Source organism: Halocynthiibacter sp. SDUM655004 (genome assembly GCF_026015885.1).
GTDB classification, from domain to species: Bacteria; Pseudomonadota; Alphaproteobacteria; order Rhodobacterales; family Rhodobacteraceae; genus Falsihalocynthiibacter; species Falsihalocynthiibacter halioticoli.
In genome coordinates, this window is the sequence record NZ_JAPDUG010000001.1 from 504,857 (window position 1) to 560,167 (window position 55,311).

Here is a 55,311-nt window from a genome sequence, read left to right on the forward strand (position 1 = left end):
GTGCTGTGTTGATGCCGTGGGGCGAGTTGGGGATCGGAATATAACGTGTGTAGTTCTTGTTAGAGCCTTTGCGCCCGTCAATCACCTTCACACCTTTAACTTCCTGATAATCGCCCGCTTCGATACCTGCTTCGATCTCGGCGAGGTTAAAGACGACAACGTGATCCATTTCGTTCTCTGTCATCTCGGCGAGGTTCATACCCATTTCCGAGTTGTACGAAGTGGAGTAGGCATATTTACCCTGATAATCACAGTCGGTGTTGTCGAGGTTGCCCGAGACCATCACCTGCCACGCGATTTCCATTGTATCGCCGTCAATCGCGGTGAAGATGTTCACGTATTGCGATGGATCGTCGAGAATGCTGCCGTCATTGACTAGCGGTGTTTCATCTTCGCCGTTGGCAAAGACATAACCCGTGCGTGGGAATTTCTGCGGACGCAGACCGTGAATCGCCTTGGCGTTGGGGATCTCGATGATCTTGTCGCACTTCATCACGTCACAGCGTACACGTGCCACGCGCGTGTTGGCCTTGTCGTTCATAAAGAGGTAGCGGCCATCATATGTGCCGTCAGTGAACGACATATGCGGGTGGTGCAAATCGCCGTTGTCATAGGTTTTCATGCCGCGTTTTGCGAGAAACTCTTTGGTTTCCGGCAAAAGGCCTTCGGTCATGATTTTCAGCGACTCATTGGTTTGGCCCCAACCGGTTGCCGAACAACGGTTGAACACAGGCACACGCATCAGTTCGCGCATGGACGGGAAGCCCATAATACGAAGCTCGCCTGTCTGGCCCGAGGACCAGAAGCCATAATATTCGTCAAGCTCGCCCGGAGCGACTTCGCCGCCAGCTGCTTTTGCTTGTTGGGGTGTCAGTGCAACCCCGCCGACAGCGGCGACTGCACCAGCAGCAACCGCACCTCTCAGTGGGCCGGTCAGGACGTCGCGACGTGAGACGCCTTCTTTTACTTCATTGTCTTTAGACATGGTTTTCTCCCTTACTTGCGAGTGTATTTGGGTGGTCTGGGAAACGGCCCAGTGTTTCGCCGACAGCGGCGGAACCTTTGGCCATTTTTGCGCGTCGTTTCACTTTCTTGATGACGACGGGGCATTTCTGGTCGTCCTGATACAGAACCTGACAGTGCAGGCAGGACAGGCATTCATTCGGGTTGATTTCACCTGTCGGATGGATCGCCTGAACAAAGCATTCGTTTGCGCAGGTCTGACAGGGATTGCCGCATTCTTTGTAGCGCTTGAGCCAGTCAAACATCCGCAGGCGTCCGGGAATGGCGAGCGCCGCGCCAAGCGGGCAGAGGTAGCGGCAGTAGAACCGTTCGATGAAGAGCCCGAGCCCAAGGATGACTGTGGCGAACAGAACGTATGGCCAGCTGCGCACAAACTTCAGGATGATTGAGGTTTTGAACGGTTCAACTTCGGCCAACTGTTCGGCGAGCGGGATCGACACGATCGAAACGCCGAATAACCCGAGGAAGATGATATATTTGATTGGCCAAAGCCGCTCATGCAGCCCCCAAGGAAGAGTCCACTGCGGCACTTTGAAGAACCGCGCGATCTGGTTCGAGAGTTCCTGCAGTGCCCCGAACGGGCAGAGCCAGCCACAGAAACCGCCACGTCCCCAGAAGAGAAGTGTCACCGCAACCGACGTCCAGAGGATAAACACCAGCGGGTCCATCAGGAATGCGTCCCAAGTAAACCCAGTCACAAGCGATTGTCCGAGCGCCATCAAGTTCACAACAGAGAGTTGCGCGTTCTGCGACCAGCCGAGGAATACCAGCGTGACCACAAGAAAGCCCATGCGGAACCAGTAGAAGGCGCGCGCATTGCGGGTTGCTTGGGTTTGGAAAAAGAACACACCGGTCAGAACAACGAGCATGCCGACAAGGATGCCGATTTCCAGCGTTTTGGATTTCCAGATACGTTGCCACAATTCCGCGCGAGCAGCCTGATCGTCGTCAGGAGTGCTGATTTCCACAGCAGGGGCAGGTGGCGCGAGCGGTGTGAGGTATTGATCGGGGATGATGTACCCCAGATCATAGGTCAGGAAAGATTTCTCGACCGGGCCAACGGCGCGCTGGGCCAAAAGCTGAATGCGCCATGGTTTTGTTGGGTCAAACCCTGCATCAGCTGGAATTTTGAAAACATCAAGCTCGGTGAAGCTTGGCGCATCTGGCGCAGCAATACTACCAAGGCGGCGATGCTGACGGTCGTGAAAACGCACCGAAATATCGCCTTGAATAAGTTGGATACGGTCAAAAATACCACCGCGCACATAACCAGAGCCTTTGAAAGAATAGATGCCGCGCCCAACGATCAGGATGGCCTCCTCGCCCTCTTCGAGCCAATCCTCAAGGTTGCCGTATTCGTTTGGACCCATCAGACTCAGGCCAATGCTCGGCGCCGAAACAAGGGCGGTATGCATGTCGATATAGGTGTCTTCTGGGTCGCCCTTTTCGGCATATTTCAAGACGCGCGGATCGCCGGTTGCTTCAAACGCGGCGTTAATTTGGCCAACGTCGATTGTCAGTCTGCGGATCGTGCCGTCGCCCGACATTGTTGCCCAGTCGTTGATGCTGCGTTCATCCATATTGAGCACGTGAGTCGGGCCGCTCTCGGCGTCATCATTTGCAAGGCCGCCCAAACCAAGTGCGCGCGACACCTTTAGGCCGGAACGCACAATCGAGTCGTCGATGATCATGATCGTCACGGTTGCGCCGGATATGATCTCGAGATCATGGGCCGATCCGCCAGCCGCCGCCTCTGCGACGATATCAATGCCTTTGTAGGATTCGGTGAGAGCCTTGATCTTGGAATCCGGTATCCCGATCAGAACAATCGGTTCGGAATGTTTCACAAGTTCGGCGCGAAGGATTTTGGCATCAGGGTCAATCGCGACCATCACATGGATGGGCTTGCCCGAGTACCCCGTGGTCGAAACGAAATCAGAGGTTATGTAGGCGTACCCAAGGAGATCGCTGCCATTAAGGATCGGGGCCACCGGCACATCGTCGCGGATTTCACCATAGGCGGTAGCGCCTTCGATAAACTCGGACGCGGGAATGTCGGCTATGAATTTTTCGAGGATTGATTGCGCTTGCGCAGTAGAGGCCAACACGCTGGCCAATACAAATGCAAGGCAAAAGAGAGCGGTAAGACTCGCCGCGCGTGCCCGTTGGAATAGGCTTTGTACGCGGGGTAGGGGAGATAATAGAGTGGCAGAACAATCAGGCATGGAAATCTCTTTTGAATGGCTGCACTGGCGGCGCACGGCTTGGATGTTGCAAGGCAGGTTTAAGCACGCAAATGTCACGCGCATTTAACGCGACGCTTTGAGCGGGCATGGTGTTAAACGAGATGTCGAAGTGCTGTGCGGTGTCGAGGATTGGGCTTGATGCATTGAGCATACAGACCGAGCAATGGATACATTCGGCGTTCGGCTCGGTTTCATCGGCTTCAAGGGCAATCAGCTGCGTGCCGCCGTCCGCGCAAATCTCGATAAAGGAAGTAGATCGCCCCATTGCCATGCCACTGTTTGCAAGAGCAATGAACAGCGCGAGGGTCGTGATAAGGAGCATATGCGCGAAAGCCGCAATTCTCCGACCGTCCGGCCGGACGACCATAGTCGTGGAAAATTTAGGGTGCGCAAACATATATCACATAACGAATTAGAGTCGCGCACACTCTAAAGAAGCAAAGCTCCGGCAGTATTGACTTAGATCAACAGCCAGAGCATTGCGAAGTTATTACGTAAGTGGAGGAGGCCCGCGATTAGGAGCAAGTGTCTCTTAGTGCGGGATTTTATGCCGCTTGCCGCACCCAAGAAATGCCGTTTGAAATGAGGAAAAAGAGCGCGGCAGTACACACAATTGTTGGTCCGGCGGGGGTGTCATAAATAAATGCAACGCGTAGGCCTGCTGCCATGGAGGCGGCGCCAATCAGTGTTGCTCCGACGGCCATTAGCTCTGGAGTCTTGGTCAAAGGGCGCGCTGCGGCGGCAGGAATGATTAGCATAGCGCCAATAAGAAGCGCCCCCACAACCTTGATGGCGACAGCCACAACAAGCGCTAACGCGATGGTTAAGATAAGCTGTTCGCGCCTTGGGTCGATGCCGCTTGCGTAGGCCAGATCACGGTTGAGCGTTGCGGTCAGCAGTGCAGACCACCGCCATGCCAAAAGCGCCAGCACCAACAGTGCCCCGCCCCAAATCCAGAGGAGGTCTGTTTTGCTGACGGCAAGGATTTCGCCAAAGAGATAGGCCATAAGATCAATGCGAACACCGTCGATGAAGGCCACCGCGACGAGCCCGAAGGCAAGCGCGGAATGGGCGACGACGCCAAGCATCGTATCGACCGAGTGCCCCTTGTCGCTGGCAAACCAAACGAGGAGCGCTACCAAAAGCGCCACGACAAGAACGCTGCCGAATATCGGAACAGAAAAGCCAAGTGCCAACGCCACCCCGAGGATCGAGGCGTGGGAGGTCGCGTCGCTGAAATAGGCCATGCGTCTCCAGACGACGAAACAGCCAAGCGGCGCAGCAGCAATGACAACGCCCAAGCCCGCCAGAAGCGCGCGCATCATGAAATCGTCAAGCATCGGCGCCCTCTTTCTCTGCGGAGTTTGCTTGGCTGTGATCGTGATCATGATCGCAGCCGTCATCGTGGCTATGGGTATGTTGATGTCGATAAAGCGCCAGCGCACCACCGGTTCCAGAGCCAAAAAGCGCTCGGTATTCTGGCGCAGAGGCCACAATATCAGGGGTGCCGTGGCAACAAACATGCCCGTTTACACAAACAACCCGATCTGAAGCGCTCATCACCACATGTAGATCATGGCTGACCATCAAAACTGCGCAGCCGAGTTCCGTGCGCACGTCTTCGATCTTGCGATAAAAGGCGGCGGCCCCTGGCTGGTCTAGTCCTTGAGTGGCCTCGTCAAGCAACAACAGGTCAGGATTTTCCAGCAACGCCCGCGCCAAGAGAACCCGTTGAAACTGTCCGCCGGAGAGGTTTGTCATTTGCGAGTCGCCAATATGGGCGACATCGGCGCTCGCAAGCGCGGCTTCAATTGTGGCGCTAGGCTTTCGTTTGGGTAGGCCAAGAAAGCGCTTCACCGAAATCGGCAGCGTTGGATCAATATGGAGTTTCTGCGGGACGTATCCGATGCGTAGGCCGTTTTTGCGCTTCACATTGCCTTTGAACGGTGGAATCGCTCCAACCAGTGCCCGCACGAGCGACGATTTTCCCGAACCGTTGGGGCCAACGAGCGTTACGATCTCGCCGCGATCGATATGAAAATCCACATCAACCAAAGCGTCCTTGCGGCCATAGCGTACGGTAAGGCCGCTGGTTTCTATGAGCCTCACGCGGATGCCTCGTTGTTGCATTTCGGGCAAGTGCCCAGTGCTTCAACCACGGTGCGCTCGACAATAAATCCAGTTTCGGCGGCGGCATCGATCAGGATTGGCTCGCACTGGGTTTCGGCGACACTGTCGCATGTTCTGCATATGAGGAATGCCGGTGAATGATTTTCGCCGGGGTGCATGCAGGCCGCAAAGGCGTTGAGCCGTTCGATTTTGTGGGCAAACCCGTTGGATACAAGAAAATCAAGCGCCCGATAAGCTACAGGCGGCTGGCTTCCCATGTCTTCCTTCCGCAGGGTGTCGAGGATCTCGTAAGCCCCGACCGCGCGGTGTTCGGTAAGCAATATCTCAAGCACGCGTTTGCGTACGGGCGTGAACTGGAGCTTGCGGTCCTTACAGAGAGCATCGACCTCTGCAACGCCTTTGCGAATGCATGTTTTATGATCGTGGGTTTCGAATCCGATATGCGCCATGGGGCCTCCTTGTTGGGGCTTGATATGTTATATTATCACAGATAAGTCTAGCAAAAATTTTCCGAATCAAACTGGAGTTCAATGTGAAGCGTTCGTTCATTTTGGCGCTCGGCGGCCTTGCGGCAACCGCAGCGACAGCAGAAACACCGCGTGTCGTCGTCGATATTGCGCCTGTCTATAGCCTTGTTGCGCAGGTCATGGACGGTGTGGGAGAGCCGCAATTGCTTGTGCCCGCGAATGCTTCGCCGCATCACTATTCTATGCGCCCTTCCAATGCGCGAGCCTTGCAAGAGGCGACACATGTCTTTGCGCTCGATGAAGGGCTGACGCCTTGGATTGAAGGGGCGAAAGAAGCGCTTGGCCCTGATGGCAAGTTTGCATTCCTTTCGGAAGTTGATGGCACAACGCTTTTGCCAAACCGCGATGGTTTCGACTTTGCGGATGAGCTTGAGGACGAGCATCACGACCACGACGACCATGACGAGCATGACCACGATCATGAGGGCCACGAAGAGCATGAAGATGATGGTCATGACGACCATGATCACGAGGAAGAGCATGCGCATGATGATCATGCAGATGATGATCACGCCCACGAAGAAGAGCATGACCACGATCATGGAGATCACGATCCTCACAGCTGGCTCGACCCGCAAAACGCAGTTGTTTGGCTTGGGTATATTGCCGAGGAACTCGCCGCGTTCGATCCTGAAAATGCGGAGGCCTACCGCGCAAATGCGGCCAAATCGCAAGAGGCGCTAGTGTCTCTAGAGGCCGAAATCTCTGGTAGTTTCGAGGCGCTGGGCGACGTCAGTTTTGTTGTGAACCACGATGCATTCCAATATTTCGAGGCACGTTTCGGACAGACCGCGCTTGGTGCGATCTCGTTCTCTGACGCTGCCGAACCTGGCCCGACGCATATCTCGGAACTGGCAGAGCACATTGCCGACCACGGCATCACCTGCATTCTCACTGAGGTTGGCGGGCGCCAGAAACTGATTGATGCAGTCTTTGCCAAGGGTGATGCGACGGTTGTTGTTGTTGATCCGCTTGGTGTGGAGCAACCGCTCGATGGTACGCTCTATTCCGGCGTTCTTCAGAACTTGGCCGAAGGGATGACCGCCTGTAAGGGCTGAAAACTGCGCTAAACTCGGCCCGCAAAGGGGCGATTCCGGTTTTCGGTGTTGCCTCTTTGATTAGCTTGTATAAGACAGGCACAACCAAGCCCCGCAGCGGCGGGTGCAGGAAAATAGGGTTGAGATGATGACAAAAAGCTACATTACCACGCCGATTTACTACGTGAATGCCGCGCCGCATCTTGGGCACGCGCATACAACGGTGATGTGTGACATCATGACCCGCAACCGCAAGGCCAATGGTGTGGATACACGCCTTTCAACCGGCTGTGATGAGCACGGGCAGAAAAATCAGGAAAGCGCCGAGAAGCTCGGCATGGACGTGATGGAGTATCTTGATCTTCGCAGCAGCGAGTTCAAAAAGGCTTTTGACCTTCTGGATGTGGATTACGACTACTTCGTGCGCACCACCCGCCCGTTCCACAAGGAGCAGGTTGCCGCCATGGAGCAGAAGTTCATGGACGCGGGCCTTATCATCGAGAAGCAATATACCGGCATCTATTGCAAAGGCTGTGAGCAGTTCAAAACCGAGTCTGATCTGAACGACGAAGGGCGCTGCGTTGACCATCCGAATATGGATGTCGAGGAGATCGACGAGAAGAACTATTTCTTCCCGCTAGAGCCGTTCCGCCAGCGTCTTCTGGATCATATCGAGGCGAACCCGGATTTCGTGCAGCCGCCGAAATTCTTGTCCGAATTGAAAAACATGCTCGCCGAACCGCTTGAGGATCTTTGTATTTCGCGGCCCAAAAGTCGTGTGTCGCTTGGTGTGACACTGCCGTTTGACGAAGATTTCGTGACGTATGTTTGGTTCGATGCGCTCATCAACTACCTTACCAACCTTGGCTGGCCAGGGAACGATTACCAAGACTATTGGTCTGAAGTTGAACATGTGATCGGTAAAGACATTCTCAAAACCCACGGCGTTTACTGGCCGATTATCCTGATGGGTATGGGCGAAACGCTACCCAAACGGATTTCGGTGCATGGGCATTGGCTTGGTTCCGGTGGTGTAAAAATGTCGAAATCTCTGGGCAACGTGGTTGATCCGCTCGAAATCGTTGAGAAGTTCGGTGCCGATGCGCTGCGCTACTATCTCGCGCGCCACATGCGTGCAGAGAATGACAGCCAGATTTCGGTAGAGCTTATTCAGGGCGCGTATAATGGCGAGCTTGGCAATAAGGTCGGGAACTTGCTTTCGCGAGCGGCGAAATTCTCGGTTGATCGCTTTGACGGGAAAATCCCGACCAAAGGCACGTTGACCGAAGAGGACGAAGCTGCGCGAGCAATTGCGCTAAAGGCTGCGCAAGGATTTGCAGAGGTGTTTGCCCTAACCGATATTCCAGCGCGGACAGAAGCTCTGGTGCAGGCGGCGGATGAGTTGAACAACTATTTCACCGCTCAGGCGCCTTGGAAGCTGATCAAAGATCCTGAAACTGCTGACCGTGCGCAGACCGTTCTTTATGTCACGCTCGATAGCCTGCGGGTTTTGCTTGAAGCTTTCCGCCAGATCATTCCAACCTCTGCGGATAAGGCGCTCGCCATACTCGCGGCACCGGTTGAGGAGGGCGTTTGGTCCCCTGAGTTGGATCGTTTGGAAGAGGGTGGAACCTTCGGCGAGGTTGTCGCGCTGTTCCCGCGTGTGACCTGAACTAAACGGGTCTGAAATTAGAAAAGGCGCCCGATTGTGGCGCCTTTTTTCGTTAATCGGTAAGTTCTGAAACCATTCCGACCTTGGCCATTTCGTCCCAGTAGTTCGGGAAGGTTTTCTGTACACAATCCGGGTTTTCGATAATGATCCCGTCGAGGCGAATTGCGGCGAGCGCGAAACACATGGCGATGCGATGATCGTTGAACGTCCGAATTTGCGTGGTTGGGGCATCAGAAACCAGATAGGGCGAGCCGTTCACCAGTAGGTCGTCTCCATCGACGGTGGCAAGGTTCGCGTTGATCCGCACCAGACCTTCGCGAAGGGCTTCGACGCGATCACATTCTTTTACCCGAAGGTTTTTCAGGCCGACAAAGCGAACCGGCGTTTCGTTAAAGGCCGCCAAAACCGCCAAAGTCGGAACAGCGTCCTGCATTTGCGAGCCGTCGACAATTGCGGGCATGTTCGGGAACATACGGATCACATCAAGCGCCTTGGCGTCGGGTTGGGCTGTTTCGCCTTCTTTGGAGTTGCCGATCGTAATCGTCTTGGCCGAAAGCGCATCTGCGGCCCAGAAATAGGTGCATGCGGAGTAATCCGGCTCAACCGCATAGGTCGGGGAGGCATATGCTCCATTCGGAACATTCCAGCCCGCGCCTTCTTCGGCAACGTTAACACCGAACTCCGCCATTATGCGGGTTGTGACATCAAGGTATCCAGCACCGTCAAGCGCACCAGCGTTCTTGAGCTCGATGCGCAACCCGTTAGCGAGCTTCGGCGCCATCATCATGAGGGCAGAAATATATTGCGTCGAAAGGCCCGCATCCACGCCGACCTTGGCCGCAATTTCTTTTGCGCCGCCGGTGACTGTGACTGGTGGACACCCCGTTGCGCTTTCGGCAGCAAAACCAAGCTCGTTAAGCGCGGTGATGAGCGGCTGAATTGGACGGCGCTGCATGTCTTCGTCGCCATCAATGACCGTTGTGCCATCGGCCAGACACGCCGCTGCTGTAAGGAACCGTGCTGTTGTTCCGGCGTTGCCAACGAAAATCGGCTCGGCAGGCGGCTTCAACGTTCCGTCGCTCTTAACGGTCACGCTCTCTGGGTGCACTTCCGAAACTTCAACCCCGAACTGGCGCAGGGCCTCGGCCATCAGAAGCGTGTCGTGACTCACAAGGCAGCCGCTCAGGGTTGTTTCCCCTTTAGATAGAGCGGCGAGCAAAAGAGCGCGGTTGGTGATGGATTTTGAGCCGGGAACCTGTGCAACCCCCTCCAACGTCTGGTTTTCAACCGACAGGTGCAGCGTTGCGGGGGATTTCGGATTGGTCACGGATGTCTCCTCGGCTCAAGGTGTCCGCGAAGTTTTACGGCGGATCGCGGGGGGTCGCAACAAGGGATTAGGGGCCGAATTTTCCTCCTGACGAATTGACATTTTATATATAAAAGATAGTTTCACATAGGGGCGTGGTTATGCGCTCTAGTTTGGCCGAGATACAGAAAAGGGACGAAACATGATCGTCGAGGAATATTACGAAGACTATGAGATTGGATTCTCCCGCACCACGTTCGGTCGAACAATTACCGAATCCGATATCGTTACGCACGCAGGGCAGACAGGCGATTTCTTTCCCCACCATATGGATAAAGAATGGTGTGCCACGCAAGATTTCAAACAGCGAATCGCGCACGGCACGTTGATTTTCTCTGTTGGGATCGGGATGACAGCCACAACGATCAACCCGCGCGCAATGTCTTATGGCTATGACAAAATGCGATTTATCAAACCGGTGTTCATCAATGATACCATCACCGTCACCGCTACGATTTCCGAGAAAAAAGACCATCCACGCCGTCTTACGCATGGCATCGTGCATGAGGCGATCAAGATTACAAATCAGCGCGACGAAACGGTTCTGGTCTGCGATCACCTCTATCTCGTCGAGCGCCGCGAGCCACGCACGGAATCGTAGTTAGGTTGCCGTTAGGTCCATGTCCGGAATGAAATAGTTGGGGTATTCTTGGACCATCGAAGGAAGGTCAAGCTGTAGCCCCATGATGTGGTCCCACATACGTTGGCTCGCGAGTTCCTCGTCGCCAGCTTCGATAGCGTCCACGACTTTTTCATGCTGCACTGTCACAAAGCTTTTGCGGCCCGGGTCGTGGAGCGTAAGTTTGCGGCAGCGGTCAATTTGGGTTTTTACCTGCTGCACCATGTCCCAGAGACTCCCGAGGCGAGCAATTTCAGCGATCTTTGCGTGAAGCTCATCATCCACTACGTGATAGTCGCTGTTGTCACCCGTTTCTACGATTGCATATTGCCGAGAGATAATATCGCGCAACGCGACGATATCTTCTTTGGTTGCACGTCGAGCCGCGGCACAGGTGGTTTCAATCTCAAGCGCGCGGCGAGCGATTTGCGCTGCTGGCAGAGCGGATACGGGAATCCGCGCAACAAATGTGCCGGATTTTGGTACCACCTCGACCAGTTTTTCATCCGAGAGACGTAGAATCGCTTCACGAACTGGCGTGCGGCTCACGCCCATGGCGGCGGCGATCTCGTTTTCGGAAAGCGGAGTTCCTGGCAGGATATCCATTGCCACGATGGATTTGTGCAGATCTTGATACAAAGTTTCAGCGAGGGACTTCACTGCGCGTTGGGCAAACATTGCCTCGCCTGTCGGGGGCGCATTGGGTGCGCGTTGCCGTCGCTTCGACTTGGTCGAGACCTTTGGTTTGGACCCATCCATCATTGCATTGTAGCTCCTACTCCTCCCCGCCGTACCAAGCCGTGTTTGTAATCGACACTTGCCTGACGGTTTTAACTTGTATATTAGATATTGCGATAGCCGTCAAATTTTGCATTTTGGCATGACGTTATTGAGTAACCCCGAAGAATCGGGATCAAGGGAGGAAATTATGAAATTCACAAATTTTAAAGCAGCTTTCGCAGCAGGCGTATTCGCGCTGGCTTCGGGAACGGCTGCATTTGCCGCTGAGACTCTCAAGTGGGCACACGTTTACGAAGAGGGCTCGTCCTATCATCAGGTTGCTCTCTGGGCTGCTGACGAAATCAAGTCACGCACAGATGGCCGTGTTGAGATTCAGGTTTTCCCTGCATCCTCGCTCGGTAAAGAAGTCGAAATCAACGAAGGCCTTGGTCTTGGTTCCGTAGACATCATCTATACTGGCCCAAGCTTTGTTGAGCGTTACTATGGTCCGATCGCGATTTCGGATTACCCGTTCATCATGCGCGGTTACGACCACTGGCTGTCCTATCGTGGTTCGGACCTCTTCGCTGAGCTGTCCGAGGGTTACCATGACGCCACAGGCAACCAGGTTCTTGGCCTTGTTTACTATGGTCAGCGCCACGTGACATCGAACAAACCGATCCTCACACCGGCTGACATGGAAGGTCTCAAAATCCGCGTGCCTAACTCGCCGCTGATGCTGATGTTCCCGAACGCAGTTGGCGCAAACCCAACACCTATGGCGTTCTCCGAAGTGTATCTTGCCCTTCAGCAGGGTGTGGTTGATGCACAGGAAAACCCACTTCCAACCATCAAGTTCAAGAAGTTCTATGAGGTTCAAAGCAACATCAACCTCACAGGTCACATCCTGAACTCGCTGCTTACAATTGCGTCTGACGATGCTCTGGCACGTGTTGGTGATGACGAAGCTGTTCTGCGCGAAGTACTCGACGCTGCTGCGCTCAAGGCTTCCGAAGAAATCCGTCAGTCCGAAGAGGACCTCGTTTCCTGGTTCGAAGAGCAGGGCATTGCAGTGAATGTTGTTGACAAAAAGCCATTCCAAGATGCTGTACTGCCAATGCTGACAGGTGACGGTGTGCCTTACACCATGGATCACTTCAAGCGCCTCGGCGAACTGTAATCAGGTGTAAAGTTGACTCCGGAAATGGATCAATCTGAAAAAGACCCTCAGGACGCGCAACCCGCGCGCCCTGAGATCACATTTGCCGATAACGAAGTCGATGTATCGGATTTCGGGCTCATGGATATTCCCGGCCTCATTGCCCTTTGGGGGCTATCGGCCATCGTGTTTATCCAGTTCTTCACCCGCTATGTGCTGAATGACAGCCTCGCGTGGACCGAGGAAATCGCCCGATATGTTTTGATTATCGTTGCATATTTCGGGGCCATTTCGGTCACGCGGAAAGGCACGCATATCTTCCTTGAGTTCTTCTATCGATATCTGAGCCCACGCGCGGGTAAATACCTTGCCGTTGCGATGGAAGCTCTGTCGATGGTGTTCTACGGATATCTTGCCTATCTCGGCTGGATACTTGCGGCAAAGACGCGAACCAAAATGGCGTCGATCGCGATCCCAAAGAACATTCTCTACTACGCTATTGCCATCGCTCTAGCGATCATGACGGTCTATTCGCTGTACTGGCTTATTCGCAAAATCCGCCAGTCGCCCGACGACGTCCTCCGCGAAATCGAAGAACATGCGTTGCATGAGATTCACGAAGAAATTTCGAGTAACAAATGACCCTAGTCCTTCTTTTCGTCATCCTGTTTTTCCTTTTGATCGCAGGGGCGCCCGTTGCCGTTGCGCTCGGGGTTTCCTCTCTTGTGTTCGTCCTGCTTGATGGCCTGCCACCGGTTGTTGTGCTGCATAACATGGTGAACGGGATCAACAGTTTCCCGCTTATTGCGGTTCCGTTCTTTATTATGGCGGGCCACCTGATGAACACCGCAGGTATCACCACCAAAATCTTTGCTTTTGCCCGTGCGGGTGTTGGCTGGATGTATGGTGGGCTTGGCCACGTGAATGTGGGCGCTAGCGTGGTATTTGCCGGTATGTCTGGCGCGGCTGTTGCTGATGCGGGTGGTCTCGGCAATATCGAGATCAAAGCCATGCGCGAAGCGGGCTATGACACAGATTTCTCCGTTGGCATTACGGCCGCAAGCTCAACCATTGGGCCGATCATTCCACCATCGCTGCCGCTTGTTGTTTATGGCGTCATCGCCGACACTTCGATCGGTCAGTTGTTTGCCGCTGGTCTTATTCCGGGCATGCTTATGGCGTTCTCGCTCATGGTTATGGTCGGCTTCTATGCCAAGGTCCGCAACTACCCTCGTGATGAGCGGTTCAGCATCAGCGTATTTGCCCGTGCGTTCGTACAGGCGATCTTCCCGCTGTTCACGCCGATTATCATCGTTGGCGGTATTCTCTTTGGTATCTTCACGCCAACAGAGGCCGCGATTGCCGCTGTGGTTTACTCGATGTTCCTCGGTTTGGTTGTCTATCGCACCCTGACATTCAAACGCATCTTGCGCGTTTCGATGGACACTGTGGAAACAACTGCATCGATCATGATGATTGTTGCCGCCAGCACCATCTTTGCTTGGATATTGACGGCAAATCAGGTCGCTCAAATGTTTGCGACGGAGCTTCTTGGCTTTACCGAGAACAAAACTGCGATCCTTCTCATCATGATGCTGGTTGTGCTGATTGTTGGCTGTTTCATGGAAACCATCGCAGCCATTACGATCCTGACGCCTGTGCTTCTGCCCGTGGCGATCACGGTGGGCGTTGATCCGGTGCACTTCGGGATTATCCTGATCCTTAACCTGATGATTGGTCTGCTGACGCCGCCGGTTGGCATGGTGCTTTACGTATTGGCCAAGGTGTCGGACGTTCCATTCGAACGCTGTGTGGTTGCGACGGCACCGTTCCTCATTCCGCTGGTCGCTGTGCTTCTGATGCTGACCTTCATTCCGTCGCTGTCTATGTGGTTGCCAACAACCTTATACCGCTAGGTGACGAACTAACTTCTGGCGAACACCGGCGCGGAAAGTCAATTCCGCGCCGGACTGCCGCCTGAAAGGCCCATGTAAATTTGCCCGTCCTGCGCTTCGCTGTGCGTTCGGGTTAACCTTAATTGTGGCGCCTGCCACTTCTGACGAGAAAGTCTAGACATGCAAAACACTTCTCTCTTTGATCTCTCCGGAAAAGTTGCCCTCGTTTCCGGCTGTAAACGCGGCATCGGAATGGGTATGGCCAAAGCCCTCGCCGAAGCTGGCGCCGACATCATCGGCGTAAGCGCGAGCCTTGAAGCATCCGGCAGCAACATTGAAAAAGCGGTCACGGCGCTTGGCCGCAAATTCACCGCATATCAATGCGATTTTTCTGATCGCGCGTCCGTCAAGGCATTTGCAGATAAGGTTCAAGCCGAGAATCCGGTGATCGACATCCTCGTCAATAACGCAGGAACCATCAAGCGCGCACCAGCGGCCGAACATCCGGACGAGATGTGGGACGAGGTGATTGAAGTTAACCTCAACGCACAGTTCGTTTTGTCGCGCGAAATCGGCAAAGGTATGGTCGAACGCGGATCGGGCAAGATCATCTTCACGGCGTCGCTGCTGTCGTTCCAAGGTGGCATCACGGTTCCGGGCTATGCCGCATCCAAAGGCGGCATTGCGCAGCTTACCAAGGCACTGGCCAACGAATGGGCGTCTAAAGGCGTCAACGTAAACGCTATCGCACCTGGATATATTGCGACGGATAACACCCAAGCCCTTCAGGATGATGCCGATCGCTCGCGCTCCATCCTTGAGCGTATCCCCGCTGCACGCTGGGGCACTCCGGAGGATTTCTCAGGACCTGCCGTGTTCCTTGCGTCTGATGCCGCGAACTATGTTCACGGCACTGTCTTGACGGTTGATGGTGGCTGGATGGGCCGCTAAGGCTTCACGTCGGCACGAAGTTTCCACATCGTTGTAGAGACCTGTTCCAGCCCTGAACGCGAGGCAGCACTTTTGCCTTCGTTCAGGAGTTGGGAGAGGTCTCTTCCCACTTCTGGGTTATAAAGATGGTACACATGGCCCGAAACTGATTGCAGCGACAATTCAGAAATGTCGATGATCTCAATGCCGTCCATTCTGTTAAGGTGCGGCCCCAGTTCGCCGAGGCGTGGATAACCGTTTACACTTCGTGACAAGGAAAGCGGGCGGTCTGTATCCGTTGCATAGAGCGTAATTCGATTGGCCAACGGGCGAATTTGATCGAGGTAGAGCGCAAATAGCTCTGCGTCTACGTCGGGCGCCAATAAGATCACATTATTAAGGAGCGGCGGCATCCCGATACGTTCATGCGCCATGCTTCGCAATGCATTGAAAAGCGCGCGTCCACCGAGGCTATGAGAGGCAAGGTCAACACGCCCCTCGCCGAATTCTTCAACGAGCCTGCGTACCGTGCGCTCATATTCATAGCTGCTCCACTCAACATCGGACACATCTTCGGTGTAGTTCAGAATATCTCCGGCAGAGGGCCAGCTGAACAGCATGACTTTCCCTTCAAGGCCAACATTCCGCTGAAGATGCACGGCGCGCTTACAGCTGCGCTCGAAGTTCATGTAGTAGCCATGCGTGTAAAGGAGTGGGTTGCGCGCGCCGGTTGTCTCTTTGAGGGTTTCGATCACTTGGTCCATCTCGAACAATCGGATGGTTGAAAGCTCGACATCATCCTCTGGAATATAGAACGGTGCGATCTCTGCCAGTGGCTTCAAAAAGCTGTTCTCTGTGCGGGTGACATCACAAAATCCAGCGCTGAGGGGGCCACGTGTTTTGCCGTAGTATTTCTTGGGGGACTCGTTCGGATTCACGTTGCGCACTGTGAGATACGGAACAGAATCCACGATGCCCTGCGCTTGAACACCGGGGCTCATGGCCGCCGAGATAGTTGCGAGGGCGAGTGCGGATAGGGGCGTTTTGAACATGGCTTTGCAATATCCCGAAAGGAACCTTCTTAGATCAATTTCGTAAAGAATGGCGTTTTGGGCGCGGTGGCGCAATATGGATTCATCCAGAAGCGGCTATTCCGCGCGCATAGGCCTCCATTCGTACGGCGATACTGTTTACCGCAATGCGCAATAGGATCGCCCCGAGCGCGAGAACTATCAAGCTGGCGAACATCAAATCTGTTTTGGCTCGACCATTCGCCAAGAGCATCAAATACCCCAGCCCCCGAGAGGCCCCAACCCATTCCCCAATAACGGCGCCAATCGGCGCATAGACAGCCGCGAGCCGCAATCCGCTGGCGAGCGACGGAAGTGCCGCCGGAAGCCGAAGGCGAAGAAGCGTCGGCAAGGGTTTCGCGCCCAAAGTCTGCGCAAGATCAAGCAGCGCTGGGTCTGTTTCTGCAAGCCCGTCGCGAAAAGCCGATGTGACAGGAAAATAGATAATCAACACCGCCATCGCGATTTTAGATCCCATGCCATAGCCGAACCAGAGCGTCAGGATTGGTGCGAGTGCGAATACGGGAACAGCTTGCGTAAAAACGAGCAGGGGGAAGAAAAGCTCATGGAACCGTTTGGAATAGGTCATTGCCACCGCCGTCGCGATCCCAAGAGCCGTTCCGGCGAGCAGGCCGAGCAGAACCTCAAGTGCAGTGATACCCGCGTGAGACGCGATCAGGCTGGCGTTATCAAGCGCGGCAGCGGCAACGCGGAGCGGTGAGGGTAGGATGAAAGGTGGCACCCCAGTAAGCCAGACCGTGACCTGCCAAATGGTAAGCCCGATGCAAAGCGTGATGAACAAGCGAAGCGCGATCATGCTGCAAGTCCGCGCATATGCGTCATGAGGAGATCAGATGACGCTGTGTCAGCCCAAAGCTCTGCGCCGCCGCGCGACATTACGATTATCTGGTTTGATAGGCGGCAGGCCTCTGCAGGATCATGCGTCACCATGATAACGGTTTTGCCACAAAGAGCGTGATCGAGCAGCTCTTGCATTTCTGCGCGCGTGCAGGCGTCAAGTGCTGAGAGCGGTTCGTCCAGCATTACGATGGGACGGTTTTCCATCAGGGTACGCGCAAGCGCGGCGCGTTGGCGCATTCCACCAGAGAGCGCGCGTGGCTTTTTGTGTTCGTGCCCCGCCAGACCGACTTGCGCGATTACCTCATGCGCGCGGTCCAGATCGGGCGTTTCACTCCGCAAACGCGCGCCGGTTACCACGTTCTCGAGCAGTGAAAGCCACGGAAACAACAGATCACTCTGCGCCATGTAAGCGATACGACCTGCAAGGGGCTCGCCATCACTGGCCGAGATCTTTCCGTCATGTTGCGCCCCTGTTTCTAGGCCAAGCAAAAGCCGCAGCAACGTTGTTTTGCCAACGCCCGAGGGGCCAAGGATGCTGGTCCATTGACCCGCAGGGCAGGTGATATCCACGGGGCCAAACAAGGGCTTGCCACCGAATTGCACTTTGCCAGTGAAATGGATCGCAGGCGGTGTGGTCATCTGCCCCGCAATCCCATGTCCCAGAAGCCCGCTTCAAGCTGACATGCAGTGGTAAAGCGGCTTTGCAGTTTGCCCCAACGCGGCGAGTTTTGTGGTAGGCCTCCAATGCGGTTTGCGACGGATTGATCAAGCATCGCGCCGACATCGCGGCAAACCGATTGATACTCTTCGCCTGCATAAGTGTTGATCCACTCGGCATATGGGTGAGCTTGGTCGCTAACTGCGGAGCCTAGCTTGTGTCCGATCTCGCCGTACCCCAGAACACATGGGGCGAGGGCTGCCATCAGGTCGAGGAAATCTCCAGATAGTCCCGCATCAATCACGTAACGCGTATAGGCGAGGTTCTCGGGCTCTTCAGTCGCGGCAAACAGTTCGGCTTCGCGAATGCCTTCGCGCGCGCAGACCTCGATGTGCAGCGCCATCTCGGTTTTTACCAAGCCGTCTACCGTAGCCGCACAGGTGCGCAGCTCTTTCATGGTTTCGGATTTCACAACGCCAAGCGCCCATGCCCGCGAGAAATGCACAAGGAAGACGTAGTCCTGCACCAGATAATGCAGGAATGCCGCGCGAGGCAGGGTGCCATCGCGCAGCCCTCGCACGAACGCATGATCGGTATATGCCGTCCATGTTTCACCCGCGCCGCTACGCCAATGCGCAAAAGTCTCGCCATAGTCCGGTGCGGCGCTCATGGCTTGGTCACATCAACGGCGATGACGTCTACTGGGTTCTCGGTTGGTGCCAAGCCTGCGTCGACGAGAAACGCCTCGAACGCGGAATAGCGACCGGCCGAAAACGCAGCAGGACGTAGGGCGAAACGCGGGATCGTGTCTGCCCATGCGCGCTCGTTCAGTTCGTCCTGAAGCTCCGGCGAGGTGCTGGCGAAAATCTCCCAGCTTTCTTCTGGGTGGTTCACGATGAACTGGGTTGCCAACTCGGTGGCCCGTAGGAAGCGCGTGATCTTATCGGCATCAATCTCGTCGGACTTGGCCACATAGATCAACTCGTCATACGGGGGGAGCCCCTCTTCCTCGACGTAGAAACACTTGCCGTCTACGCCTTCGATATTCATCTGGTTCAGTTCGAAATTCCGGAACGCACCGATGACCGCATCCACCTGACCGCTCATGAGCGAGGGCGAAAGCGACCAGTTCACATTCACGAGCTCGATCTCATCAAATGCAACGCCGTGGTTCTCAAGAATTGCAGTCAACATGGCCTCTTCGACGCCAGCAACAGAGAAGCCGATTTTCTTGCCCGCGAGGTCGGCGGGAGATTTGATTGGCCCATCTTTAAGGACAAGGAGGCAGTTAAGCGGCGTAGCAACCAATGTGCCAACGCGTTTAAGTGGCAGCCCCTCGTGGATTTGAAGGTGAAGTTGCGGCTGATAGGAAATAGCGAGATCGGCCTTACCAGCGGCAACGAGCTTGGGTGGGTCGGACGGGTCGGCGGGCGCAATCACCTCGACCTCAAGCCCTGCATCGGCGAAGTAGCCTTTTTCCTGTGCAATGATAATCGGACCGTGGTCGGGGTTTACAAACCAATCGAGCAAGACCGTCATTTCGTCGGCAGCAAAGGCCGGTTGCGCAAGGGAGAATGCGGCGAGGAGAGAGAGCTTTTTCATATTAGTTTTCCGTTTTCGGGGCTGTGGTTCCAAGGGCAACAAGCGCGAGGTTTTGATGCCCGTTTTCGTGTAGGGTTTTGGCCGCACGCCACGCGCGCAGGCCTGAGCGGCAGGCAAGAACGACGCGCGTTTCAATTGGGTGCGGTATGGTCGTGATGTTCTCTGGCAAAATACGTTTCGCAGATGGGTGAAAAAGGTTGGGCGCCTCTTCGACGCCACGCAGGTCGATCAGCATGTCACCCGGCGCAATCATACTGGGGGCGATGAAGCAGAGCTTTGCTCCTTCGGGTTCGGGAGCGCCATCGAAGCGAAATCCAGAGGTTCTGTAGGTTTTGGCGTCAAATTGAACCAACTGACCAAGCGGAGAGGGCGAAAGGCCAAGAATGTAGTTGAGCGCCATAGTCGCTTGAAGGCTGCCGATCATTCCCACAACAGGGCCAAGGACACCTGCGGTTTCACAGCTTGCGGCTTGTGTAGGAAGATCAGGAAACACGGCGCGCAGGCTCGGCGCGCCGCCACAAAACCCGCCCGCGTACCCCGCGAATGCCAAGACCGATGCGGAAAACAAGGGAAGCCCTTCAGTAAGGCAATGGTCCGAAAGTATGTAGCTCGCGGCGAAACTATCGGCGCAGTCCAACACGACCGTGGCATCGCGGAGCAGGGTTTGAACATTGTCACAGGAAAGCGCGGTTTGTACGGCGATGATCTCGCAATCTGGGTTAAGGCCAGCGAGGGTTGCGGCGGCCGCTTGGGCCTTGGGTTTCCCGACGTCTGTTTCGCGGAATAGAGTCTGGCGGTGCAGATTGCTTTGAGCAATGTGATCATCATCAACCACGGTGATTTTGCCAACCCCTGCGCCCACGAGATATTGCAGCACCGGCGCACCAAGCCCGCCCGCACCAATGACCACGGCATGCGCGGCGGCAAGTTGCTCCTGACCGTTCGCGCCAATCTCTGGCAATTGTATTTGGCGCAGGTAACGGCTCATCCTTTCGCCTCACAGGCGGCGAGCCACTGATCAACGCGCGCTTCGGGGTTTTCGTTGAGCGTAATGTCGGTAACCGCTGAAACGCAGTCCGCCCCCGCTTCGAATGCGCCCGCTGCGCGATCAATGGTCATGCCGCCAATCGCGACGAGTGGGCAATCTCCGATACGGGTTTTCCATTTGCTTAGTCGCTCAAGCCCTTGAGCGTGCCATTTCATTTTCTTGAGAATGGTCGGGTACACTGGGCCAAGCGCGATATAATCAGGTGTCAGGGCCAAGGCGCGGTCAAGTTCGGCACGGTCGTGTGTGCTTAGACCAAGGCGAAGACCCGCGCGGCGGATGGCAGGGACATCAGCAGTATCAAGGTCTTCTTGTCCGAGGTGGATGAAGTCACAACCTTCCTCTATGGCGATTTGCCAATAGTCGTTCACCACCAGCGTACAGTCATGAGCGGCGCAAACCTTCTTCGCTCGCCGGATTTCAGCACGGATTTGGCTCGTGTCGGCGTCTTTGATCCGCAGTTGAACCAGCTTTATTCCGCGCGGAACAAGCCGTTCGATCCAGTCAGCGCTATCGAAGATCGGATAAAAACGAGGAATGCTCATGAGAGAAATGCCTTGCCAATAACAGGGGATGAGGGCGCGGCCATGTCGCGTGGTTCCATCGGGTCGGCGAGGTAAGCGGCGCGTCCGGCTTCAAGCGCGAGGGCAAAGGCATGGGCCATGTCCGCAGGGGAGCCAGCTTTGGCAACTGCCGTATTCAGCAGGACAGCGTCAAATCCCATTTCCATAGCCTGCGCCGCCTGTGACGGAAGGCCAAGACCCGCGTCAATGACCAGCGGCACATCGGGAAAATGTGCTCGCATGGCACGCAATCCGAAGGTGTTGTTTAACCCAAGGCCAGAGCCGATCGGCGCTCCCCACGGCATCAAAACCTCGCATCCTGCGTTCAGAAGGCGATCGGCAACCACAAGGTCTTCGGTGGTGTAGGGAAAAACCTGAAACCCATCCTCAGATAGAATGCGCGCGGCTTCGACAAGGCCGAAGACATCAGGTTGTAGCGTGTCTTCTTCGCCGATGACTTCGAGCTTAATCCATTTGGTACCAAACACCTCACGCGCCATATGGGCGGTTGTGACGGCTTCTTTCACTGTATGACAGCCAGCAGTATTCGGCAGGATTTGAACGCCGAGCGACTGAATCAGAGACCAAAAATCCTGTCCTGCGCGATCCTGTCCGCTTTCACGACGCAAGGAGACAGTGGCGATCCCTGCGTTGCTCTTTGCAAAAGCATCCGCAAGGATTGCCGGAGAGGGGTATTGCGCCGTGCCAAGCATAAGGCGCGAAGAAAGCTCTGTTCCGTAAACCGATAGCATCCTTAGCCCCCCTGCATCGGTGCAAGAACTTCGATCTGGTCCCCTGCTTTGATCGCAAAATCAGAACGCGCGTCGGCCGGGACAAAGGTTCCATTCACCGCAGTCGCAACAACCGTGTCGGCATATCCGTTTGCATTAAGCGCATCAGCGAGCGTTGCGCCATCAAAGGGCGTGGCTTTGCCGTTAATCAGAATAGTCATAGAGAAACTCCGGTCGGGTGTTCTTGTTGAAAACGAGGTCGGCCACCATGCCGCCAAGCGCTGGCGATAGTAGGAATCCGTGACGATAAAGGCCGTTCACGCGGATAAGATTGCCGTTTCGCGTAATGCGCGGCAGGTTGTCGGGAAAGGCAGGGCGGCTGGCCACTCCGATTTCAACGATCTCCGCTTCGCCAAACGCGGGGTTGAGAGCATAGGCCGCGCTGAGCAGTTCCAGAACCGAACGCACGGAGGCGCGGTTGCTGTCTTTGCTTTCGATCATCGTTGCGCCGATCATGTACTCACCATCTTCGCGCGGGACGACGTAAATCGGGATGCGCGGATGCAATAACCGGATGGTGCGTTTGAAGGTCACATCTGGCGCGTGGACGATCAGCATCTCGCCTTTGACACCGCGCAAATCTGGAAAGGCGTCAGCGGCCGCGAGGCCGCGGCAATCAATGGTCATCCCGTCGCTCGCCAGAACATCTGGATCGGCCCAACCCGTTTCAAAGCTAACGCCGTCGCGCTCGAGGCCCGTTTTCAAGGCTGACAATGCCTCGCGCGGGGCAAGGTTGGCTTCGGTTTCAAAGTAGAGCGCTTGCTGGATTCCGTCGGGAAGTTCGGGTTCCAGCGCCTCTATCTCAGCGCGGCTCAAGGAGCGGTGGTTTTTCGTGCGGCGCGCGAATTGCTTCAGGTCCGCGCGGTCGCGCTGCGCGGAGACAACGAGCGAGCCACCAGTTTCAACGGCGTTGGTTTTCTCCTGCCACCACCCCAAGGCCTCCTCGCCGTGCCGCACAACGGGCTCTTCAGCGCTTTCGCCTTCGCAAAATGGTGCCAGCATGCCGCCAGCCCACCAAGAGCAACTTTGCTCTCCTGCCTCACCGCCGCTGTCTATTACGCGCACAGTTGCGCCTCGATCAACAAGCTGCCGCGCAACGCAGAGCCCAACAACTCCGGCGCCTATTACAGTAACTTCCTTCATTGCGCCCAAACCTGAGCGAAGTGATGAACCGGCCCGTGACCTTTGCCGATCGACAAGTCCGCGCCGGCAAGGATGGCTTTTTGCAGATAGCCATGTGCTTGTTTCACGGCATCGTTGAGCGGGAGGCCCTTGGCGAGGTTCGCTGCAATCGTCGCCGCATAGGTACACCCCGTGCCGTGGGTGTTTTGAGTATGAATGCGCGCGGCGGCTAAAGTTTGGTTGCCAGTTGGTGAAAGTAGGGTGTCTTCACAGATTTCACCTTTGCCATGCCCACCTTTCAGCAAAACGGATTTTGGCCCTAGTTTGGTTAGTGCTTCGGCCTGTGCGAGAGCTTCTTGGGGGCAGTTGGCCTCTTCGGTTCCGAGCAACACCGCCGCTTCAGGCAGGTTCGGCGTAAGAACATCCGCGCGCGGAAGGAGTAGCTCTTTGAGCGCGGCCAGCGCTTCGGATTGCAACAACCTGTCTCCGGATTTTGCGATCATCACCGGATCAACGACAAGCGGCCCGTCAAAGCCGCGAAGGGCTTCGGCCACGGCATGAATGATCTCGGGCGAGAAAAGCATTCCGAGCTTGATCGCCCCCACGTCCATGTCATCCAGAACCGCGCGAATTTGTGCAGCAACGACATCCGCAGGGATCTCGTGAACCGCAGTAACGGCGCAAGTGTTCTGTGCAGTGACGGCGGTAATGACGCTCGTTCCGTAAACCTCGTTTGCCGAGAAAGCCTTGAGGTCTGCTTGAATTCCCGCGCCGCCGCCGGAATCCGATCCTGCAATAGTCAGAGCAATAGGGGGAGTTGTTTTCTCTTGCATCAAAGTCACTCGTTTCGGGGACTTACGGCAAGAAAAACGGCACAGTTTGCGCATGTTGCGCGGTGCTTACCCGTTCCCTACGCCGGTATTGTCCGGATCAGGTTCGACGGGTCAGTGCAAGCACCTCTCAGCCCAATGGGCACCCCGACGGATAGCGATGGGCTAGAAGGTATTTTTCGCAATTGCAAGAGGGTTGTTGGCTATTGCAACTGTGTCACAGAGGGCTAGAGGCGTCTGTGAGGTGCGTTTTTTGGGTTATTTATTAATCAGTTGTGTGTTTTCTCACTTTAATGTGAACCGAAAGCTACGCCTATCCGATTCGCTTTAAAACGGGTAACATGGGGCTATTGGTTCTGCCTTTTTACAGATTCGAAGAGTGAATAGTGCTTTAGTTTCGAAGATGCCAAATAAGAACGAAAGAATTATTTATGCCCGTTGCCACAGAGCGCAAAGACTTCATTTTCAATATCGTAGCGGGCCTCTCGCTGTCGCTCAGTGCGGGCGCTGTTGTCGCGCAAGAGGTAGAAGCTGAAAGCCCTTGGAAAGCCTATGGGCAGCTAAACGTTGGTATCCTCTCGTTTGACGACGGCGAGGTAAACACGAACTATGGCCTCGTAGATAATGACAACTCCAGCACGCGGATCGGCGTGTTCTATAATGGCCAAGCCGGTAGCACCGGATGGACGACAATGGGTAACATGGAGTTTCAGTACAATCCGAAGTCCACGTCCAACGTGAGCCAAATCAACCCAGATGGCGGCAGCACCGAAATCACCAAAGCAAACATTCGGAAAATCGAAATACGGTTCTCCAATGATCAATACGGACGCGTTTGGCTTGGCCAAGGCTCGATGGTTTCGGATGGGATTGCTGGTCAAGACGTATCAGGAACAGGCACAATTGCCGGTGCGGCGACGGGTGACTCCGCAGGTGCGAGTTTGTTCCGCCAAAAAGATGGCATCCTCTCTGACGAAAGTGTGGGTGAAGCGACTGATCACTTCAACGGCCTCGGCCGGCGGGTAAGATTGCGTTACGATACACCAGAGTACAACGGCTTCCGTGGTGGCGTTTCTTATGGTCAAGACCTCCTTTCCGATGATCCAGACCGTCAAAAACAGGGCCTGATTGATATCGCGGGCTACTATGCGCAAGAACGCAATGGATACCTGATCAATGGCGGAATTGGGTATGGTCACAACCTAGACACCAAGCGCGACGTGTTTTCAGGATCGATTTCCGGCCTTCATCTGGACTCTGGCCTGAGTCTTACGCTTGCGGCGGGTACAAACTCAGAAGACGGCCTCACAGGGACGTACGGATACACGAAGGTTGGTTGGGAAACCGATTTCTTTGATATTGGTTCTACGGCGTTCTCGATTGACTACTACGCCGGTAATAGCATTTCACAGGATGGCGATAACTCTGGCTCGATCGGTGCTGCTGTTGTGCAAAATCTCGGTTATCAGCAGCTTTGGTTCACTGTCCGAAAGTTCACGTACGATCGCGAAACAACAGATTACTACGATGGCCTCGCAGTCTTTGGCGGCACGCGCCTTCGGTTCTAGTTCCTCCCGGAGAGTCTGGCCCGCTCGGGGCCGGGCTCTTTCAGGAATGTTCTAACCGACGACAAATTGCATAAGGTAAATTGGCCGGCGGTATCGTCGGCTTTTTTGTGTCCGCGACTCGATTATTGGAAAGCCTGTAGCCCGGTTTGTCCGCGCCCGAGGATGAGGGCGTGGATATCGTGGGTTCCTTCATAGGTATTGACCGCTTCAAGGTTCATCACGTGCCGGATTACGCCGTATTCGTCGCTCACGCCATTACCGCCGTGCATATCGCGGGCGGTTCGGGCAATGTCGAGCGCTTTGCCGCAGTTGTTGCGCTTCATCAAGCTAATGAGATCAGACGAGACTTTACCGCTGTCCATCAAACGCCCCATCCGCAAACAACCTTGAAGGCCAAGGGAAATCTCGGTTTGCATATCGGCGAGCTTTTTCTGAACAAGCTGTGTGGCGGCGAGAGGTTTGCCGAATTGCTTGCGCTCTAGCGTATAGTCGCGCGCTGCATGCCAACAGAATTCCGCAGCGCCCATCGCTCCCCATGCAATGCCATAGCGTGCACGGTTAAGACAGCCAAACGGCCCTGCAAGCCCTTCGGCATAGGGCAAGAGGTTGTCTTCGGGTACAAACACCTCGTCCATATGGATCATTCCCGTGACAGATGCACGGAGCGAAAATTTCCCTTCGATCTTTGGCGCGCTCAAACCCTTCATGCCTTTCTCAAGGATGAAGCCCTTAATCTTTCCATCATGCGCGTCGGATTTGGCCCAGATGATGAACACATCGGCAATCGGTGAGTTGGTGATCCAGTTTTTGGCGCCCGAAAGTATATACCCGCCATCAACAGGCTTGGCGCGTGTGAGCATCCCCGCCGGATCAGAGCCGACATCAGGTTCCGTCAATCCAAAGCACCCTACATATTCGCCGCTTGTTAGCTTTGGCAGGAATTTTTCGCGCTGCCCATCGGTGCCATAGGCAAAGATAGGATGTATCACGAGACTCGATTGCACCGACATGGCCGAGCGATAGCCGGAGTCAACGCGCTCAACCTCGCGCGCAACCAGCCCGTAAGAGGTATAGCTTGCATCTACGCCGCCGAATTCTTCGGGAATGGTAGAGCCAAGCAAGCCGAGTTCTCCCATCTCATTGAAGATTTCACGGTCGAAAGTTTCGTTGCGGTTGGCCATCAATACTCGCGAGGCGAGGCGATCCTGACAAAACGCATGGGCTGTGTCACGGATCAAGAGCTCTTCTTCCTCTAGCTGATCCTCCAGAAGAAACAGATCCGACCATTCCGGTTTGGCCAAACGTGCGCGGGCGTTTTCGGGGGTGTTGGGCTTTTGCGACATGGGGAACTCCAATAGGCCGAGGTTGCCGAAACTGAACAGGAGAAAGGCGGGTGGTTCAAGCGCGAAATTGCCGCGCCGAACTGTGGCCGTTTTCATGCAGTTGCGCTGTTGCCGATCTTGCCCTCTGGATTTCCGCAGGCGCGGGCGTCACAAAGCGTAAAACACGTCGTGGAGGGGTATGTGAGCGCTATCCTGTTGATAGAGCAGATTTTGAACGGGTTGCAATTCGGCGTCATGCTGTTTTTGACGGCGGCGGGGCTGACGCTCGTTTTCGGGGTCATGGGCCTCATCAATCTTGCGCATGGGTCTCTTTACATGGTCGGGGCTTTTGCGGCGGCTGCGGTTGCTGCGGCGACGGGGTCTTTCTTCCTCGCGCTTGTGGCCAGCTTGGCTGCGGCAGCGGCGGCGGGCGCAATCGTTGAGGTTGTGGTGATCCGCAGGCTCTATAATCGTGACCATCTCGATCAGGTTTTGGCAACCTTCGCGCTTATTCTGATCTTCTCTGAAGGGACGCGTTGGATTTTCGGGTCTTTTCCACTGTTTCTCAACATACCAGAGGCTCTATCCGGCCCCGTTACGCTGCCAGGTGGAATCCAGTATTCGCTTTACCGCCTGGTTTTGATCGGCATTGGCCTTGCTGTGGCGCTGGGCCTGTTCTTGTTAATCAACAAAACGCGCCTCGGCATTCAAATCCGCGCTGGCGAGAATGACCGTGAGATGATCGCCGCACTCGGCATCGATATTTCGCGTCTTTATACGATTGTTTTCGCCCTCGGTGCGGCGCTCGCAGGATTTGCCGGCGCACTCGTCGGCGCGATCCAATCGGTGCAGGTGGGAATGGGGGAGCCTGTTTTGATCCTTGCTTTTGTGGTGATCGTGATCGGGGGGATTGGCTCTATCAAGGGCGCGCTTGTCGGCTCTATTCTCGTCGGGCTGACCGATACGCTTGGCGGGGTTTTGCTGCCTTCGTTCTTCAAGTTGTTCATGGACAATGCAGCCGCGACAGCAACAGGGACAGCGCTTGCGACAATGGCGATTTATATCCTGATGGCGCTGATCCTTGTGGTTAAACCAACCGGCCTTTACGGAGCATCCACATGAGCCGCGAAGCCTATATCAACGCCATAGTAGTTGCTGTTTTGCTGGCGGTTCCACTTTGGGCGTGGGTCGCCGATGCACCCTTTATCATTACCCTCGCCACACGGATTGCCATTTTGGCGTTGGCGGGTGTCGGGCTGAATATTGCGCTTGGATTGGGTGGAATGGTGAGCCTTGGTCATGCTGTATTCTTCGGGATCGGTGGTTATGCAATGGGTATACTTGCCAGCCACGCGCAGGATTATAGCCCCCTTATGGAGTGGCCGTTCCTAATTGAAGGGACGAAATCCATGCCGGTCATATGGCTCGCGGCTCTACTGATGTCAGGTCTTGCCGCGCTCTTGATCGGGTTCTTGTCGCTTCGAACCTCTGGCGTTTACTTCATTATGATAACGCTCGCTTTTGGCCAGATGTTTTTCTATTTCACCGTTAGTTGGCCTGCCTATGGTGGCGAGGATGGCTTGCCGATCTATGTGCGTAATTCCTTCCCTGGGCTAAATACGCTCGACCCGATCCAGTTCTTTTTGATTTGTTTTGCGGTGCTGGGGCTGGCGCTCGGGTTCTCCGCTGCTCTGGCGCGCTCGCCATTTGGGCTTGCGCTTAATGCCACCCGCCAACAGGCCACGCGAGTCGAAGCTGTGGGCATTGCTCCATTCCGTATCCGGCTTGTTGGGTTCGTGATCTCGGGCATGATAACAGGATTGGCTGGCGCGCTCTTTGCCGATCTTAACCGTTTCGTCAGCCCGACAATGTTCTCGTGGCAAACCAGCGGCGAGATCATGGTTTTTGTAATTCTTGGTGGTGTGGCGCGGCTGTTCGGGCCTGTGGTTGGCGCTGCGATCTTTATCACGCTCGAACATCTGCTCGGCGGTGTTTCGGATTACTGGCATATCTACCTTGGAGCGCTTCTGCTTTTGGTCGTGCTGTTTGCGCGTGGCGGGGTGATCGGCCTGTTGAGTTCATGGAGGAAAGCCAGTGTCTGATCCGCTTCTCTCTGTGCACGGCCTTTCTAAACGATTTGGCGCTCTTCAGGCATCAAACGATATTACGCTTGATGTGCGGTCTGGTGAAATTCACGCTCTGATTGGTCCGAACGGTGCTGGCAAATCGACGTTGATCCAGCAAATCTGCGGCGCGCTTCGTCCTGACACGGGGGAGGTTTGGTTTGATGGCCAGAACGTCACCCCGCTATCCGTTGCCGAGCGTGCGCGCATGGGGCTTGGCCGAACCTTCCAGATTTCGTCACTTGCGATGGAAGATACCGTTTTACAAAACGCAGTCTTAGGGGCGCTTGGCGGCCATGGCGCGCCGTTTCGGTTTTTTAGGCCGGTGTTAAAAGACGCTGCGCTTGTTGCGCGTGCAGAGGAAGCTCTTGCGCGCGTGGATATGCTGAAGTTCGCGGATAAACGCACCGCCGATCTAAGCCACGGCCAGCGTCGCCAGCTTGAAATCGCCGTCGCGCTCACCTTGCAACCCAAGCTCTTCGTGATGGACGAACCAATGGCGGGGCTTGGTGCAAGCGGGACCAAAGACCTAACGCCAATCCTAAGCGCGTTGCGCCATGACGCGCCGATCCTGCTGGTAGAACACGATATGGATGCGGTTTTTGCGCTCGCGGACCGCATAAGCGTTCTGGTCTATGGTAAGGTGATTGCGACAGGGACAGTCGATGAAATCCGTGCGGATGCCGCCGTGCGCGAGGCTTATTTGGGAGAGGACGCATGAGCCTTTTGTCACTGCGGAACGTAAGTGCGTTTTATGGCCAGTCACAGGCACTCTCCTGTGTCGATCTTGATGTGGAGGAAGGCGCGCTTGTTGCCTTGATGGGCCGCAACGGCATGGGCAAGAGCACGACGATTAAGGTGATCCTGCAAATGTTGCCCGCTGCGGGCGGTGAGATTGCTTTTGATGGGAAGGACCTTCGTGCCTTGCCCTCTCACAAGGCCGCGCGACTTGGGATTGGGCTCGTACCAGAAGGGCGGCGGTGTTTCCGCTCGCTATCGGTTGAAGAAAACCTGTTGGCTGCGGCCCGTAAAGGGCATTGGGATATCGCGCGCGTTGGTGAAATTTTCCCACGCCTGCTTGAGCGGCGCAAACAATCCGCAGGGTCGCTTTCGGGCGGTGAACAACAAATGTTGGCGATTGGCCGCGCGTTGATGACAAACCCGCGTTTGATGGTGCTTGATGAGGCCACCGAAGGGCTGGCCCCATTGGTGCGGCAAGACATCTGGAACGCAATCTCGACCCTCAAGCGCGAGTCTGGGCTATCGTTTTTGATCGTCGATAAAACGCTTAAGGAAATCTCTGCTGTGGCAGATAAAATCGTGGTCATGGCGCGGGGCGAGACCGTGTGGAACGGCGTGCCAAACGCTCTAACCCCTGAAATCACAGACCGCTATTTGGGTGTTTGATCCTTCGGGTAAAACAACTCCGACCGAACATCATAAAGATCATGGAAAAAGCGCAGGTTTAGCGCGCGCTTGAGGAAGGCCACTCCAGACGAGCCGCCCGTTCCGTGCTGCATCCCGATCACCCGCTCCACGGCGGAAGCATGATCAAACCGCCAGCGTTGGAACAATGTCTCGATGTCCATCAGCGCCTCAGCAAGGCAATAGAGATCCCAGTGATCGTCGGTGTTGAGGTATACTTCTTTCCAGATCGCCACGATCCGCGCGTCACCACCATAAGGCTCGCTAAAATCGCGTTCTAACAGTTCTTCGGGAACCTCAAATCCTTGCCGCGCGAGCAGGCGGATAACCTCATCATAGACCGATGGCTCGCGGATTTCGCGCTCCAGCATTTCGGTCACGGCGGCATCGTGTTTGTGTACGCCCATGGTCGCGCGATCTTTGTTGCCGAGGATGAACTCAATGCGGCGATAGCCATAGCTTTGAAAGCCGGAGCTGTTGCCAAGCGCGTCACGGAACAGCATGTAATCCGCGGGCGTCATCGTAAGCAGAGTTTCCCAAGAGGCGATGAGCTGCTTCTGTATGGACTTGATCCGCGCCACGTTCTTGATCGCAGGGCCAAAACGGTCGTGGCGCAGGTGATCGCGCATCACAACGATCTGGTGATGCATCAGCTTGAGCCACAGTTCGCTGGCTTGGTGAATGATTACAAAGAGCAATTCATCGGGCTGCGCAGGGTCTTGAAACGTGTCCTGAATGTTCAAAAGCGTGTCGAGATTTAAAAAATCGCCATAGCTGCTGCGTTTCTTCTCGCTGAAATCGGTAACGAGCGTTTCTTCGACGCCGCGCTCAAGGATACGGTCTTTTTTCGGTGGATTACTCATGCGCGGGCTTTCTTCTTGCTTGGGTGCTGCACGAGGAGTTTTTGCATCTCGGTGTAGCATTCCATGGATTTCTGGGAGTGTTGTGCGAGTGCTGGGAGGGCAGCACTCGTATCGCGGTCAAGCACGGCTGTCATCAGTGTTTCGTGGTCCGCAATGCCCGTGGCTTCAGTGAGCAAGCCGTTTACCTTGTCGGCAATTTCGGGCGCGGTTTCCGCGATCTGGCGGAGGCCGCTCATGATGTTGCGTTGATACATCTGAAGGTGTGCGCCGAGTTGGGCGTTGAGATGGTGAAGCCAGTCTGATCCGCAGCCCGACAAAAGCGCGGTATGAAATGCGGCGTGGCGGGTCTCCCAATTGGTGAATTCGGCGTCATCGGTCCTCAGATTTGGGGTTTCAATACGTTGGAACTGATAGAAGGCGGCAACGATGCGCCCCTCCCAATCCTCGCCGCCCGTTTCAATGGACTTGGTGAGTAACTCGCTTTCGATTAAAAGGCGGCTCTGGCTCAAATCGGTGAGACCCTCGTCGGACATCGCGGCAACTGCGAACCCGCTGTTATGTGCCATCTGTACGAGGCGCTCTGCTTGTAGTCGCGTGAGCGCTTCACGGATCGGAGTGAGCCCCCAACCGTTCTCGCGCGCTAGGGTCGCAGCGCGCAGAGGCATACCGGCGGGCAAAGTGCCGCAAAGAATTTGCTGCCTGATTTCTTGGTAAACACGATCTGCGTTTGACAGACTCATGGGGCATGCCTCCTGTTTGCGGCAAATATCTTATAAAATATTTCCTCTTGCAAGAAATTTTATAAGATTTATGAAGGTCTGCAATAGCGAGATCAGGAGACGCACATGATTACCCGTAACGATTGTGAGAAAATGGACGCCACAGACCCAATGGCGGCCGTGCGTGATTTGTTTACTCTGCCAGAGGGAGAGATTTATCTCGATGGCAACTCGCTTGGCGCATTGCCAAAGGCGGCTCCGGCACGGATTGCGAAGGCTGTTGAGCAAGAGTGGGGCGTTGATTTGATCCGAAGCTGGGGAAAAGCTGAATGGTTCACGATGCCCGAGCGGCTTGGCGATCGGCTCGGGCGGTTGATCGGCGCAGCGGAAGGGCAGATCGTCGTTTGTGATTCCACCTCGATCAACATTTACAAAGCGCTGCACGCAGCTATGGCAGCCCGGCCGGACCGCAAGGTGATCGTTTCGGAAACTGCGAGCTTTCCGACTGACCTTTATATGATCGAGGGCGCGTTGGCGGGGCAGGGGAAGGCCTATTCCTCGCGGCTGTTGGGCCGTGATGGCGATGATATTGCCGAGTTGATCGATGGTGATGTCGCTGCTGTTCTTCTGTCGAACGTGGATTACAAAACCGGTGCGCTGCATGATATGGAGCGGATTACAAAGCTCGCCCACGACGCTGGTGCGATGGTGATCTGGGATCTGTGCCACTCTGCGGGTGTCATACCAATGGAGCTTGACCGGATCGGTGCAGATTTTGCGGTCGGGTGCACGTACAAATACCTCAATGCAGGCCCGGGAGCGCCCGCCTTTATTTATGTGGCGACGCGCCATCAAGAAGGAACAACTCAGCCGCTTTCGGGGTGGTGGGGCCACGCGGCGCCATTCGCATTCGAAACAGGATATCGCCCCACAAGCGGTATTCGGCGTTTCCTTTGTGGAACACAGCCGATCTTGTCGATGACTGGTGTTGAGACCGCGCTGGATGTGTTTGACACGTTTGACATCAAAGACGCCCGCACCAAGAGCCAGAAGCTTACGGGGCTGTTCATGGACCTCGTGGCGCAATCGGAGATTTGTAACGTGCTGCGTCCGATTTCGCCACGCGAGGATGCGATCCGTGGCAGCCAAGTTTCATATGCGTTTAAGAATGGCTACCCTGTTGTCAAAGCTATGATCGAGAAAGGCGTGGTTGGCGATTTCCGTGCGCCTGATGTGATGCGCTTCGGCTTCGCGCCGTGCTACCTGCGCTATGTTGATGTATTTGATGCGGTTGCTGCGCTCGAAGATGCTCTGACACGCGAAGTTTGGAACATCGCGAAATACTGTGAAATGGAAGCGGTGACATAGCAGCGCGGCCAAAACCGCCAGAGTGCGGAGCCGATACTTTCAAACTTGTTGGGATTTGGTAGCGGAGGAGGGACTTGAACCCCCGACACGCGGATTATGATTCCGCTGCTCTAACCACCTGAGCTACTCCGCCAAACCGTGGGGGTGTTTAGGCCCGTCCGCTTTGGGCGTCAAGTGGGTTTACACTGATTTTTGCGGCAGGGCAGAATTTTCTTGCTGGCGGCTCTGGGCCAAGAATTCGTGTGCCCGATTTTTGGAATTGAATTGGGTTCCTCGCCCGCTTTTGGGTAGGGGCGTTATTCATCGCGCTCTTATCTGGCGAGCGAGCCATCAATGACGTTCTGGGTCGCGTCGTGGATGTCATCCGCCGCTGGAAAGGCGAGGGGAAACTGTGGTGCCGGCGATGCCATCAAGGCCTCCCCAACCACCAGCGGGTATACGTGCGACGGTTTGGTGGTGCCGTTTGGAACCGTTACGCAGGTCGGCTCGTCGTAGTCGAGGGAGGCTTCCATGTGGCGAACATGGACGTGCGCAGGCATCTCGTTCCAGGCAGCGTTGTTGGAGGGCTAAGTTTTGCTCACCAGAGGCCGACAGTTTCTGAAGCCCTCTGGTCGGATAGATTTACAGAACGAGCGATCGTTCTAAACAAACGAAAAACCCGAAGCCAGTTGATAGGCTTCGGGTTTGTTTGTGTTCGGTGAGTGAACGTTCCGTTTTAGACGATACCGCCGCCCGAGCCGTCAGCTTTTGGCCGTTTTGCGGCAACTTCGGCGCGATAGCCAGAGGCGCGGTATGTCTCGATGGGGTCAATCGCACCACCAGACAATTCGCGTGCTTTGGCAAGGATCGGATCAACATCTGTGCGGAAGGCCGCACGCAGGGTTGCCGAAGCCATAAGCGCATCGTTGTCGGACTGGTATCCGGCAAGCGCTTTACGATCCACCAAAGAAGCCTGAATGAAGGCGCGTTGGATTTCGATAGACGACACCATCAGGCTTTCAATCGGGTCAGTCACATTGTGCGACTGATCGATCATATGCGCGAGGTCGAGGTCAGGAGTGTTTTCGGCATCGACCAACTCGTTCCAGACGAGGAAGAGGCGGTAGGGGTCAATCGTGCCGCTATCAAGATCGTCGTCGCCGTATTTGCTGTCGTTGAAGTGGAAGCCGCCAAGCTTGCCCGCATGGATCAGGCGCGAGACGATCATCTCGATGTTCACATTCGGCGCGTGGTGTCCAAGATCAACGAGACACATCGCTTTCTCGCCAAGCTCTTGCGCTGTCAGTAGCGAGGTGCCCCAATCCTGAACAACGGTAGAATAAAAGGCGGGCTCATAGATTTTGTGCTCCGAGAAGATCCGCCAATCATCTGGGAGACCTTTGTAAATCGCCTTCATCGAATCGAGATAGCGCTCGAACTGACGTCCCATATGGGTCTGGCCAGGGAAGTTCGCACCATCGCCGATCCAGACGGTCAGCGCCCTGGAACCGATAGCCTTGCCGATCTCAATGCATTCAAGATTGTGCTCGACCGCCTGCGCGCGAGTTTCCTCGTTGGTGTGGCTGAGTGAGCCGTATTTATAGGACTGTGTCTGATCTGGCTGGTCCTGAAAGGTGTTGGAGTTCATCGCGTCAAAGGAAAGGCCGTATTCGTCAGCTTTTGCTTTAAGGTCCGCAGGATCGGCCTTGTCCCATGGGATGTGCAGCGAAACCGACGGCGCGGCGCGCGTGAGTGTATGGATCACACCGCAATCGTCGAGCTTGTCGAAAATATTGGCGGGCTCGCCTTCACCGGGAAAACGGGCAAAGCGGGTCCCGCCCGTGCCGGTTCCCCATGATGGTACCGCAACGCCGAAGCCTTGCGCGCGCTTCACGATGGCGTTGATATCGATGCCCTTGCGGTCAAGCCGCTCGGCAAGTTGGTTGAAGTCTGTTTCAAGGTCCGCGGCGCGTTTGGCGTTTTCGGCCTCGATAATGGATTTGTCTAGCATAATGTCCTCCCGAAGCCTCGCGGGCGCCAGAGCCTGACGCCGCACGAGGGGATAGTTTAGCGTGTAAAGGCCTGAACGTTGCCTGCGTCGACATTCACGATGTTACCTGTCGATTTTGCCGATTTGTCGGAGGCAAAGAAATAGGCCGCCTCGGCAATGTCTTCAGGTAGAACAGAGCGCTTCAGCATGGAGCGGTTGCGGTACATCTCCTCAAGACCCTCTTTGTCGGTTCCATATGTACCGGCACGTTGGTCAAGCCACTCACCTTCCCAGATTTTAGAGCCGCGCAGAACCGCATCAGGGTTCACTACGTTAACGCGGATGCCAGCCTCTGCACCCTCAAGCGCGAGGCAGCGGGCAAGGTGGATTTCAGATGCTTTGGCTGTGCAATATGCCGCAGCGTTCGGCGAGGCTGCGAGACCGTTTTTCGACGCAACAAACACAACAGAGCCGCCCATATCCTGAACGCGCATCATCTTGAACGCTTCACGCGACACGAGGAAGTAACCTGTGGAGAGGATATCCATGTTCTTGTTCCAAAGGTCGAGCGTTGTCTCTTCTACAGGTGCAGAAGAGGCGATGCCTGCATTGGAAACCAGAATATCGACGCCGCCAAATTCAACCGCCGTGTAGGCATATGCAGCAGCAACAGCGTCCTCGTCTGTAACGTTCATGACAACGGTGCGCACAACATCTTTGCCATAGCGCGAGGTTAGGTTGTCATAGGTTGCCTTGAGGCTATCCTCGTTGATGTCGGCCAGCATCACGCAGGCCCCTTCGGAGAGATAGCGTTCAGCGGTGGCCGAACCAATGCCGCCAGCACCACCAGTCACAAGCGCAACTTGGCCAGCGAGGCTCTTGGGTTTCGGCATCCGCTGGAGTTTCGCTTCTTCAAGGAGCCAGTATTCGATGTCGAAAGCTTCTTGCTCGGGTAGGCCACAGTACTCGGAGACAGCGGAAGCGCCGCGCATCACATTGATTGCGTTGACATAGAACTCGCCCGAAATCCGCGCGGTTGCGCGATCCTTGGCGAAGGTGATCATGCCCACGCCAGGAATGAGGTAAACAACTGCATTCGGGTCGCGTAGAGCGGGGCTGTCGTCGTGCTTGCAGCGATCGTAATACGCCGCGTAGCCTTCGCGATACTTGGCAATCTGAGCTTCGAGACCTTCAAGCACTTCGTCGATGTTGTTTTTTGCTGGGTCGAAATCAACAACCAGCGGGCAAATCTTGGTGCGGAGGAAGTGATCGGGGCAGGACGTGCCGAGCGCCGCGAGGGCAGGCATATCTTTAGCGTTCACGAATTCCAGAACAGCGTCGGAGTCTACAAAGTTGCCGACCATGTGCTGCTGACCGGAAACAAAACCACGAATCGCGGGCATCAGCTTCGCTGCAACTTCGCGACGGGCTTTTGTTTCAAGACTTTCGTGAACTGCACCACCGAAAGCGGGCACATCAGCAGTTTTCTCTTCAAAGTAAGCGATGGCTTTGTTGATGATCTCAAGCGTCAGCTCATAACAAGTCTTGGCGTCGTCATCCCATGTGAACAGCCCGTGTGATTCGAGAACAACGCCTTTTGCGTCGGGATTCTCTAGGCAGAATTTCTCCAGCCACAGACCCAATTCGTAGCCCGGTTTTTTCCAAGGCAGCCAGCCGATATCGTCGCCAAAAATCTCTTTGGTCATGGCCTTACTGTCTTTGGTTGCCGCAATTGCGATGATCGCATCAGGGTGCATGTGATCGACGTGCGCTTTGGGAACATACGCGTGCAGCGGCGTATCGATTGAGGCCGCGCGAGGGTTCAGGTTGAACGTACAATGGGGCAGGTAGCCGACCATTTCATCTTCAAATTCGACACCGCGATACTTGCCTTTAAGGGCGCGGAGTTTGTCCATGTACAGCGTTGAAAAACCGTCCATTTTGATCGATCCAACGTCGCCACCAGAGCCTTTGACCCAAAGCACTTCGACCTCTTCGCCGGAAAGCGGATCAGCTTGAAAAACCTTAGCTGAGGTGTTGCCACCGCCATAGTTGGTCACACGCTTGTCAGAGCCAAGCAGGTTTGAGCGATACAGAAGCTTTTCAGGCTCGCTCATATTCGCGGCTTTCGCGTCATCCCAGAGCGAAGCTAGCTGGGTTGTTTCGGTGGTCATTGTGATCTCCTCCCGATCCGTGGATAGTCTGGTCAAATTTGGTCAGAGACTGAGCGTGTTGCGACAAGATGTCAATCATAAATAGTCATAAACGATCAAATTTGGGCAAAAATGAAAGAAAATGACAATTAGTGATTGACATGCGTGTGTCATCTGCGGCACCGTTGCTGTCAACAGGAGGAGAAGAATGCACGAAAAGGAACGCCATAGGATCATTCTGTCTGCGGTACAGGACCGTCCGGTTGCGACGGTTTTGGAGTTGTGCAGCATGACTGGAGCGTCCGAGGCGACAGTGCGGCGCGATATTTCTGCTTTGCATAAAGCTAAGAAGCTGCGCCGCGTGCGTGGCGGAGCAGAGGCGTTACATCCAAATCAATTCCTTGGCTTGGCTGGACGTCCTTTTGCAGTGAATGAAACGATCAACATCGCGCAAAAGCAAGCAATCGCCCGCAAGGCAGTCGAGTTATGCGACGAAGGTGAGCCGATCATTATCAATGGCGGTACGTCGACTTTCCAGATGGTGCACCCTCTAACAACCAAGCGCTTTCAGGTTTTTACCAACTCATTTCCGATTGCCGAGCACCTTCTCCAGAACTCGAAAAACACCGTCTTGATGTCAGGCGGGGTGATCTATCGGGAGCAAAAGATTGTGCTTTCGCCGTTCGATAATGACGTGACCCGCAATTTCTATGCGCGCCGAATGTTTATGGGCGCACAGGGCGTTGGGCCACTTGGCGTGATGGAAGCGGACCCGCTGATCATTCAGGCCGAGCAAAAGCTGATCGGGCAGGCCGATGAGCTCGTGCTTCTAGTCGACTCTAGCAAATTCAAAGCGCGCTCCAGCCTCGTGCTGTGCCCGCTGAACAAGATTGATGTGCTGATTACCGATGAAGGTATCAGCGACCGTGACGCCGCAATGGTGGAATCGGCAGACATCGAACTGATCGTGGTGCCAGTTGGTGCCTCGAAAGAAGAGGTGGCTTCGTAATCACCGACATGAATGCGGAGCTGCAAATGTTTTGGAACCAAAGGGAGGAAATCCAATGAAACTAACCAAACTTCTCGCATCTGCGGCCGTTGCTGCAGGTTTGTTTGCTGGCCCCGCGTCCGCCGAAGACATGCGCATTGCGCTTGTTGTAAAGGCTCTTGGCATCGGCTTCTTTGAGGCTGCTGCGAAAGGCGCTGAAGAAGCAGCCGAAGAGCTTGGCGGTGTAGAAATCATTTACACTGGTCCAACAGACACAACTGCCGAAGGCCAGATCGAAGTGATCAACTCGCTGATCGCGCAGAACGTTGATGCGATTGCAATCTCCGCTAACGACACAGACGCTCTTGTGCCGACACTTAAGAAGGCCATGCAGCGCGGCATCACTGTTGTGTCTTGGGACTCTGGCGTTGCAGAGGATGGCCGTCAGGCGCACCTTAACCCGTCATCGAACCCACTCATCGGCAACATGATCATCAAACTCGCTGCTGATCACCTGCCTGATGGGGGTGAAGTTGCTGTTCTTTCGGCGACTACAACTTCGACAAACCAGAACGTCTGGATCGAAGAGATGAACAAGGTCATGGGCGATTACCCTGGCATCGAAGTTGTTGCGACTGTTTACGGTGATGACCTTGCCGATAAATCCTATCGTGAGGCCACTGGCCTGATGCAATCCCACCCGGATCTTGATGCGATCATCGCGCCAACTTCTGTTGGTATCGTTGCGGCAGCACAAGCCGTTGCTGATGCTGGCAAGATCGGCGAAGTCAACGTAACTGGTCTCGGTCTGCCGTCTGAAATGGCGGGTGCGATCGAAAGCGGTGCGTCCAAGTCCTTCGCAATCTGGAACCCGATTGATCTCGGTTACTCTGCAACAATGCTTGCTCACCAGCTTGCAACTGAAGCAGCAACAGCCGAGCCAGGTGCGGAAATCTCCATTGGTCGCATGGGTACCATCACGCTGGACGACACAAACGCCGCCGCGATGGCCGATCCGTTTGTATACGACTCCAGCAACATCGATGACTTCAAGGATATCTTCTAAGATACTCTGATTACTTAAATCGATTGGCAGGGGCGGCGTAGCATTTCGCCGCCCCACTGCCCAAACGAACAAGCTGCTCAATGCGAGCCGCTACGGGGATGTGTTCATGCAAGACCTTACACAAAAACCAGATGTCAAAACGCAGGGCGGAGCCGTTCTGAAGCTTGACGGCATCACCAAGTCTTTTCCGGGTGTCAAAGCGCTGGATGGCGTAGAGCTGGAACTTCACGCAGGTGAAGTCACGGCGCTCATTGGCGAAAACGGTGCGGGTAAATCGACTGTGGTGAAAACCCTGACGGGAATCTATCAGCCTGATGGCGGCAGCATTCTTTTGAATGGCGCGCCTGTTCGTTTCGCCACACCGCAGGATGCAGCTGATGCGGGCGTTACGGCGATTCATCAGGAAACGGTTTTGTTTGACGAGTTGAGCGTGGCCGAAAACGTCTTTATCGGCCATGCCCCCAAAAACAAGTTCGGTCTCATCGACAAGAAGGCGATGTTTGACCGGACGACCGAAATTCTTAATTCCATCGGCGCCAAGATCGACGCCCATGTGAAACTAAAAGACCTAGGTATTGCCTCTCGACATCTTGTTGCGATCTCTCGCGCGCTGTCGGTCGAGGCGCAGGTCGTGATTATGGACGAGCCAACTGCCGCGCTCAGCCAGACCGAGATCGAAGAACTTTACGAATTGGTCGATACGTTGAAAGCGCAGGGTAAAGCGATCCTCTTTATCTCGCACAAATTCGACGAGATTTTCCGTATTGCGGATCGCTACACCGTGTTCCGCGACGGGCAGTACGTTGGTGCGGGTCTTATGAAAGACGTGAAAGAGGCTGATTTGGTGCAGATGATGGTTGGCCGTGCGGTTGAGCAGCTATTCCCCAAGCGTGAGGCCGAAATTGGCGAAGAAGTTCTTACTGTTGCTGGCTATAGCCACCCGACAGAGTTTGAAGACATCAACTTTACGCTCCGCAAAGGCGAAATCCTCGGGTTCTACGGGCTTGTTGGCGCGGGTCGTTCAGAATTTATGCAGTCGCTTATCGGTATCACCCGCCCGTCCAAAGGCGCAGTGAATATCAATGGCGATGTTCGGGTGATCCGCTCTCCGGCCGAGGCAATCGATGCAGGTATCGTTTACGTTCCCGAAGATCGCGGTAAACAGGGCGCAATCCTTGATATGCCGATCTTCCAGAACGTGACGCTTCCGTCGCTCAAGAAAACGTCACGCGATGGGTTTATTCAACTAGCCAATGAATTCGCTCTGGCACGCGAATATACCGAGCGGCTCGATCTTCGGGCGGCGTCACTTGATACCAACGTGGGCGCGCTCTCTGGCGGAAACCAACAGAAGGTCGTGATTGCGAAGTGGCTGGCAACGAAACCGCGTGTCATCATTCTGGATGAACCGACCAAAGGGATTGATATCGGCTCTAAGGCTGCGGTTCATGATTTCATGTCCGAGCTCGCATCCGAGGGTCTTTCGGTCATTATGGTCAGTTCTGAAATTCCTGAAATTCTTGGTATGTCCGATCGTGTGATCGTGATGCGAGAGGGCCGGATGGTCGCCGAGCTTGAAGGGGATGACATGAAGCCGGAAACCCTTGTTCGCCACGCCGTTGGCATCAATTCAACAGGAGATGCAGCATGAGCGCGCTCAAATCTCGCGAAGCCATTCTATTTGGCGCCATCTTTGCCCTCGTGGCTCTGATCGCAACGCGATTTCCGGGCTTTGTTGCTCCGGGAAACCTCGTTGCGGTGTTTACCGATACAACGCCTCTCATGATCCTCGCGATGGGTCAGATGGTGGTTATTCTCACTCGCTGTATCGATCTTTCAGTGGCCGCAAATCTTGCGCTTACAGGGATGGTCTGCGCCATGATCAACGTGGCCGCGCCCGATCTTCCCGTGGCGGTTATTCTTGTGATTGCGCTTGTGATGGGGTCTGCCCTCGGTGCGATCAACGGTATTCTTGTCTGGAAGCTTAACATCCCGCCAATCGTTGTAACGCTTGGTACGATGACGATTTTCCGTGGTGTGATCTTCCTTCTGACTGAAGGAAAGTGGATCAACGCCCACGAGATGAGCCCGACCTTTACAGGGTTCCCGCGCGCCGAATTCCTCGGCATGCCGGTGCTTGGCTGGATAGGCGTTGTGATTGCGATTGTCATGATGGTTGTCATGGCGCGAACTACACTTGGCCGCGCGGTTTATGCTGTTGGCGGCAACCCTCATGCGGCGGTCTATACGGGTATTGATGTGGGTAAGACCCAGTTCAAAGCCTTTGTGATCTCTGGAATGTTGGCTGGTCTGACTGGCTACCTCTGGGTTGCTCGGTATTCGGTGGCCTATGTTGATATCGCGGGCGGCTTTGAGCTTGATGTTGTGGCGGCCTGTGTGATTGGCGGCGTTTCTATTGCAGGGGGCGCAGGGACCGTTGTTGGCACGCTGCTTGGCGCGCTCTTTCTTGGCGTTGTTAAAAATGCGCTTCCGGTCGTCGATGTTTCACCGTTCTGGCAGCTCGCCATCTCTGGCGCTGCGATCATCATCGCCGTTGCGTTCAACGCAAAATCTGGCCGCTCGAAAGGCCGTGTTATCCTTAAATCTGCGGAGCATGCACAATGAGCCTTGCTGAAAACACCCCCCGTCACATCCCAGACCGGCTGCGCTCTCCTCTTCAGGCGAAACTCGTAAGCTGGGAAAGCCTTCTCCTCGCGGTTGGGATTGGCATCTTTATCTTCAACTCGCTTGCGTCTCCGTACTTCCTCAATGCGTGGAACCTGTCGGACGCGACGTTCAACTTTACCGAAAAGGCGATGATCGCCTTTGCTATGGCGCTACTCATCATCTCTGGCGAGATTGACCTCTCTGTTGCGGCGATTATTGCGCTTGCTTCTACGGCGATGGGTGTCGCGATGGAGATGGGCGCCGGGACGCCAGTTCTTGTACTGGTCGGGCTTGGTACTGGTTTGCTTTGTGGCGCGTTTAATGGCGCGCTTGTGACCAAACTTGGCTTGCCGTCGATCGTTGTGACCATCGGTACGATGAGCCTGTTTCGCGGGATCAGTTACATCATCCTTGGCGATGGAGCCTTCCGTGGGTATCCGGAGAGTTTCTCGTGGTTCGGGCAGGGCTATGTCTTCTGGGTCATCACCGTCGAGTTCGTGATCTTTGCTATCCTCGCGGTAATCTTTGGCGTAGTGCTTCATAAAACCAATTTCGGGCGCATGGTTTACGCGATTGGTAATAACCCAACAGGCGCGCTGTTCTCTGGTATCCGTGTGGATCGGGTTAAGATGATCCTGTTCTTGCTGACGGGCCTTATGTCTGGCCTTGCGGCAGTTTGCTTGACCTCGCGGCTTGGCTCGACTCGGCCTTCAATCGCCTCCGGTATGGAGCTGGAGATCGTCACGATGGTTGTGCTTGGCGGTGTTAATATCCTCGGTGGCTCTGGCTCTATTCCCGGTGTTGTGATTGCGGCCTTCGTTATGGGCCTCGTGACCTTCGGACTTGGGCTGCTCAATGTGCCGGGGATTGTGATGTCGATCTTTATCGGCCTGTTGTTAATCGGAGTAATTGCATTGCCGCGCCTATGGGCGATGCGGCGCAAATCTTGAGGTTAGGCATGGAAAAAGTTGCTTTCTGCATGACCCTTCACGAGGGTAAACTCGATGAATACCGTCGGCGCCATGACGAGATTTGGCCAGAGTTGGTCGATCTTCTGAAAGACGCGGGTATCGAGGACTATTCTATCCACTATCATCCACAAACGCGGCAGCTTTTCGGAGTCCTGTGGCGGAGCGGTGATCACGGGATGGACGATCTTCCCAATCACCCCGTTATGAAGAAATGGTGGGCGCATATGGCGGACATCATGGAAAGCAACCCTGACAACAGCCCCGTAGTTACCGATTTGGAAAAGGTCTTTCATCTGGCATGACACAGCCCCTCGCGCACCCCGAACATATCGCCGTTATCGATGTGGGCAAAACCAACGCGAAACTGGCGCTCGTTGATGGGCAAACCCTGAACGAGATAGCGGTCGTGACCCAGCCCAATACGGTTCTCGCAGGTCCGCCTTATCCGCATTTCGATCTTGAGCGTCATTGGCAGTTTTTCCTCGAACAGCTCAAAGCCTTCCATGCTGAATACGGGATTGATGCGATCTCGATCACAACACATGGGGCGTCGATTGTTCTGCTCGATGAAGCAGGAGATCTGGCAACGCCAATGCTGGATTATGAACATGACGGGCCGGATGGTGTTGCGGAGGAGTATAACGCGCTGCGCCCGCCGTTTTCCGAGACAGGCTCTGCGCGACTGCCTGGCGGATTGAACGTCGGGGCGCAAATTCATTGGCTGTTTCACCAAGACCCAGCCATAAAAGACCGCACCGCACATGTCATAACCTATCCTCAATATTGGGGGCAGCGGCTCACGGGGCGCTGGGCTTGTGATGTAACCTCGCTCGGGTGTCATACTGATCTCTGGAACCCGTGGACTGGCGAAGCTTCTGCGCTGGCGGAGCACCTTGGTATCGCTGACAAGATCGCACCCGCACAAAAATCATCTGATATTCTTGGCCCTCTTTTGCCCGAAGTATCTGCGGCAACTGGCATTCCGCCAGACACGCCGGTTGCGTGCGGCATCCACGACAGCAACGCCTCTCTCGTGCCCCATCTGCGTAAACAGCAGGGCCAGTTCTGTGTGGTTTCAACGGGAACTTGGGTCGTGTGCCTCGCAATTGGTGGATCGGCGCGAAACCTTGATCCTGAGCGGGATTCGTTGGTAAATGTAAATGCCTTTGGGTCTCCGGTTCCATCCGCGCGGTTTATGGGAGGGCGCGAGTTCGAGCTGATCCGCGATGGATCCGACGCGGTTCCAACGGATGCGGACCGCGATGCGGTTCATGACGCTGGTACAATGCTACTTCCTGCAGTCGTTGATAACAGTGGCCCGTTTGCGGGCCGTAACGCCGAGTGGATCAACCCGCCCGAAACGGACGGCGCGCGCATTTATGCGTTGTCGCTCTATCTTGCGCTAATGACGCACACATGCCTTGAACTGGCTGGCGGCGCTGGACCGACGATCATCGAAGGGCCGTTCGCACGCAACCAAGACTATCTTGCGATGCTTTCTGTCTTGCGCAGTGGCGGAATTGAAACGGCATCCTCCGCAACAGGAACAAGCGTCGGTGCGGCGATGTTGTTGCCTGTTAAGGGCAGAACAAACACCGCTCCTGTGCAAAAGCCAAGCGGCGCTGCTCTTGATCGTTTGCAAACTTACGCCTCTGAATGGAAAAGGTGCGTCGAGGGCTAGCTCGGCGACACCGAAATGGAATACGCCGTGCGGAATGGTTCGGACGGCGTGAGGCGTTGCGAAGTTGGGCCGTGCTTGGCCAATGCGGTATCGGGGTTGCAGCTATGGCCGATGCCAAGGTCAAAGACAGAGGCAACCGGCTCGATCCCAAGGGCATAATGGCGGTTGTTCCACGGAGCGAAGTCGCGGCCTCCATTTGACATCCAAAGAAGACAGAACGGGTAATGCGCTGCGTTCCAGTTTAGGCCGACGGAATAGCCCTCATCTGTATTGGCCAGCTTCGCAAACCCATCAGTAACAGCAACCTGCACCAACTCCTCGGTTTGATAGGCGAAAGGCAGGGCGGTAATGTCGATTGCGCCACCATCCGCAGCGGGCATTGCGGTTAGGTCGGTTGAAACCCCGCCAGGCAAGAGTTTTGAAACATTCGGTTCAACCTCGGTTGGATAGATATGCCCGCTCTTTGCAGACGGAATTTCAAGACGCGCCGCGCCGGGCATCTGCGGGAGTGCGAAAACGGGATGCAATCCGATTGGCAGGCTCGCTTCTTTTCTCATGTGGATTTCGAGTGTTATATCTACGGCGGCCTCGCCTTTGCGGCCCTCGATGCGACGAACGAGCTTCTCCACGGGATGATCAGATGGGTAGCTAACTTCAATTTCAGCGCCAGTGCCGAAATGCTTGCGCAGGCTCCAGTCGACGTTTGAGGAGACGCCGTGAGGGTCTTTGTGAAATTCGGCGTTAATGTCCGCTGCCGGTTCCCAGCCGTTTACAAGGTTATCTGGTGGCGTAGTCATTCCAAAAGGCACACATGGCCACTCCCCCCGCAAACGCCGCAAAATTCCGGGCATGTCCGCTGGAGCGTCGGGCTCATCGCCCCAAGGTGCAATCGCGAAGGGCTGAACAATACGCCCGTCCGCCAGCGAAAACTTCACTGGGCCAAGCATGCCACCAAGTGCCGCAACTTCGCCGCGCCCGTGATCCCATTCAAATGACCAGCTCTGGGCCCTGGAATTTACCATGTTTTTGTTGCCTCTTATGGAACGTGATCAAAATGAACCAAAGAGCGACTAATGTCCTCTGTTGCGCGCTCATTCTGAAATTTGCTTATTCTTCTGCGGCGCGTTTTGCCTCGATCATTTCGAGGAGTTGGTCCTTGGTGCGCCCGATATGAGCAGAGAGGAGCGCGCAGCCCTCTTCAATTTGGCCATTTCGCGCGAATTCCAAAAGCTGCCGATGTTCGGCTTTTGCAGGTTCGCGCTGTTTCATCACGCTAAGGTGCAGGCGGATATAGCGGTCGGATTGAACGTTGATCCGGTCAAGCAATTCCGTTGTCAGGCCACGATCTGCTGCCGCGTAAAGCGCGGTGTGATAGGCATGATTAAGCGTTCCCCAGCGTGCGACATCATCTTCGTCATACGAGGTTTCCATCTGGGTCAGGATTTGATCGCAATCGTCGAAATCCTCTTTTGTCATTGATGGGATCGCACGGCGGAACAGGTCCACTTCGATCAGAATGCGCAAATCAAATATCTCGCCGATTTCTTCAAGCGAGTGTTTGGTAACGGTGCCGCCACGGTTATTGGCCCATTGAATCAAGCCTTCCGCATTCAGCCGCTTCAGCGCCTCGCGGATCGGCATGCGCGAAACGTCATACTCTTCGGCTAGGGCCTCTTGCCGGATCGGCTCGCCTTCTGCCATTTCCCCGCTTAGGATCCGTTCCCGAAGGTCGTTCGCAATCTGCTCCGGCAGGCTTTGTTTGGATACGGAGCGCTTTCCGGCCATTGGGTCTTCTCCCTCGTCTTGAATTTTGGATACAAATACCGCCTCAGCGCTGATTTTCCAACTGAAATGGCGACTTTTTTGCTGTTAAGGCGATTGCCTGTCGTTGCCGGATTATTGTATCCAGTATCCATAAATGCAAGGGCGGAGACACAAATGGCAGATACGGTTCGGATCAACCTGAATGATATTCGGGAAATTTCCACAGAAATTCTGGAGAAAGTCGGATACGGCCGCAACCATGCTTCCGCGATTGCGGATATGCTGTATACGTGCCAATTGGATGATTGTCAGTCGCACGGGTTGTTTCGTTTGTTTATGTGTCATGAAACAATGAAAGCCGGTAAAATAGACGGCAATGCAGAGCCTGTTTTAGCGGAGTCAGACAACGCAATCGTGCGGGTTGATGCGCGGGGCGCGATGTCTCTGCTCGCTGTTGAAAAGGCGATGCCGCACTTGATCGCCAAGACGCGGAAATTTGGGATCGCGGCGATGGCCGTCAATAATTGCTTCCACTTTTCGGCGCTTTGGCCGGAAGTCGAACAGCTTTCAGCGGTTGGATTGGCGGGCATGTCGATGGTGCCGAGCCACTCTTGGGTTGCGCCGGCTGGCGGAACGCGCGGCACGCTTGGGACAAACCCGCTGGCGTTTTCGTGGCCGCGGTCGGGGAGGTCTCCTTTCACATTCGACTTCGCCACGAGCGCCTTTGCTCGCGGAGAGATCGAGCTTTACAAACGCGCGGGCAAGCCGCTTCCGGAGGGTGTCGCGGTAGACGCAAACGGAGCGCCAACAACAGACCCACAGGCCGCGCTTGATGGGGCGATGTTAACCTTTGGAAGCTACAAGGGCTCTGCCCTTTCGATCATGATCGAGCTGCTTGCAGGACCATTGATCGACGATCTGACCAGTATGGAAAGCATGGAGTTTGCCGAGGGGAAGGGCGGCGCGCCTTATCATGGGCAAATCATTCTGGCGTTTGACCCAGAGCAATTCAGTGGCGGCAAAGCAGCAGCAAACGACGCGCGCGCAGAGCGTCTTTTCGCGGATATCGTTGATCAAGGCGCGCGGCTTCCGTCGCAACGGCGGTTTGAAGCGCGTAAACGTAACCAAGAACGCGGCTATGTCGAAGTGCCTGCCGCGTTGCTGGACGATTTGCGTAATCTAACTGCTTAGATCACGCGCCCCAAGTATCCGAGAGCCGATAGCCTTCGGGCCACGGATCGCTTGGGTCAAGCATGTGTTGGTGGGTGCCAGTAATCCAGCCGCGCCCGGAAATTTCCGGAACAATTGCGTCGCGGCCTCCGACTTTGGCGGGGCCCACAATTTGGCCCGTAAACCTTGAACCGATGATTGAGACGGCCTCGAAAGTCTGCCCTTGCTGCAGTTGACCTTTTGCCGCCATCAGTGCCATCCGCGCAGAAACGGCTGTTCCTGTTGGGGATCGATCAACTTTGCCAGGTTGGATTGCAACGGCAGACTTTCCCGTTAATCCAGTTTCTGTTTTGCTAACTGGGCCGCAGAACGCGCAGAAAGAGATGTGATCCCAATCCGGGTTTTCGGGGTGGGTGAAGCCAAGTTGTTCGTTGGCGGTATCGGTGATTTTGACGCCCAGTTTTGCAATCTCCTTCGCCTCACTTTCAACGATCTCAAAGCCAAGCGCCTCTGCGTCCACAACAACAAAGCTATCCCCGCCATAGGCCGTATCGACGGTGATTTTACCAAGTCCGTCAACTTCAAGCGGCACCTCGATTTTGTCAGCAAAGCTGGGGAGGTTTTGTACGAAAATGCGCTCGGCCTTGCCGTTGTTGCAGTGTGCGCGCACTCGAACCAATCCGCCCGGTGCTTCGAGCGTCAAGTGGGTCTCGGGCTCTTGCATTGGGATTATCCCGCCATCAAGCAGCACTGTTGAAACGCAAATCGAATTCGAGCCGGACATGGGCGGTGTGTCTTCTGGCTCCATGATGATGAAGGCCGCGTCGGCGTCTGGATGTTTGGGTGGCACCAGTAGGTTCACATGGCGAAATACGCCACCACGCGGCTCGTTGAGAACGAAGTTGCGTAGAGCTCCGTCCTTAGCGATGAAGCTCCGTTGATCCCAAATCGTTTCTCCTGGTGGTGGGGTAACGCCGCCAACAATAACGTCGCCAACTTCGCCTTCGGCATGGGCCGAAATCACATGAATTGTCTTGCTGCTGCGCATTGCGGGGTCTTTCTTGGCGTGGATTAAAAGCGATTGGGCGCGAACGGCTCTAAAGAAATCTTGGAAGATTTGCGCTCAACCATATCGGCAATGAGTTCGGCTGTTCCTGCGGACTGGGTTAAACCGAGATGCCCATGTCCGAAGGCGTAATGTACATTTGGTGCTTTTGGTGCGGTGCCAATGACGGGAAGGCTATCGGGCATAGAAGGGCGAAAGCCCATCCACTGTTTGCCGCCCTCGGTATCTAGTGCGGGCATGAACTGTTTGGCTTTGTCCAGAAGGACTTCAGCGCGCTTATAGTTTGGCGCAAGCTTGAGGCCGCCAAGTTCCACTGCGCCACCAACGCGAATGCCCTCGCCGATCTTGCTTGCAACGAAGCCGTGGGCAGAGAACGTAATCTGCGTCTTTAGGTCAAACGCGCCAGCAGGAAGTGTTGTGTTGTAGCCGCGCTCGGTTTCAAGTGGCAAACGGTCTCCCAGCGTGCGGGTAAGGAAATGGGACCATGCGCCAGAGGCAATGACAACTTGCTTGGCCTGTAATTTCTCGCCCGAAGTTGTGAGGGAAACGCCTTCGCTGCTGTGTTCTACGGAGCGAACTTCCGCGCGCTCAATGCGACCGCCCGCGTTGACGAAGGCCTTTGCGAGATGCTCTGTCCAGAGTTTCGGGTCCGTTACGCCGAGCCAATCTGGGGTGAACACCCCATGGGTAAAGCGCGGGCTTAGTCCCGGCTGGACTTCGGCGATCGCGTCGGGGCTTTCAAGCTTGGTATAGGTGACGCCATGCGCGCTCCGCGCGTCCCATACACGAAGGGCCGCGCGATATTCGGCTTCGCTTTCGTGCAGTTGCAACTCGCCTTTGGGGAGGATGAAATCCGCGCCATTTGTGATTTCAATTTGACGTTTCAACGCCTCGCGCGACAAGGCCATGAGACTCGCGTGGGCCGAAACAGCCTTGTCGTACTGCCGTTTGTTGCTCGCCATAGCAAAGCGCCACATCCAAGGCGCGATCTTCGTGGCATAAGCGGGCGGGATAGAGAGCGGGCCAGTTGGATCAAGCAACCATTTGGGTGCCTTGAGCATGATACCGGGCGTGGCGAGGGGTTCAAAATCGGAGAATGCAAAAGCGCCTGCGTTACCTTGCGAGGCTTCCGCCGCAACACCTTCGCGATCTACGACGCAAACGTCAAAGCCACGTTGTCGAAGTTCAAGCGCGGCGGAGATACCGATTATCCCGGCGCCAATGACGATGATCTCGCTGTTCATAGCCTGCCTCTTTTTGCGGTCGCCTTAGCCGTCAATCGGATTGATCGGAGCCGATGGAATTCCGTTTTTGAATGGATCTTTTACATCAAACAGTAAACGGGATTCCGCCATAACATATGCTTGCCCCGTGAGGCGGGGGATTACGCCGCCTGAACTTCCTGCGGTATAGGAGAGGCGATACGCGCTGCCGATCACGCTTTCTTGGATGATCTCTTCTTGAGGCGCGAGCGCGTCATCAGCCGCCAAACAAGCCAGCCGCGCAGAGCTTCCTGTACCACAAGGTGAGCGATCATATGTGTCGTCAGGGCAGAGTACGAAATTGCGGCTATGTATGGTCGGGTCGTCGGGTGTGTCTTGAAAGATCACATGATCAATCGGTTCGCCGTTTTCACCACCAATCCCCGCAGTAATTGCGGCGGTGCGTATGGCGATTGCGGTGTCAGTGAGGGCGCGAATATTCTCTGGATGAACGGGGAGGGGAGCTGGATCAACGATAAAGAACCAGTTTCCACCATAGGCTACATCCCCAGTAATCGGGCCAAGCTCCGGAACATCAAGCGTTACATCCTTGTGTACACGGCGGCTCTCGATATTGGTCACAGTTACTGTATTCGGATCGGAAAGCTCCACTTCGACAATGCCCGCAGGGGTTTCAATTTTATGGCGGCCAAGGCCGATCCGCCCGAGATGCGCGAGCGTCACGGTAAGGCCGATTGTGCCGTGACCACACATGCCAAGCACCGCGCCCGCGTCAAAATAGATTACGCCCGTCACGCAGCTTGGATCCACCGGCTCTACCAGAAGCGCGCCAACCATTGCGGGCTGTCCGCGCGGCTCGCACATCACCGATTGATAAAATTCAGCATGATCGCGCGCCAAACGTTGCGCGCGCTCTGCAAGCGGCCCGTTCCCAAGGTCGGGGCCGCCATCCAGAATAACCCGTGTAGGTTCTCCGCCAGTATGGCTGTCTATGACATGCATTCAGCGATGACTCCGCCTTGCTTGGACCAATCGGCAAACCATGTGCGGAACAGAGTGTACTGCTGCTCGCAATAGTTGCGCTGGGCGTCTGTGAGTTCGTCGGTTTCGTTGAAGTGGAGACGGTATTCCTCTTCGCCATTCAGGACGAGCAAGTATTTGTAATACAGAACAAGGTCTGTTCCTTCGTCAAAACTGGCCAGCACGCCAAAGGCTTCTTCCAATTCACGGGCGCGCATACGAGCTTCGGCATGACCTGCAGCGGCTTTTTGAGAAAGCGCAGCGAGCAACAGAGCCTCTTTGGGCAGGGCGGTACCGATACCAGTAATCGAGCCGGTCGCGCCGCAGTTGACGAAGCCGTGGTAAACCTCGGTATCAACGCCAACCATGAGCGTGACCTGATCGTCTTTCGAAGTGATATGCTCCGCCGCATAGCGCAGGTCGCTTTTGCCGCCGAATTCTTTGAAGCCGATGAGGTTTGGATGCTCCGCGCGCAGCGCAAGGAACAGGTCTGCGCGGGTGGCGAAGCCATAGACTGGGCTGTTGTAGATGATAGCGGGCACATCCGGCGCGGCTTTCAGGATTGCTTTGAAGTGATTGCGCTGCGCGTCAATCGAGGAGCCGCGCGACAGCACGCGAGGGATGACCATAAGGCCAACAGCACCAACCTTTTGGGCGTGGGCAGCATGGGCAACTGCGGACTTCGAATTGATCGCGCCCGTACCGACAACAACGGGGACGCCAGCCTTTACCAGCCGCTCTACGCCTTCCATGCGCTCTTCGTCGGTAAGAAGGGGCCAGTCCCCCATGGAGCCGCAATAGACAACCGCGGACATGCCCGCGTCGATCATCTCTTTTCCTTTACGCACGAGGGCGTCGTAATCAGGCGTGCGGTCAGCTTTGCATGGGGTCATGAGGGCCGGCATCGTGCCGGTGAAGATGTTTTGGGTCATGGTCTTTCTTTCTATTCGGCCAGTTCGGTTCTAGCGAACATTGGCGAGGAATTTGCGGGTGTGTTCGGATTGGGCGTTGCTGAATATCTGTTCCGGCGGTCCGATCTCTTCCATCACGCCTTGATGGAAAAAGGCGACCCGATCTGATACGTCGCGGGCAAAGCCCATTTCGTGTGTGACGCAAATCATGGTCATCCCTTCTTCGGCCAGCATACGCATGGTTTCAAGCACTTCGCCCACAAGCTCAGGGTCCAGCGCGGAGGTTGCCTCATCAAATAGCATGTATTCAGGCTCCATCGCCAGAGCGCGCGCAATGGCGAGACGCTGCTGCTGCCCGCCGGAGAGGGCGGAGGGGTAGACAGCCAGCTTCTCGCCAAGGCCCACGTGTCTTAGCTGTTGGGCCGCGATCTCGCGCGCTTCGGCCTTGGATTTGCCTTTCACGATCTTGGGGGCAAGGGCGACATTCTCTAGCGCGGTTAGGTGTGGAAAGCTGTTCCATTGCTGAAACACCATCCCAAGGCGCTGGCGCAATTTGTTGATATCAGTGCCTTTGGCGTGGACATCGGTGCCGTCAACGACAACGCGGCCTTGCTGTACGGGCTCAAGCCCATTGATGCAGTAAAGCAGTGTTGATTTCCCAGAGCCAGACGCCCCGATCACAGACAGGACTTCGCCCTTTTCGACGTTGAGGTCGATACCTTTGAGCACGTGCAAAGTGCCGAAGTACTTGTGCAAATCATGGATTTCGATCATTGGGCCCACTTTCTTTCAAGCGACGCGGCATAGCGCGAAATTGGATAGCTGAGCGCGAAATAGAAGGCGCCCGCAATTGTAAGGATCAGGAAGGGTTCCTGTGTTCGGGTGATCAGAATTTGGCTGGCCTTGAGCAGTTCGACATAGCCAAGTACCGAGACAAGCGCGCTGTCTTTCATGACGCCAAGTGCCACGCCAACCCAAGCTGGGAAAACCGCGCGGCCGCCAATCGGAAACACCACGTAGCGCAGGTCTTGCCAATAGGTCATGCCAAGGCTGCGGGCAGCGCGGCGCATCGGTGTCTCGACCGCCTCGATCCCGCCGCGTGCCACATTGGCCACCAAAGACGCGGTATAGATCGTGAGGATCACCACGCCGGATGCAAAAGGATCAAGGTTCAACCCGACAATCGGCGCGAAGTTATAAAACAACACAAGTTGGATGATGAGTGGAACAGAGCGGAAAATGTCCAGCACCGGAGCGACCGTTAAAGTGGCCGCAAGCTTGCCTTCATAGAGCACCCAGCCAAAGAGCACGCCGAGCGCGGTTCCGATTGTGATGGACAAAACCGATATCCACAGGGTCCGAAGCGCCGCTTCGCCAAGAAACAGCAGATCGTTCGGGGTAAACCCGCTGAAGAAGCTTATTGTTGGTTCCATGACAGCCCCCTAGTACCGAAAGAGCCGTGTGGCCAAGAGGCGCGAGGCGATGAGGATAAGCTTGACGATCACGTAGTAGATGACCGCCGTGACGGCGAAGTATTCAAAAATGCGGAACGTCCGACTGGCAAAAAACTGCGTCTCACCAGAGAGTTCGCGAAAGCCAACAAGCATTCCGAGGGATGACATAAGTACCGCCCAGACCATCTGATTGGTGATCGGGTGATAAACGATGCGAAAGACCTGTGGGATAACAATGCGGGTATAGGCCTGCCATGCGGTCATACCGAGGCTGCGGGATGCGCGGAGCTGGGTGTCAGGCACCGCGTTAAACCCGCCACGGAAATTTTCGGCCAGATAGCCTGCGCAGTTAAAAGTTAGCCCCGCAAGCACGATCATGTAAGGCGAGAGGTGAAGGCCAAATGCGCCGAGACCAAACCCGAAGAAGAAGAGCTGAAACAGCGCGGGGGTGTTGCGGGCAAGCTCGACCCAACAACTGGCGAGCCAGCGAATGGGCCCCTTCATATGCATGCGAATAAGCGCAAGGCAGAGCCCGATGATGATGCCTAGAACCATTGCCAATACAGCCACCTGTAGCGTCAGGAATGCTGCGTCAAGCAGGTCAGGCAGGCTCTTCATAACGGGCCGCCAATGGAAGTTGTAATCAAACATAATTTCGGTTTCCGTTGCTCCTGCCCTCAGTCTGGGCAGGAGCGTTTCCGTGAGTGGCGGGCTTAGTACATCACGCCTGGGATGCGGAGTTCAGGTGCGTCACCACCAACATATTTTCCCCAAAGTTCGTCGTAGCGACCGGAGCGAACCTGATGGGTGACGAATAGGTTGAGATAGTTGAGCCAGGTAACGTCTTCGCGTTTGCCAACGACCGAGGTGTAATCGGTGGTCCAAGGCATGCGTGGGCCAGCGACAACCGAGTCATATTGCTGGGTAATCGGGAGAATGGCGGTGTTTGTGGTGATGCCGATATCAGCCTTGCCTTGAGCGACAGCGAGGAACACTTCGTTTTCGGACTGATACCCCTGATAGTTTTTCTCTTCGCCCCACTCAGCCGCGATCTTGAGCCATTCCTGTTCAGGAACAGTCCCAATTGCGGCGGCGACGCGCTTGCCGCGAATATCCTCAAAGCTTTCGATGCCGCTGTCTTTGTTTACGACACCTTGCGCATAGTAAATCGCGTAAGGAATGGTAAAGCCGACGGTGCGGGCGCGGGCGAGGCTGTCAGAGGTTGCGCCAAAAACAACATCAGCGCGACCGGTCACAATAACGGGCAGGCGCTCGGCCCATGTCACAGGGAGAACCTCAGCTTCGACCTCAAGAGCCTCGGCCAGATCGTTACAATAATCCACGTCGAAACCCGCGGGTTCGTTATTGGCGTCGCGGTATCCGATTGGCGGGAAATCGAGCACCACACCGCATCGCAGCGTACCGCGATCTACGACGTCATCCAGAGTGTCAGCGAGGGCAGGGCCCGTCGAAAGCGTTGCGATGGCCGCGATTGCGGCAAGTTTTTTATACATTGAGAACTCCCTAATTTTTGTTGTGAAAATTCTAATAGTGCAGATTGTATCCAAAATCCAATATAAAATTTGCGACGAAGCCAAGAAAGAGGAATAGCAAACGCTTTTCTGTCCTTAACTTGTTGTGAAATAATGGTTTTGTGATTTTGCAGGGCGATATGCTGCTTGCTTTCGAGTGCGCTTGGCGAACCAAAGGGGAGTGGTCGTAACGCCCCGAATCTGCGCTTAAATGCCCGTCCGATTCTGTGGTTTTGCCCGCGGAAATTTACCTTACGTCAGGCCGGAATCGCTGTGATTTTTCGTCAACATATCTAATCTGCGGAATGAGATTTTGCGTTTCTGCGAATTGGCAGGAAAAAATTTTGACGGCATGCGCCAGTTAACTCCCTATGAACAAAGGGACTTTTCGCCTGCGTCAATCGAGCATGGTTTTTGGCTCT

At 55.2% G+C, this 55,311-nt stretch carries 56 protein-coding genes, 1 tRNA gene and 1 riboswitch (1 of these 58 running past the window's edge); of the genes, 21 read left to right on the forward strand and 36 right to left on the reverse strand.

The window, feature by feature from the left end; translation table 11 throughout:
* The 6 genes from nosZ to N9C89_RS02540 form a co-directional block, all read right to left on the reverse strand.
* On the reverse strand, positions 1–985 hold the 5' portion of the coding sequence (gene nosZ, locus N9C89_RS02515; RefSeq protein ID WP_263952264.1) for a TAT-dependent nitrous-oxide reductase. It extends 929 nt beyond the left edge of the window; only the first 985 of its 1,914 coding nucleotides appear in the window; its start codon is at positions 983–985; the stop codon falls past the left edge of the window.
* Positions 978–3,248, reverse strand: coding sequence for a NosR/NirI family protein (locus tag N9C89_RS02520; RefSeq protein WP_263952265.1), 2,271 nt, complete (start codon positions 3,246–3,248; stop codon positions 978–980). Before N9C89_RS02520 ends, nosZ begins: the two co-directional genes overlap by 8 nt.
* Complete coding sequence (locus N9C89_RS02525; RefSeq protein ID WP_263952266.1) at positions 3,241–3,591, reverse strand: hypothetical protein; 351 nt, start codon at positions 3,589–3,591, stop codon at positions 3,241–3,243. The genes N9C89_RS02520 and N9C89_RS02525 overlap by 8 nt, the downstream gene beginning before the upstream one ends.
* A 223-nt stretch (positions 3,592–3,814) precedes the next feature.
* Positions 3,815–4,609, reverse strand: coding sequence for a metal ABC transporter permease (locus N9C89_RS02530; RefSeq protein WP_263952267.1), 795 nt, complete (start codon positions 4,607–4,609; stop codon positions 3,815–3,817).
* Positions 4,602–5,378, reverse strand: a complete 777-nt coding sequence (locus N9C89_RS02535) for a metal ABC transporter ATP-binding protein (protein WP_263952268.1) — start codon at positions 5,376–5,378, stop codon at positions 4,602–4,604. Before N9C89_RS02535 ends, N9C89_RS02530 begins: the two co-directional genes overlap by 8 nt.
* Positions 5,375–5,848 carry a transcriptional repressor gene (locus tag N9C89_RS02540; protein WP_263952269.1) on the reverse strand — a complete coding sequence of 158 codons (474 nt, stop codon included), beginning with the start codon at positions 5,846–5,848 and terminating at the stop codon, positions 5,375–5,377. Before N9C89_RS02540 ends, N9C89_RS02535 begins: the two co-directional genes overlap by 4 nt.
* An 83-nt stretch (positions 5,849–5,931) precedes the next feature.
* Here N9C89_RS02540 and N9C89_RS02545 point away from each other — a divergent pair, with 83 nt between their 5' ends.
* Together N9C89_RS02545 and metG are read left to right on the forward strand one after the other, a co-directional pair.
* On the forward strand, positions 5,932–6,984 hold the full coding sequence (locus N9C89_RS02545; protein WP_263952270.1) for a zinc ABC transporter substrate-binding protein: 1,053 nt from the start codon (positions 5,932–5,934) through the stop codon (positions 6,982–6,984).
* Positions 6,985–7,108: 124 nt separating this feature from the next.
* Positions 7,109–8,635, forward strand: a complete 1,527-nt coding sequence (metG, locus tag N9C89_RS02550) for a methionine--tRNA ligase (RefSeq protein WP_317134921.1) — start codon at positions 7,109–7,111, stop codon at positions 8,633–8,635.
* A gap of 52 nt (positions 8,636–8,687) precedes the next feature.
* Here metG and N9C89_RS02555 read toward each other — a convergent pair whose 3' ends face one another.
* The gene (locus tag N9C89_RS02555; protein WP_263952271.1) at positions 8,688–9,962 is read right to left on the reverse strand and encodes a 3-phosphoshikimate 1-carboxyvinyltransferase; all 1,275 of its coding nucleotides are present in this window, start codon (positions 9,960–9,962) and stop codon (positions 8,688–8,690) included.
* A 181-nt stretch (positions 9,963–10,143) separates the two neighbouring features.
* Here N9C89_RS02555 and N9C89_RS02560 point away from each other — a divergent pair, with 181 nt between their 5' ends.
* The gene (locus N9C89_RS02560) at positions 10,144–10,602 is read left to right on the forward strand and encodes a MaoC family dehydratase (protein ID WP_263952272.1); all 459 of its coding nucleotides are present in this window, start codon (positions 10,144–10,146) and stop codon (positions 10,600–10,602) included.
* On the opposite strand, the gene N9C89_RS02565 is transcribed toward N9C89_RS02560, so the two are convergent.
* The gene (locus N9C89_RS02565; protein ID WP_263952273.1) at positions 10,603–11,298 is read right to left on the reverse strand and encodes a GntR family transcriptional regulator; all 696 of its coding nucleotides are present in this window, start codon (positions 11,296–11,298) and stop codon (positions 10,603–10,605) included. It lies immediately after the preceding gene.
* A gap of 250 nt (positions 11,299–11,548) precedes the next feature.
* On the opposite strand from N9C89_RS02565, the gene N9C89_RS02570 reads away from it, so the two are divergent.
* The 4 genes from N9C89_RS02570 to N9C89_RS02585 all read left to right on the forward strand — a co-directional run bounded on the left by N9C89_RS02570 (position 11,549) and on the right by N9C89_RS02585 (position 15,345).
* Positions 11,549–12,520, forward strand: coding sequence for a sialic acid TRAP transporter substrate-binding protein SiaP (locus tag N9C89_RS02570; protein WP_263952274.1), 972 nt, complete (start codon positions 11,549–11,551; stop codon positions 12,518–12,520).
* A 24-nt stretch (positions 12,521–12,544) separates the two neighbouring features.
* On the forward strand, positions 12,545–13,141 hold the full coding sequence (locus N9C89_RS02575; RefSeq protein WP_263952275.1) for a TRAP transporter small permease: 597 nt from the start codon (positions 12,545–12,547) through the stop codon (positions 13,139–13,141).
* Positions 13,138–14,415, forward strand: a complete 1,278-nt coding sequence (locus N9C89_RS02580; RefSeq protein WP_263952276.1) for a TRAP transporter large permease — start codon at positions 13,138–13,140, stop codon at positions 14,413–14,415. The genes N9C89_RS02575 and N9C89_RS02580 overlap by 4 nt, the downstream gene beginning before the upstream one ends.
* Before the next feature lie 159 nt (positions 14,416–14,574).
* Positions 14,575–15,345 carry an SDR family oxidoreductase gene (locus N9C89_RS02585; RefSeq protein WP_263952277.1) on the forward strand — a complete coding sequence of 257 codons (771 nt, stop codon included), beginning with the start codon at positions 14,575–14,577 and terminating at the stop codon, positions 15,343–15,345.
* Here the strand turns inward: N9C89_RS02585 and N9C89_RS02590 are convergent.
* From N9C89_RS02590 to thiD, 11 genes are all read right to left on the reverse strand, one after another.
* Positions 15,342–16,376, reverse strand: coding sequence for an alpha/beta hydrolase (locus tag N9C89_RS02590; RefSeq protein WP_263952278.1), 1,035 nt, complete (start codon positions 16,374–16,376; stop codon positions 15,342–15,344). The genes N9C89_RS02585 and N9C89_RS02590 overlap by 4 nt on opposite strands.
* An 82-nt stretch (positions 16,377–16,458) precedes the next feature.
* The gene (locus N9C89_RS02595; protein ID WP_263952279.1) at positions 16,459–17,211 is read right to left on the reverse strand and encodes an ABC transporter permease; all 753 of its coding nucleotides are present in this window, start codon (positions 17,209–17,211) and stop codon (positions 16,459–16,461) included.
* On the reverse strand, positions 17,208–17,894 hold the full coding sequence (locus N9C89_RS02600) for an ABC transporter ATP-binding protein (protein ID WP_263952280.1): 687 nt from the start codon (positions 17,892–17,894) through the stop codon (positions 17,208–17,210). The genes N9C89_RS02595 and N9C89_RS02600 overlap by 4 nt, the downstream gene beginning before the upstream one ends.
* Positions 17,891–18,583, reverse strand: coding sequence for a thiaminase II (gene tenA / locus N9C89_RS02605; protein WP_263952281.1), 693 nt, complete (start codon positions 18,581–18,583; stop codon positions 17,891–17,893). The genes N9C89_RS02600 and tenA overlap by 4 nt, the downstream gene beginning before the upstream one ends.
* Positions 18,580–19,515 (reverse strand): ABC transporter substrate-binding protein, encoded by a 936-nt coding sequence (locus tag N9C89_RS02610; protein WP_263952282.1) that lies wholly within the window; start codon positions 19,513–19,515, stop codon positions 18,580–18,582. The genes tenA and N9C89_RS02610 overlap by 4 nt, the downstream gene beginning before the upstream one ends.
* 1 nt (position 19,516) lies before the next feature.
* Positions 19,517–20,503, reverse strand: coding sequence for a HesA/MoeB/ThiF family protein (locus N9C89_RS02615; RefSeq protein ID WP_263952283.1), 987 nt, complete (start codon positions 20,501–20,503; stop codon positions 19,517–19,519).
* Positions 20,500–21,105, reverse strand: a complete 606-nt coding sequence (locus N9C89_RS02620) for a thiamine phosphate synthase (protein ID WP_263952284.1) — start codon at positions 21,103–21,105, stop codon at positions 20,500–20,502. The genes N9C89_RS02615 and N9C89_RS02620 overlap by 4 nt, the downstream gene beginning before the upstream one ends.
* Positions 21,102–21,875, reverse strand: a complete 774-nt coding sequence (locus N9C89_RS02625) for a thiazole synthase (protein ID WP_263952285.1) — start codon at positions 21,873–21,875, stop codon at positions 21,102–21,104. The genes N9C89_RS02620 and N9C89_RS02625 overlap by 4 nt, the downstream gene beginning before the upstream one ends.
* A gap of 2 nt (positions 21,876–21,877) precedes the next feature.
* A complete protein-coding gene (gene thiS, locus N9C89_RS02630; protein ID WP_263952286.1) occupies positions 21,878–22,075 on the reverse strand; it encodes a sulfur carrier protein ThiS in 198 nt (65 codons plus the stop codon).
* A complete protein-coding gene (gene thiO / locus N9C89_RS02635; RefSeq protein ID WP_263952287.1) occupies positions 22,059–23,057 on the reverse strand; it encodes a glycine oxidase ThiO in 999 nt (332 codons plus the stop codon). The genes thiS and thiO overlap by 17 nt, the downstream gene beginning before the upstream one ends.
* Positions 23,054–23,869 carry a bifunctional hydroxymethylpyrimidine kinase/phosphomethylpyrimidine kinase gene (gene thiD, locus N9C89_RS02640; protein WP_263952288.1) on the reverse strand — a complete coding sequence of 272 codons (816 nt, stop codon included), beginning with the start codon at positions 23,867–23,869 and terminating at the stop codon, positions 23,054–23,056. The genes thiO and thiD overlap by 4 nt, the downstream gene beginning before the upstream one ends.
* Before the next feature lie 57 nt (positions 23,870–23,926).
* Positions 23,927–24,026, reverse strand: a riboswitch (TPP riboswitch).
* Between the two features lie 271 nt (positions 24,027–24,297).
* Between thiD and N9C89_RS02645 the strand changes: the two genes are divergently transcribed.
* Positions 24,298–25,434, forward strand: coding sequence for a porin (locus N9C89_RS02645; protein WP_263952289.1), 1,137 nt, complete (start codon positions 24,298–24,300; stop codon positions 25,432–25,434).
* A gap of 122 nt (positions 25,435–25,556) precedes the next feature.
* On the opposite strand, the gene N9C89_RS02650 is transcribed toward N9C89_RS02645, so the two are convergent.
* On the reverse strand, positions 25,557–26,777 hold the full coding sequence (locus tag N9C89_RS02650) for an acyl-CoA dehydrogenase (RefSeq protein ID WP_263953268.1): 1,221 nt from the start codon (positions 26,775–26,777) through the stop codon (positions 25,557–25,559).
* A 180-nt stretch (positions 26,778–26,957) separates the two neighbouring features.
* On the opposite strand from N9C89_RS02650, the gene N9C89_RS02655 reads away from it, so the two are divergent.
* The 4 genes from N9C89_RS02655 to N9C89_RS02670 are packed head-to-tail and all read left to right on the forward strand — an operon-like array spanning position 26,958 to position 30,286.
* Complete coding sequence (locus N9C89_RS02655) at positions 26,958–27,878, forward strand: branched-chain amino acid ABC transporter permease (protein WP_263952290.1); 921 nt, start codon at positions 26,958–26,960, stop codon at positions 27,876–27,878.
* Entirely contained in the window at positions 27,875–28,858 is a 984-nt protein-coding gene (locus N9C89_RS02660) for a branched-chain amino acid ABC transporter permease (protein WP_263952291.1), read from the forward strand. The genes N9C89_RS02655 and N9C89_RS02660 overlap by 4 nt, the downstream gene beginning before the upstream one ends.
* A complete protein-coding gene (locus tag N9C89_RS02665) occupies positions 28,851–29,600 on the forward strand; it encodes an ABC transporter ATP-binding protein (protein ID WP_263952292.1) in 750 nt (249 codons plus the stop codon). Before N9C89_RS02660 ends, N9C89_RS02665 begins: the two co-directional genes overlap by 8 nt.
* Positions 29,597–30,286, forward strand: a complete 690-nt coding sequence (locus tag N9C89_RS02670) for an ABC transporter ATP-binding protein (RefSeq protein ID WP_263952293.1) — start codon at positions 29,597–29,599, stop codon at positions 30,284–30,286. The genes N9C89_RS02665 and N9C89_RS02670 overlap by 4 nt, the downstream gene beginning before the upstream one ends.
* Here N9C89_RS02670 and N9C89_RS02675 read toward each other — a convergent pair.
* Entirely contained in the window at positions 30,271–31,167 is an 897-nt protein-coding gene (locus N9C89_RS02675; RefSeq protein ID WP_263952294.1) for a tryptophan 2,3-dioxygenase, read from the reverse strand. The genes N9C89_RS02670 and N9C89_RS02675 overlap by 16 nt on opposite strands.
* Complete coding sequence (locus tag N9C89_RS02680; protein ID WP_263952295.1) at positions 31,164–31,907, reverse strand: GntR family transcriptional regulator; 744 nt, start codon at positions 31,905–31,907, stop codon at positions 31,164–31,166. The genes N9C89_RS02675 and N9C89_RS02680 overlap by 4 nt, the downstream gene beginning before the upstream one ends.
* A gap of 105 nt (positions 31,908–32,012) precedes the next feature.
* On the opposite strand from N9C89_RS02680, the gene kynU reads away from it, so the two are divergent.
* Positions 32,013–33,254, forward strand: a complete 1,242-nt coding sequence (gene kynU / locus N9C89_RS02685; RefSeq protein WP_263952296.1) for a kynureninase — start codon at positions 32,013–32,015, stop codon at positions 33,252–33,254.
* Positions 33,255–33,310: 56 nt separating this feature from the next.
* Here kynU and N9C89_RS02690 read toward each other — a convergent pair.
* The 4 genes from N9C89_RS02690 to N9C89_RS02705 all read right to left on the reverse strand — a co-directional run bounded on the left by N9C89_RS02690 (position 33,311) and on the right by N9C89_RS02705 (position 37,397).
* Positions 33,311–33,387, reverse strand: a tRNA-Met gene (locus N9C89_RS02690).
* Between the two features lie 178 nt (positions 33,388–33,565).
* Positions 33,566–33,793 (reverse strand): hypothetical protein, encoded by a 228-nt coding sequence (locus N9C89_RS02695; protein WP_263952297.1) that lies wholly within the window; start codon positions 33,791–33,793, stop codon positions 33,566–33,568.
* A 176-nt stretch (positions 33,794–33,969) separates the two neighbouring features.
* On the reverse strand, positions 33,970–35,244 hold the full coding sequence (rhaI, locus tag N9C89_RS02700; protein WP_263952298.1) for an L-rhamnose catabolism isomerase: 1,275 nt from the start codon (positions 35,242–35,244) through the stop codon (positions 33,970–33,972).
* A 56-nt stretch (positions 35,245–35,300) separates the two neighbouring features.
* Positions 35,301–37,397, reverse strand: coding sequence for a bifunctional rhamnulose-1-phosphate aldolase/short-chain dehydrogenase (locus N9C89_RS02705; protein WP_263952299.1), 2,097 nt, complete (start codon positions 37,395–37,397; stop codon positions 35,301–35,303).
* A 187-nt stretch (positions 37,398–37,584) separates the two neighbouring features.
* On the opposite strand from N9C89_RS02705, the gene N9C89_RS02710 reads away from it, so the two are divergent.
* From N9C89_RS02710 to N9C89_RS02740, 7 genes are all read left to right on the forward strand, one after another.
* Positions 37,585–38,385 (forward strand): DeoR/GlpR family DNA-binding transcription regulator, encoded by an 801-nt coding sequence (locus N9C89_RS02710; RefSeq protein ID WP_263952300.1) that lies wholly within the window; start codon positions 37,585–37,587, stop codon positions 38,383–38,385.
* A gap of 55 nt (positions 38,386–38,440) precedes the next feature.
* Positions 38,441–39,430: a rhamnose ABC transporter substrate-binding protein gene (rhaS, locus tag N9C89_RS02715; protein WP_263952301.1), complete on the forward strand. Its 990-nt coding sequence runs from the start codon at positions 38,441–38,443 to the stop codon at positions 39,428–39,430.
* 106 nt (positions 39,431–39,536) lie between these two features.
* Positions 39,537–41,081, forward strand: a complete 1,545-nt coding sequence (locus N9C89_RS02720) for a sugar ABC transporter ATP-binding protein (RefSeq protein WP_263952302.1) — start codon at positions 39,537–39,539, stop codon at positions 41,079–41,081.
* Complete coding sequence (locus N9C89_RS02725; RefSeq protein WP_263952303.1) at positions 41,078–42,055, forward strand: ABC transporter permease; 978 nt, start codon at positions 41,078–41,080, stop codon at positions 42,053–42,055. The genes N9C89_RS02720 and N9C89_RS02725 overlap by 4 nt, the downstream gene beginning before the upstream one ends.
* Positions 42,052–43,047: an ABC transporter permease gene (locus N9C89_RS02730; protein ID WP_263952304.1), complete on the forward strand. Its 996-nt coding sequence runs from the start codon at positions 42,052–42,054 to the stop codon at positions 43,045–43,047. Before N9C89_RS02725 ends, N9C89_RS02730 begins: the two co-directional genes overlap by 4 nt.
* A gap of 8 nt (positions 43,048–43,055) precedes the next feature.
* A complete protein-coding gene (gene rhaM / locus N9C89_RS02735; RefSeq protein WP_263952305.1) occupies positions 43,056–43,370 on the forward strand; it encodes an L-rhamnose mutarotase in 315 nt (104 codons plus the stop codon).
* Positions 43,367–44,749, forward strand: a complete 1,383-nt coding sequence (locus N9C89_RS02740) for an FGGY-family carbohydrate kinase (protein ID WP_263952306.1) — start codon at positions 43,367–43,369, stop codon at positions 44,747–44,749. Before rhaM ends, N9C89_RS02740 begins: the two co-directional genes overlap by 4 nt.
* Here the strand turns inward: N9C89_RS02740 and N9C89_RS02745 are convergent.
* Both N9C89_RS02745 and N9C89_RS02750 read right to left on the reverse strand, forming a co-directional pair.
* Positions 44,746–45,771, reverse strand: a complete 1,026-nt coding sequence (locus tag N9C89_RS02745; RefSeq protein WP_263952307.1) for a hypothetical protein — start codon at positions 45,769–45,771, stop codon at positions 44,746–44,748. The two genes, N9C89_RS02740 and N9C89_RS02745, sit on opposite strands and share 4 nt — an antisense overlap.
* Before the next feature lie 85 nt (positions 45,772–45,856).
* Entirely contained in the window at positions 45,857–46,534 is a 678-nt protein-coding gene (locus N9C89_RS02750) for a GntR family transcriptional regulator (RefSeq protein WP_263952308.1), read from the reverse strand.
* Between the two features lie 153 nt (positions 46,535–46,687).
* Between N9C89_RS02750 and N9C89_RS02755 the strand changes: the two genes are divergently transcribed.
* Positions 46,688–47,704 (forward strand): Ldh family oxidoreductase, encoded by a 1,017-nt coding sequence (locus N9C89_RS02755; RefSeq protein WP_263952309.1) that lies wholly within the window; start codon positions 46,688–46,690, stop codon positions 47,702–47,704.
* A gap of 1 nt (position 47,705) precedes the next feature.
* On the opposite strand, the gene N9C89_RS02760 is transcribed toward N9C89_RS02755, so the two are convergent.
* The 8 genes from N9C89_RS02760 to N9C89_RS02795 form a co-directional block, all read right to left on the reverse strand.
* Entirely contained in the window at positions 47,706–48,731 is a 1,026-nt protein-coding gene (locus N9C89_RS02760; RefSeq protein WP_263952310.1) for a trans-3-hydroxy-L-proline dehydratase, read from the reverse strand.
* Between the two features lie 23 nt (positions 48,732–48,754).
* Positions 48,755–49,993, reverse strand: a complete 1,239-nt coding sequence (locus tag N9C89_RS02765; protein ID WP_263952311.1) for an NAD(P)/FAD-dependent oxidoreductase — start codon at positions 49,991–49,993, stop codon at positions 48,755–48,757.
* A gap of 24 nt (positions 49,994–50,017) precedes the next feature.
* Complete coding sequence (locus N9C89_RS02770; RefSeq protein ID WP_263952312.1) at positions 50,018–50,974, reverse strand: proline racemase family protein; 957 nt, start codon at positions 50,972–50,974, stop codon at positions 50,018–50,020.
* Positions 50,962–51,924 (reverse strand): dihydrodipicolinate synthase family protein, encoded by a 963-nt coding sequence (locus tag N9C89_RS02775; protein WP_263952313.1) that lies wholly within the window; start codon positions 51,922–51,924, stop codon positions 50,962–50,964. The genes N9C89_RS02770 and N9C89_RS02775 overlap by 13 nt, the downstream gene beginning before the upstream one ends.
* A 30-nt stretch (positions 51,925–51,954) precedes the next feature.
* A complete protein-coding gene (locus N9C89_RS02780; RefSeq protein ID WP_263952314.1) occupies positions 51,955–52,677 on the reverse strand; it encodes an amino acid ABC transporter ATP-binding protein in 723 nt (240 codons plus the stop codon).
* Positions 52,674–53,336, reverse strand: a complete 663-nt coding sequence (locus N9C89_RS02785) for an amino acid ABC transporter permease (protein WP_263952315.1) — start codon at positions 53,334–53,336, stop codon at positions 52,674–52,676. Before N9C89_RS02785 ends, N9C89_RS02780 begins: the two co-directional genes overlap by 4 nt.
* A gap of 9 nt (positions 53,337–53,345) precedes the next feature.
* The gene (locus N9C89_RS02790; protein WP_263952316.1) at positions 53,346–54,008 is read right to left on the reverse strand and encodes an amino acid ABC transporter permease; all 663 of its coding nucleotides are present in this window, start codon (positions 54,006–54,008) and stop codon (positions 53,346–53,348) included.
* 62 nt (positions 54,009–54,070) lie between these two features.
* Positions 54,071–54,871 (reverse strand): transporter substrate-binding domain-containing protein, encoded by an 801-nt coding sequence (locus tag N9C89_RS02795; protein ID WP_263952317.1) that lies wholly within the window; start codon positions 54,869–54,871, stop codon positions 54,071–54,073.
* Positions 54,872–55,311 lie beyond the last annotated feature (440 nt).

What these genes read in the sequence shown, in the direction of transcription:
- N9C89_RS02520 (WP_263952265.1), bottom strand. Translation starts at nt 3,248, where the DNA reads ATGCCTGATTGTTCTGCCACTCTATTATCTCCCCTACCCCGCGTACAA.
- N9C89_RS02525 (WP_263952266.1), bottom strand. Translation starts at nt 3,591, where the DNA reads ATGCTCCTTATCACGACCCTCGCGCTGTTCATTGCTCTTGCAAACAGT.
- N9C89_RS02530 (WP_263952267.1), bottom strand. Translation starts at nt 4,609, where the DNA reads ATGCTTGACGATTTCATGATGCGCGCGCTTCTGGCGGGCTTGGGCGTT.
- N9C89_RS02540 (WP_263952269.1), bottom strand. Translation starts at nt 5,848, where the DNA reads ATGGCGCATATCGGATTCGAAACCCACGATCATAAAACATGCATTCGC.
- metG (WP_317134921.1), top strand. Translation starts at nt 7,109, where the DNA reads ATGATGACAAAAAGCTACATTACCACGCCGATTTACTACGTGAATGCC.
- N9C89_RS02560 (WP_263952272.1), top strand. Translation starts at nt 10,144, where the DNA reads ATGATCGTCGAGGAATATTACGAAGACTATGAGATTGGATTCTCCCGC.
- N9C89_RS02565 (WP_263952273.1), bottom strand. Translation starts at nt 11,298, where the DNA reads ATGTTTGCCCAACGCGCAGTGAAGTCCCTCGCTGAAACTTTGTATCAA.
- N9C89_RS02570 (WP_263952274.1), top strand. Translation starts at nt 11,549, where the DNA reads ATGAAATTCACAAATTTTAAAGCAGCTTTCGCAGCAGGCGTATTCGCG.
- N9C89_RS02575 (WP_263952275.1), top strand. Translation starts at nt 12,545, where the DNA reads ATGGATCAATCTGAAAAAGACCCTCAGGACGCGCAACCCGCGCGCCCT.
- N9C89_RS02580 (WP_263952276.1), top strand. Translation starts at nt 13,138, where the DNA reads ATGACCCTAGTCCTTCTTTTCGTCATCCTGTTTTTCCTTTTGATCGCA.
- N9C89_RS02585 (WP_263952277.1), top strand. Translation starts at nt 14,575, where the DNA reads ATGCAAAACACTTCTCTCTTTGATCTCTCCGGAAAAGTTGCCCTCGTT.
- N9C89_RS02590 (WP_263952278.1), bottom strand. Translation starts at nt 16,376, where the DNA reads ATGTTCAAAACGCCCCTATCCGCACTCGCCCTCGCAACTATCTCGGCG.
- N9C89_RS02595 (WP_263952279.1), bottom strand. Translation starts at nt 17,211, where the DNA reads ATGATCGCGCTTCGCTTGTTCATCACGCTTTGCATCGGGCTTACCATT.
- N9C89_RS02600 (WP_263952280.1), bottom strand. Translation starts at nt 17,894, where the DNA reads ATGACCACACCGCCTGCGATCCATTTCACTGGCAAAGTGCAATTCGGT.
- tenA (WP_263952281.1), bottom strand. Translation starts at nt 18,583, where the DNA reads ATGAGCGCCGCACCGGACTATGGCGAGACTTTTGCGCATTGGCGTAGC.
- N9C89_RS02610 (WP_263952282.1), bottom strand. Translation starts at nt 19,515, where the DNA reads ATGAAAAAGCTCTCTCTCCTCGCCGCATTCTCCCTTGCGCAACCGGCC.
- N9C89_RS02615 (WP_263952283.1), bottom strand. Translation starts at nt 20,503, where the DNA reads ATGAGCCGTTACCTGCGCCAAATACAATTGCCAGAGATTGGCGCGAAC.
- N9C89_RS02620 (WP_263952284.1), bottom strand. Translation starts at nt 21,105, where the DNA reads ATGAGCATTCCTCGTTTTTATCCGATCTTCGATAGCGCTGACTGGATC.
- N9C89_RS02625 (WP_263952285.1), bottom strand. Translation starts at nt 21,875, where the DNA reads ATGCTATCGGTTTACGGAACAGAGCTTTCTTCGCGCCTTATGCTTGGC.
- thiS (WP_263952286.1), bottom strand. Translation starts at nt 22,075, where the DNA reads ATGACTATTCTGATTAACGGCAAAGCCACGCCCTTTGATGGCGCAACG.
- thiO (WP_263952287.1), bottom strand. Translation starts at nt 23,057, where the DNA reads ATGAAGGAAGTTACTGTAATAGGCGCCGGAGTTGTTGGGCTCTGCGTT.
- thiD (WP_263952288.1), bottom strand. Translation starts at nt 23,869, where the DNA reads ATGCAAGAGAAAACAACTCCCCCTATTGCTCTGACTATTGCAGGATCG.
- N9C89_RS02645 (WP_263952289.1), top strand. Translation starts at nt 24,298, where the DNA reads ATGCCCGTTGCCACAGAGCGCAAAGACTTCATTTTCAATATCGTAGCG.
- N9C89_RS02650 (WP_263953268.1), bottom strand. Translation starts at nt 26,777, where the DNA reads ATGTCGCAAAAGCCCAACACCCCCGAAAACGCCCGCGCACGTTTGGCC.
- N9C89_RS02660 (WP_263952291.1), top strand. Translation starts at nt 27,875, where the DNA reads ATGAGCCGCGAAGCCTATATCAACGCCATAGTAGTTGCTGTTTTGCTG.
- N9C89_RS02670 (WP_263952293.1), top strand. Translation starts at nt 29,597, where the DNA reads ATGAGCCTTTTGTCACTGCGGAACGTAAGTGCGTTTTATGGCCAGTCA.
- N9C89_RS02675 (WP_263952294.1), bottom strand. Translation starts at nt 31,167, where the DNA reads ATGAGTAATCCACCGAAAAAAGACCGTATCCTTGAGCGCGGCGTCGAA.
- N9C89_RS02680 (WP_263952295.1), bottom strand. Translation starts at nt 31,907, where the DNA reads ATGAGTCTGTCAAACGCAGATCGTGTTTACCAAGAAATCAGGCAGCAA.
- kynU (WP_263952296.1), top strand. Translation starts at nt 32,013, where the DNA reads ATGATTACCCGTAACGATTGTGAGAAAATGGACGCCACAGACCCAATG.
- N9C89_RS02695 (WP_263952297.1), bottom strand. Translation starts at nt 33,793, where the DNA reads ATGCCTGCGCACGTCCATGTTCGCCACATGGAAGCCTCCCTCGACTAC.
- rhaI (WP_263952298.1), bottom strand. Translation starts at nt 35,244, where the DNA reads ATGCTAGACAAATCCATTATCGAGGCCGAAAACGCCAAACGCGCCGCG.
- N9C89_RS02705 (WP_263952299.1), bottom strand. Translation starts at nt 37,397, where the DNA reads ATGACCACCGAAACAACCCAGCTAGCTTCGCTCTGGGATGACGCGAAA.
- N9C89_RS02710 (WP_263952300.1), top strand. Translation starts at nt 37,585, where the DNA reads ATGCACGAAAAGGAACGCCATAGGATCATTCTGTCTGCGGTACAGGAC.
- rhaS (WP_263952301.1), top strand. Translation starts at nt 38,441, where the DNA reads ATGAAACTAACCAAACTTCTCGCATCTGCGGCCGTTGCTGCAGGTTTG.
- N9C89_RS02720 (WP_263952302.1), top strand. Translation starts at nt 39,537, where the DNA reads ATGCAAGACCTTACACAAAAACCAGATGTCAAAACGCAGGGCGGAGCC.
- N9C89_RS02725 (WP_263952303.1), top strand. Translation starts at nt 41,078, where the DNA reads ATGAGCGCGCTCAAATCTCGCGAAGCCATTCTATTTGGCGCCATCTTT.
- N9C89_RS02730 (WP_263952304.1), top strand. Translation starts at nt 42,052, where the DNA reads ATGAGCCTTGCTGAAAACACCCCCCGTCACATCCCAGACCGGCTGCGC.
- rhaM (WP_263952305.1), top strand. Translation starts at nt 43,056, where the DNA reads ATGGAAAAAGTTGCTTTCTGCATGACCCTTCACGAGGGTAAACTCGAT.
- N9C89_RS02740 (WP_263952306.1), top strand. Translation starts at nt 43,367, where the DNA reads ATGACACAGCCCCTCGCGCACCCCGAACATATCGCCGTTATCGATGTG.
- N9C89_RS02745 (WP_263952307.1), bottom strand. Translation starts at nt 45,771, where the DNA reads ATGGTAAATTCCAGGGCCCAGAGCTGGTCATTTGAATGGGATCACGGG.
- N9C89_RS02750 (WP_263952308.1), bottom strand. Translation starts at nt 46,534, where the DNA reads ATGGCCGGAAAGCGCTCCGTATCCAAACAAAGCCTGCCGGAGCAGATT.
- N9C89_RS02755 (WP_263952309.1), top strand. Translation starts at nt 46,688, where the DNA reads ATGGCAGATACGGTTCGGATCAACCTGAATGATATTCGGGAAATTTCC.
- N9C89_RS02760 (WP_263952310.1), bottom strand. Translation starts at nt 48,731, where the DNA reads ATGCGCAGCAGCAAGACAATTCATGTGATTTCGGCCCATGCCGAAGGC.
- N9C89_RS02765 (WP_263952311.1), bottom strand. Translation starts at nt 49,993, where the DNA reads ATGAACAGCGAGATCATCGTCATTGGCGCCGGGATAATCGGTATCTCC.
- N9C89_RS02770 (WP_263952312.1), bottom strand. Translation starts at nt 50,974, where the DNA reads ATGCATGTCATAGACAGCCATACTGGCGGAGAACCTACACGGGTTATT.
- N9C89_RS02775 (WP_263952313.1), bottom strand. Translation starts at nt 51,924, where the DNA reads ATGACCCAAAACATCTTCACCGGCACGATGCCGGCCCTCATGACCCCA.
- N9C89_RS02780 (WP_263952314.1), bottom strand. Translation starts at nt 52,677, where the DNA reads ATGATCGAAATCCATGATTTGCACAAGTACTTCGGCACTTTGCACGTG.
- N9C89_RS02785 (WP_263952315.1), bottom strand. Translation starts at nt 53,336, where the DNA reads ATGGAACCAACAATAAGCTTCTTCAGCGGGTTTACCCCGAACGATCTG.
- N9C89_RS02790 (WP_263952316.1), bottom strand. Translation starts at nt 54,008, where the DNA reads ATGTTTGATTACAACTTCCATTGGCGGCCCGTTATGAAGAGCCTGCCT.
- N9C89_RS02795 (WP_263952317.1), bottom strand. Translation starts at nt 54,871, where the DNA reads ATGTATAAAAAACTTGCCGCAATCGCGGCCATCGCAACGCTTTCGACG.